We start from the raw sequence: 57,295 nt of genomic DNA, 5'->3' as shown, positions 1-57,295 counted from the left end.
AATGGGTTTGGGCCGCCGTACAGGATGGGAGCCAGAACAACGCCCGGGCGGTGCGTGCGGTTGGCGCGCAGCCATCGGGTCAGGCGATGAGTCGACCAGCACGGCAGAAAATTGAGAAGCGCGGTCAAATGGATTAATCTCGTCACCCTGACCGGTCAACTGTTCTGGACCCGACGCATGCAGCTCGACATTTTCAACGACAGTCGCGACGTGATGCTGCGCAACGACGTCCTGTCGGCGTTGCAGCAGTACGATGCCGCGGGCGCGCGGCGCGCGCTGCAGGCCCTTGCCGGTGACTATCCGGACGACACCGCCCTGGTGGATTTCGGTTCGATCGTCGGTGCCCTCGAGAGCCGATCAACGGTACTGTTTGACCGTCACGAAGCCGCCCTGCAGGCCCGGCAGGCGCTCTCTCGGGAAGTCCAGCCCGCACTGGCGCGCGTGTTCCCAGGGCAGACCGGAACCGCGTGGCTCGCACCGCTGTGGGCAGAACTCGCCGGGCGCGCCGCCGCGCTGCCTTTCCGTGCGGACCGCGCGGATGCGCACGCGGCGTCGCTCTTCCTCCTGGCTGCGCGGTGGGACAAGGCGTGCGAGGCCGTATCGCGGGTCGCCTCCTGGCGACGGATCCCCGCGCCGCTCTGCTGGATGACGGAAGCACGCTACCGGCTCGACGGTCTGGACGCGGCCTGGCCGTTGCTGGTGGAACTTGCCTGGCTCTCACCGTCCCTGCTTGACCCGCTTCTGCGACGGCTTGACGACGCGTGCATCAACCGGTTGCTGCGCGCCTTCGATACGTCGTTCGACGGTCCAGGCGACATCGGCGACCGGGCATGGTTTCCGGCGTGGGCACTCACGGAAAAGGCCGGCCTCGCACCGCTGTTCAGACAGGCAGAGCCTTCGCGACAGAATGCTCCCGAGCGGGCGGCGAAGATGATGCTCGAATTACTCAGCCTGGAGCGTCAGGGCCGGCATCACGAACTGCTGGAAACCCGGCGCGCACTGCAGGCGCTCAATGCGGCGCTGTACGCTGCCTACATGAAGACGCGCTAGGAACGTCCACCAGGCATGACACGCACTGCCTCTCACAAATGGGCATTCGCCACGCGATTCCGGCGTGGCGCCTTTGGCTGGAAATCCGCCTTGCCGATCCAGCGTCTGAAGGAGGCCCTGACCGAAATCCGGCAGATCGCTCGCGCAGATCCCGTGCTCGCGGCTGATGGCGCCGTCACGCTGCTCGAAAAGCTTTCGCCAGCGCTTGAGCACGTTGACAGTTCGTCGGGAGCAATCGGTACTGCCGTGAATCGCGCAATCGATGCGCTGGTGCCGGTCATCGCTGGGGTGGACGTGCCGGTTCCGGTCCGGATGCGCTGGCTGGACCGGCTGTTTGACGCGCTCCAGGAGGACCGGATGCCGTATATCGAACAACTCGGCGGTCGCTGGGGTGACGTGTGTACGTCGCCCGACATTGCGTCCTTATGGGCAGACCGGTTGTTGCCGATTACCGCGCGCGTGATGGGCGCTGAAGGACTGGGAGAGCATTTCGCGGGAACCACCGCCTGCCTGAGTGCGCTGAATGCCGCCGGGCGCCATGAGGAACTGCTCGCTCTCGTGAATGGCGCGCGCCTGAACTGGTGGGGGTATCGCCAGTACGGGGTCGATGCGCTGATCGCACTGGGTCGATCGGCTGAAGCGCTGCGTTACGCGGAAGCGTCGAGGGGGCTGAATGCGCCGGCTGCCGCAATCGCCCGCAAATGCGAAGCGATCCTTCTGTCGTCGGGCATGGTGGACGAAGCCTATCGACGCTACGCGATCGAGGCCAATGAGGCCACCACGCATCTCGCAACGTTTCGTGCCATCGTGAAAAAGTATCCGGACAGGAGTGCCGGCAGCATTCTCCACGACCTGGTCGCGAGCAGTCCCGGCGCCGAGGGGAAATGGTTCGCCGCCGCGAAGGATGCGGGTCAGCTCGATCTGGCGGCGTCTCTTGCCGTGCGCGGTCCCACCGACCCGCGAACGCTGACGCGGGCCGCCCGCGATTTCGCGCAACGCAAGCCTGAATTCGCGGTGGCCTGTGGCACGGCGGCGCTGCACTGGATGGCCGCAGGCTTCGGTTACGAAATCACGGGGAGTGATGTGCTGGATGCCTACGGCGCGCTGGCGGATGCGGCCCTTGCCACCGGCATGGAGCGCGACATGCTCAACAGGCGTCTGCGCGAGCAGCTCGCGGGCCTGCCTGGTCATTCGTTCGTTGCCACAGTGCTGGCGCATCATTGGGCGGCATAACGTGCGCGATGCATCCGGGCCACGACATGGATGGTTTGTGTACGATTTAGGCCAAGTGTGTCGTCGCCCACGGGGCGCCACCGGTCGTGTCAGGCGGGCGGCCGTTTCGCCGCCGACGACCCGACAGAAGCGCAACGCAACCGGAGACGGCAGTTTTACGATAGATGGAAGTCAGCACAGGACCTGCGTCATGGAAGAGTACAACCCCGAGCGTGCGCCGGAACCTGAATCGTGGCTCGAACTCGACGAACAGGAACGAATTGTGCTTGTCGAAACGTATCACCGCATCGCGCGAATCAGGCTACCCAATGTCACGGCGCATGCTGCGCTACACGCGATCGTCGAAAACCAGATCGCCCTGAATCTTGAGCCCGTGGTCCGGGCGATGGATCGCCTCGGAAAAGACGGGCTCACGCGACACGACGCGGTGCACGCGATCGGGTCAGTCGTCGCAGAGCATCTGTTTGATATCCTGAAGACGGATCAGAATGACGATGCTGCGACTTCGCAGGCGCGTTATTACGCGGCGGTGGAGCGAGTGACCGCAGCGAGCTGGCGCAAAGGCGGACACTGAGGCCGACCATCGAACTCGCAGCGTGGTTTGAAGCGGGGCAGCGTTTCAAGTTGCGTCGTGCGCATACGCGGAGGGCGCGCGGAAGTGAAGGGCCATATAGTAAGGACTATGTTACCCTTCATTTCGGGACATATTATTAGTTATCTAGTTACTTCGCTCGCACAACTGATTCTGTTACTACTTTTCAACTGAATTTGTTACTACCGCCCGGTGATGCCCGTTGATCAACGTGATCGCCCTCTTTAGTCGGTCCCGTGGCTTGGCCGTGTCTCGTCCGCTACCGCGAGCGCGTGACGATACCCGCTGGCCTTTCTGGCCAGTTTCTCTGCCTCGCTTGAGAACCGCGACGGGCGGTCGCTCAGTTGATAAACAGCTGATAAACCGAGGTGACGGTCGCGGCCATCGGGCTGAGCGGCGGCACGGCCATCGATGTGCATCGCGTTACAAAATTAGTTGCAGGCGGACCGCACAGTAGTAACAAAGTTGGTTGAAGGGAAGCGGGTCGCTTGAGCCTTTCCGACCGGGCAGCCGCGCGAAATGCCGCATCGCGCAACGGTAGTAACAACTTTGCTTGCGCGAGCGATACTTTATTGTCCATATGGGTTTAGGTGCGGGCTGCGTGACGCGGACGGGCAGCCGGCCCGGACGCGGCAGCGCAGGGCGACACCGGCGTCCACACCGCCGTCACCTTGTCGCGCTCAGCGAGGCCCCGGGTGAAACGTGGCGGTGGTTACCTGCGGCTCGTGTAAACCGCGATCACCACCGCGCAACGTGTGCTGCACATTTCGAGGATGTGCGAAGAACTGCTGCGGCTGGTCCGTGAACGCCAGTGGCAGTTGCGCCCCTCACGCGGGGTGCATTGGACGTTGTATTAAGCTGCACCCGGCAGCGATGCCAATTTCTCGCGTCACGCCATACAAATAGCGCCGGATTTGACGTTCACGAGGGAGGCAGCCATAGGCGAGTTGTTGCCGCGAGGGCGGTTTTGCGGGAGGATCTGTCGGCCCCGATTACACTCGCCTCCATGGCCCATCGCCTCGAACTCGTCGCCCTCGCATTGCCCGCCGGCCTCGCGCCGGAATCCCTCCCGTCGCCCGTCGCTCAATTTGTAACGGCTTGCTGGCCTGGCATGAGCCGCGCCCAGCTGCTCGCTCGCGCGCGGTCTCATGGCCTTCGCGTATCGTTGCGCGTGCGACGGGAGCCAGGACCCGAAGATGTGCGATTGTATGCGCTGGTCCTAGTGACCGGGCAGTCGCGGGTCGAGCTCCTGGCCCACGTGCGATGGCTCGCGCACCGCCGTGGCGCGCGACGGGCGAGGGCGTCACGGCCGCCGCTGCGAGACTCGCGACAGCGGGGGCTCTTCTGACGTTGCTGACTCCAGCCGGTGAGGCTTAGGCAGGTGCAAACTGTTGATAAGATGCTTGCGAGCTACGGGTCGATCCGAGGTAGAAGGACTAAAACGACGTTCGCGAGGGGTACATGGAGTACGAGCGAGTACCTGGTCAAGCAGGCCAGATCGAGTTATGGGCGTATCAGTGGGACGTGAGTTCAAAGCCACCAGTCAAGATCGACCGGATCCGGATCGGAACTGAACAGCCGCCCCCACCCCCGGCTCCGGTGTACCAACAGTTGGGCGCTGCGGTCACCTGGTCCTACGGCCGGACTCTGGGCGACATTGCGACGGCGAATCCGGACACGATCCGGGCATTCCCTGCCGGCTTCGGTCAAAACGTCACGATCGGCTGCGAGATCGTGTCGGCAGGCAAGTTTCGCAACGGGAGTCCCCGCTACTGGTGTCGCACGCACCAGAAGCACTGGGGGGTGCGCGCTGATGTGGCGGACGCGGCACGCAACGGCGTGATGCGCTGCGCGCAGCAGTCGCAGCCGATGTGGTACGTCGTCAACCCCACGACGATCGCGCTTGACGAGCACGCGGAGGTGGGCGTCTGGTGCTCCATGCCCGCGGCCTTGACTAGCAGCGGCATGGTTCAGCGTCGTTATCCCCGGATTCACGTGCACGTTCGCGACGAGGTGAATGGGGGGAAAGTGATCGACCAAGACTTCGACGCGTTGACGTTGTCCTTTCAACCCGTGCCCGGGCTTTTCGGCGGCACTCCGATTGATCGCGTCCATGTCACTCCGCCTGCGGCGAAGGAATTCGTGCTGTCGCTGGAGGCAGGGAAGAGTATGTCGTGCTTCAATTGCCATGACTGCGGATCGCCCCATCTCGACCTTGGCGGTTTTTCGAACAGTCCGCACCGGAAGCATCTCTGCGGGAATTGCGGGCGCGATAATACGTGGACGTCGACGCCGAGCATCTCGAACCCGCTTAAACCGTTGCACGACCAGTTCAGTGGCGCATGGCAGTACGTCGACGTGGATCGGGTTCTGAATATCGACAGGGACTATCCGGATGCCCACTTTGCCCTGTGGGCGTCGACGCCTGCTTTGGTGTGGACGGCAGCGCGGCCGCAGGAGCGTGGCATTCACGTGCATCTCGCGAAAGACGGCGAACGGGTCGTCGATGAAACTTTCGGCACGGTGATCTATCAGGGGCGCACTCTCAATCGTGATCAATTGCTAGCAAGGATGATAGAAAACACCTGCAGCATCTGAACGGAGCGACGACGCGTGGCGGTGTCGCCGTCGCGGACTGATCGTGCGATGACGACGCCATGCCCAGCTTCAATACAGCGTGTTGTCTGTCATGTTCTGCCAGAGAATCTTGCGGTCGAGTTTTCGGCCGCGATAGATGACTTCGCCGAACGTATCGTCAACGAGGCGACGGGGACCGTCTCCCTCGTAAATGTGAACATGGATGCCGTGCTCTTGTGGACGGCCGGCGGTCCACAGGACCGCGGGCGTCGAAGACCAGAGATCGAAATGATGTCCAGCGTATTCGTCGAGGTTAATCGAGCGTTCAGGACGGACGTATTCGTTCGCGCGATGGAACTGGTCATGAAGCAACTTGAGCGGTGTCGAAACGATCTTCCCGCCGCTCATCACGCTGTCGTTGCCGCAGTTTCCGCAAAAATGTTTAGAGTGCGGATGGCGCGCGAAGCTTCCAAGGTCCAGATGGGGGTACCCGCACTTCTTGCATGAGACGCAGTCTGTTTCGTTCCCCGCCTCGAGCGACCGGACGAATTCAAACGCCGCCGGAGGGGTGACCTGAATGTGAGTGATTTCGGTGCTCGCAAATAACCCGGTGTCTTGGTTGTAGGAACATACAATCGCGTCAAAATCCCGATCAAGCAGTTTGCGCTCTGCGCCGGCGAAGCGCTTGTGCACGTGAATCATTGGCGGTCGCTTCTCGATTGGACGGCTTGAAAGCGCGGGCGGCAGCGAGCACCAGATGCCGATTTCCTCGAAGTCGTTGAACTCGACAACGAGCGGGTCGACTACGTAGTTCATGGGTATCGCGTGGTTGCTGCAACGGACCTCACCGGTGGGCGGCACGGCCTCCCGGTCGGCGATTGTGCCCCAGTGCATCTGGTGCGTTTTGCAGTACCAGCGCTTTGCGCCGTTTCGGAACTTGCCGCAGGGAATGATGTGGCAGGGCAGGATTGCGTCGTTCCCGGATTTGCCCTCGAAGTGCCCAAATACCTCCTCGGAGCTAACCGCGATGTTGCCAATGGTCCGTCCCGCCGCCCAGCAGATCGCTGACGCAGCCGAGAAGTCACGATGGTCTAGTTCGACTTCGAGATCGTCCTCGTTCCCGCGTTTGCGGATGAACTCCTTCTTGGCCATCCCGGGGCCGGGATTCGACCATTCGCACTCCCATACCTCGACGAGGCCGGTCTCTCGGTTAAGTTTTCGCGAATAGAACATCTTGGTATTTAGCGTGTTTGATTGTGGCCCGGGCCGTCGGCTCCGAAGTGTGCGAACGAGCGGCATTGGAGAACGCGCGTCGCAAGGCGCAACCGCAGATCGTAGTCGGGGTGGCGTCGATTCGCAACCGCGTTCGCGACGCCGCTTGCTAGTGTACCGAGCCGGGGTTACGGTACAGAGCTGCCAGAATTCGTGAATGGTGCGATGTGCTGTTGAAGATATGGGGCATGTTTGTCCAGGGACGCCTCCAAAAGATCGTCGCATCGAGCGCTCGCTTGTCCGCGCCGCTCCGCTGTCACCGCCATTTCTCCGACGGGCAGGAGCTGAACGACGAGTCACTGAAATATGCCACGCAGTTCGGTCCTTCGTCAGCGGGAGGGGTGTGAGCGTCGCAGTCTACAGCAAGTGGTTAAAGACAAAGAGATGGTACAGGTTCTCGCCGCTCGGGAAGGGGTATTCATGGCGGGCGTACCCACCTTTCTCATCGAGAGGCTGAAGCCCGGGCGCCCACGATCTCGGCTGCAATAGATGCGTGCCGCCGACGGGCGACCGGCGCTGGTGACGATAGTGGTCGACCGCAAACCTGAAACAGTGAAGGGTATAGCGCTGGGTCCGCCTGCGACAGCGACCGAAGAATTCAAAGCTGAGCGCCCAGGATGTACGACATGGAACGCGGCCGATACTCACCCCGAAGCCCCTGAGCCTGTTGAAGAGAACAGAGGTTTCTGGCAAAATTCCTAGGAATTCCTGTTGCGAACAACGCAAATGCCTCCGGTCACCCCTATCCAATACACTCAGGACCAGATGCGCGCGTTAACTGGCGTATCCGTTGAGACCGTGCGGCATTGGCGCAAGACGGTGCCTTACCTTGCGTCAAAGACGGGCAAGGCCGCCCGCTTTACGTTTACCGATCTTCTCGGTCTCGCCATCACCCACGAGCTGGTCAGTTCGCTGGGGGTGCATATTGCAGCTGTCAGCGCTGGCGTCGACATGCTGTTTCGGCTGTTGGCCAGCAATAGTGCGTTTGCCCTGAACGGCGCGGTCGCGTTTGTGACCCCCGGCTCGGCGGTGCTCCGCGAAGCCGGTCCCGAGGGAATCGGCTCAGCGCCGGCGCAGGCGACCTTAGCGATCCCGCTCGCCCCGCTTATTCTGCGGCTTCAGCAACACATGCTGCCAATCGTGCCGGTGCCGACGCAGGCGGCATTGCCGTTTCCGCCTGAAGCCGTTCGGAGCAAGGCGTGAGTACTACTGTGCTGGACCAGGTACTCTCTGCGACGGGTTTTTTGCCGGATGGCCGGCCTGCGCCCGGCCTTCTGTTCGGTCCGGAGGCGCAGTCGTCCCGCCGGGGCCGTGTCTTTTTGCCGGACGCCATGTGGCGTAGCGCGTCGTCGCTGACGGTGTATTTCAAGTTCGAGGAAACTGCGCCTGCGGACGACCTGGTGAGCCAATGGCGCCGCGAAGTGTGGAACGAGGGTTTCGCCCCGCTGTTGTGGGTCATCTCACCGCAGCGCATCGACCTGTACAACGGCTTCGGTACGCCGGTGAACGAAGGTGACGCCCAGAAGCATCTGATTCGGCGCTTTGAGAGCGTTGAGACTTCGCTTAAGGAATTAGATGCACTCGTCGGTCGGCTAGCCATCGAAACCGGACAGTTCTGGGCTCATGTGCCGCGCATTGATCGCAAAACCGGGGTCGATCAGCGACTACTGACCGACCTTGGATTTCTTGAACGTGACCTGGTCGCAGGCAGCCTCGCGCGCGGTGCGGCCCAAGCCCTAATCGGGCGTGTGATTTTCACCCAGTATTTGATCGATCGCCAGATCGTCGGCGTGGCACGCCTGAAGAAGCTGTGTGGCCACACAACTTTGCCAGCCGTCATGCGCGACCGGCAGGCAACCGGCAAGCTGTTCGAATGGCTGGCCCAGACGTTCAACGGCGATATGTTTCCACCCTCATCAATCAGGACGACGCCCGCTGGTCACCATCTGGCGCGGGTCGCCGACTTTCTTGATGCCACTGATCCCGAGAGCGGCCAGCGCAGCTTCTTCCCGTACCAGTTTGACGTAATTCCGGTCGAGCTGATCAGCTCGATCTACGAGCAGTTCGCGCACGCTGAGCCCGGAGCAGATGGAATGCGCCCAGAGGCCTTGCGCAACGGCGTGCATTACACGCGCCTGTCCGTAGTTTCGCTGGTTCTCGATGAGCTCATGGATGACCTGTCGGGACGCGAGTCGGTGCTTGATCTAACCTGCGGTTCGGGTGTCTTCCTGGTCGAAGCGCTGCGGCGCCTGGTCCACCTGCGAATGCAGGGTAGAGCGCCTAGCCGAGAAGTGATCCGCTCGACGCTCTACGAGCAGGTCTATGGCGTGGATATCAACGAAGCCGCAATCCGCGTCGCCGCGTTCAGTCTGTATCTGGCGGCGCTCGAACTGGACCCGGACCCGCGAGTATCGCAATCGCTCAAATTTCAGCCGTTGATTGGCCGGAGCCTCTTTGTCGGCGACGCCCGGACCGTCGAGATTCAAGAAGACGGCAAGGCGGCGCTGACAGCGCCTACAGGACTAAAGCGGTTCGACCTCATTGTTGGGAACCCGCCTTGGAGCTTCAAGGGACAAACGGGAACCGAGACAAGGCGCAAGACGAGAGCTGCGGGTGTACCTGCACAGCCTCGTGGAGAAGGGCTGGACTTTGTTTTGCGGGCAGCTGAGTTTTCGCATGAGAAAACACGCTTCGGCGTAATTCTCAGCGCGACAGCATTTTTCAGTCGAAGCGGCACCGGCATGGCAGCGGTACAGCATGTCTTGCGTACCTTGGCCCCGATCACGCTGGTGAATCTATCCAACCTGTGCAACTGGCTTTTTGCGACTGCAATGATGCCAGCGGTAGTCCTCTTCGCACGGCACCGTCCGAGTCAGCGCCCAGATCAGGTCACAGTCGTTCAGATCCCGTGGACTCCCGAGGGTGCGAGAACGCATTCATTCGAGGTGGCGCCTAGTGATGTCATCAAGCTGAGTCTCAGCGAGATCGAAAGGCAGCCGTTGAAATTGAAGGCAGCTGCTGTGGGGCGTCGCCGCGATCTGCTGTTGTTAGACGAACTAGCGTCGACGCACCGAAGCCTAGGTGAACGGCTAGGATCACTCGACACTAGGTTCCGCGACGGGCTAACGCAAGGGAGTCCGGCGAACCAGACGCGCGATGCAAGCGAACTCAACGGTCTGAAGCTGTTGCAGTCCGGTGACATGCAGTATTTTCGCATTTCTGAAGACCTGCGGACATACAATCGATCGGCGGCACAATGGCCGCGTTCGCGGGACACCTACCGAGCGCCTCTGCTGATCGTCAAAGAAATGCTATTGGCGCCGCGGGCCATTGCCGCGGTGGCCCACCGCGACGTTGTCTTTACGGACTCGTTCTTTGCCGTAGCTCTGCCTGCCGCACATGAGCAAACGGCGCACTTACTCGCCGCAGTCCTGAGTTCGGCGCTAGCATCGTGGTTCTTTGGTTTGACGGCAGCAGAGTTCGGTATCTATAAGCGAAAGCTATTGATGCGCGACGTTGGGTTTCTGCCGGTTCCTGATTTAGGTTCCGCTGCAAAGTCGCAAGCTGGAAAGACCTTGGCGCAGTTGGGGAAGACACTGTGCAAGCGCGACATCAACGCGCAGGATTGGATTGCCCTCGACGAAGCGGTATTCGATCTGTATGGCTTGGGCGACATGGACCGAGTCCTCGTTCGGGACGGACTTGAGCGTGCCGGATGGCAATGGGAGGCTGGCCGTGAATGGTCTATGGTGAACTCTGACACACGGCTTGAGGTGGCACGGTACGCGAAGACCTTCCTCACCGTTATGGCCGGTTGGCTCTCGGTTCGAAACAAGCGACATATGCGCGCCGAACTGATCGATGTGCCAAACGGTTCGGCCCTGCGTGTTGTGCGCTTTGTCCTCGAAGATGGCCCCGGTGATGCCGACGTGAGCGTGGTGACACCACGCGGCGATCTGAGTGACGTGCTGACAAGGATCGGCAGAAGCCTGAAGGTCAAGATCGCCACAGCGCTGACTGGGCAGCGGGAATTGAGAGTGCATGGGCGCAACGAAGTTGTGATCATCAAACCAGCGGCGCGGCGTTACTGGATGAACGCTGCGGCGCTGGAAGATGCCGATGCGGTAATCGCGGAAAGTTTTTCTGGGGGCCGCGCTTGAGAATTCCGTATGAGACGCCTCCTGCCATAGGCAGGGAGTTCATCGAGCTTTCGCCCGAGGTTGTGGCAGTCATTCTGTTGACTGTCGCCGCGGGTTGGCAGCGGGCAAGTGTCGCTGAGGACGTGAACGCCAATGCGGGTGAGGTGCTCATGACGGAGCGTTTACGTGATGGGATGCGAGCAGCGCTGAAAAGCTCTCCATGGAAGTTGATCGTACTGCCAGGTACAGAGTCGCGATCCAAACCAAATGTAGTACTGCCGGACGGACGAACCGATATTCCGCTGATGTTGATCGAAATTTTCCTGCGTTCGGAGGAACATGACCCGCATGCGATCATCGAATGCAAACGCATTGCCGGGTCCGATACGCATCTATGCCGCGAGTACGTCGTTGAAGGCATGGATCGATTCATCCAGGAAAAGTACGGAGAGAATCACGCCGTAGGCTTCATGGTGGGGTACGTTCTAGCCGGCTCTGATTCGGAATCCGCCGATGGCGTCAATGCATATTTGAAGCGTGCTTCGCGTAGCGGAGACCGTCTCGCCGCAGGCGACAGCGGCGGCAGCCCTGGGCTCAGCTGGAAAAGTCGCCACACTCGCTCCACACGGTCGATCTCGATCGATTTGCACCATGCATTCCTCGGTTTTCCGGTTACACAGGCGTAACGTCTCAAGACTCGCATTAGTAGTGACCTAACATTCATCAACGCCCCTCCAATGAGCGCCAGAAGCATTGGTGTTTTTGAAACTGTGCTTCCGCGAGGCGCGCATGCATGGGCCTTCAATGCCGCAGCAAGGAACCTCTCACCTTGGCGCCGCAAGGGGCGGTCCTGCCCGCCTGAACGGAATTGACCCCGAAGCCTACCTGCAACTGCCGGCTGAGATCGTGGAGCGACGAGGGCTTGCGGCAAGGAAAATAAAAAACCCGAAGCGCCGTACACAGTAATACTTCCGCGTTATGGCTTGATGACATTGCCCAAGTTGTGTAATGAAATGCGGCTATTATGGTCCTCCACAGGGCGGTGTGCCATTCACGTCATCTGGCTTCAGTCGGCGTGAAAGCAGAGAGGTAGATGGAAAAGCCAGCGTTGGTTCAGGCCGGCGTCGTAGCACGTCCCGGATCAAAGGCAGTGTGACGGGTAATTATCGGTCATGTGGTGCTAGCCAGCTCTTTGGCCAGTGCGCGCTGACGGGATATGCCCGGAGACAGGCGGCTTCCCTGAAAGGGCTGAGATTGCGATCGCCGCATTGATGGCGATCAATCGTGTGGAGTTGCGATGCAGGCCGCCGTGAGCAGAAGTCGCGAAGTGCGGTCACGCAGATGGTGAGCGTTGCACCACGACGCACTATCGACTGGAAAGACCGGGTCTCCAAGGTAGTACGCCGATGCGCAGACGAGTTTGGTCAGCCAGATACTGAACGTCCCGTGCGGTCGATGGGTGTGCCCAACAGATGCGAGAGAGATTGGGCATGCGAGAGCAGCCGTTCAGCGATCTCTTCGATCCGGTCCTGATCCATGCGAACGCTGGGACCGAAGACACCTATTGAACCCGCCACTCCGCCACCGTGATCGAAAAACGGTACCGCGATAGCAACCGCACCAGCGATCAGCTCATTGCGACTGACTGCATACCCAAGCTTTCGGACAGAGGCAAGTTTCTTCGCGAGTTCTTTCGGCTCGAAATCAAGCCCCTCGCAATAGCTGGCGAGTTCTTCGATAGATGGGTTCATCCAGGCCAGGAGTGCGCGGCCGCTTGCACCCCGAACGATTTTCTCGCTGTAACCCACACCACGTCGGAACGATAGCGGTTGTAGGCTGGGCATCTCTGCGACGCAGATCCGAACTGAACCTTGCGGTACGAATAGCGCAACTGTTTCCCCGGTCTCCTCCCAGATTGCACGAAGGACCGGCTGGGCAAGCGCGGCGACGTCGAGACTTGATGACCAGGCCCATGCGAGGCGCCCTACGGCTGGTCCGAGCCTGAAGCGCTGCGGGTCGCCCTCTGCAATAACGAAACCGCTTTGCTCCAGGGTGTAAAGCAGCCTGTACAGAGTGGGTCTGCTCAGATCGACCCGTTTAAGAAGCTCTCCGACGGTAAGGTCGCGATCGCTATCTCCGAAGGCCAGCAATATGTCCAGCGCGCGCTCCACTGCGCGCACTCCATCCCCGCCTTTTTCCTTCTCCACGACTTCAGCCATCTGGTTCTCACAGAAATGTTCAGCGATAGCGCCCATGTTACCCGTTCGCCTGGTGGACACCAAACTTAGGAAATCCCCCGCTTGACATCCCGTCTCAAGTTCGTAGAATGGACTCAAATATCACAGAACGAACACAAATGCTGTGTGAGCCTGAAGGAGACGCTGATGAAAGCCCCGCAAAGCCCCGCCAATCGTCTGGTCGAATTGCTGCGCAAGCTGGTTGAGCGCGCGGACGATCGGATCGTCCGTGCAAGCCGGCCCGCAGGTTGTGCGTCAGCAGACTCCCGAGCCATTTCCGTCCCTTTTGTCTGCCCCTGGTCTGGACTCGTGATCGGGTCATGAGTCCGTGTCTGCAATCCAGAAAGGAAGTAAGAGCATGAGCAAGATCCCCGTTACGTTGCTGTTCTCGGACGGCGTCACGCACAAAATCGAGGTGGAGCCGGGTGGCAAGCTTCTGGACGCTGCAGCCGAAGCAGGATGGAGATTGCTGACCGACTGCTCCAACGGTCAGTGCGGTACCTGTTCCGGTCAATGCGTGTCAGGCCAGCTCGATCTGGATGATTACGATCCCAGCGTTCTTCCTGACGACGAGCGCGAAGACGGCGCGGTCCTGTGCTGCGTAGCACGTGTGAATGAGCCTGCGATCGTTGAACTGCCCTACGAGTCTTCAGAGATCGGCTCGGACGAACCACCGACCCAGCAGGGGAAGGTGGTGTCGGTGGCGAGGATCGCGGAAGAGACCGTGCGCCTTGACATTGAAGTTTCCGAGCCAGTCTGCTTCCTGCCTGGCCAATACGTGCGGATGCGTCCCGCGGGGCAGGCAGAGTGGCGCTCGTATTCAATGGCGAACGAAAACGGACAGACCCGTCTGGTGTTTTTTGTGCGCATGGTTGAAGGCGGTGTGTTTTCAACCTGGCTGTCGAAGGCAGAGGTGGGCAACGAGATCGAAGTCAGCGCGCCGCGCGGCAGTTTCTTTTTGCGTGCCGATGCGTGTCCGAGACTCTTCGTCGCCGGCGGTACCGGGCTTGCCCCGTTCCTCGCAATGCTGCGAGCCATCAGGAGCGGCGGATATCAATCTGCACCGACGCGCCTTCTGGTCGGCGTGCGTAGCGGAGCGCATCTATTCGCCCAGCAGGAAATCGACGCCATCAAAGCCGGGTTTCCCGAACTGGAGGTTCAGTACGCGGCTGAGAAAGATGCGCCTCCGGGGTGCCATGAAGGGTATGGAACCGATCTGATCGCGGGCCTGGACGTCGACCCGAAAACTCAGGTGTATCTCTGCGGGCCGCCGCCGATGGTCGAGGCCGGTCGCGAAGCAATGGCAAAAGCAGGGTTGCGAAAAGGCGATGCACTCTGCGAGCGGTTCGCATAACGAGAACTGGACTACAAACTTCAAAACCTAAAGGTGACAGGCATGAATTACGATTCGATGATCGACGCGGATCACGGGATGATCAGTCGTGAGATTTTTTCGGAGAAAGCGGTTTTCGACGAAGAGCTCGAGAAGGTCTTCACGCGCGCCTGGCTTTTCGTTGGTCACGAAAGCCAGATTCCGAATCCGGGCGACTACTTCACATCCCGTATGGGCGCCGAGTCGGTGATCCTGGCGCGTGACAAGAAACAGCAGATCCACGTGTTTCTGAATTCGTGCCGACATCGTGGCATGAAGGTCTGCCAGTACGATCACGGCAATACACAGCTCTTCACGTGTCCGTATCATAGCTGGAGCTACACGACCGAGGGCAAGCTGTTCGGTGTCCCCCAGTACAAGAACCTCTACCAGGAATGCCTGCAGAAGGAAGACTGGTCGCTGATCGAAGTGGCCAAAATCTACAACTACAAGGGAACAATCTGGGCAACGTGGGACAAGGATGCACCTGACTTCCTGACTTATCTCGGCGATGCCCGTACGCACCTCGATCTGGCGCTTGATGGCCGGGACGGTTCGGAAGGCGGCTCGGAAGTCCTGATGGGTGTCCACAAGTGGATCATCCCTTGCAACTGGAAGTTTGCAGCGGAGAACTTCCTCGGCGATACCTACCACAATGTCAGCCATCGCTCGGTCGATCTGATCGGTATCGGACCGAGCGCTGAAGCCGGCGTTAAAGGCCGACGGGACAACGAACTCGAACATGCGCAGCACATCTGGGTAAATTTCCCGAGCGGACACGGCGTACATAGCGCGATCATGCCGGAGAACACTCCGTTCGTGGACACGTTCCAGAACAACCCGGTCGTTGCTGAGTATTTCCGTCATTGTCACGAGGAGCGTCAACGCCGACTGGGCGACAAGTCGCGCCTTGTTCCATTCGTCGGGACCATTTTCCCGAACGCCTCGTTCCACGGAAAGCAGCCACGCTCGATCTGCGTCTGGCATCCGCACGGTCCACAGGCTACCGAAGCCTGGCGCTTCTTCCTCGTTGATAAAGCTGCGCCGCAGGAAGTGAAGGATTTCCTGCGCAAATACTACATGCGGTATTCGGGCCCCGCAGGCATGACGGAGCAGGATGACATGGAAAACTGGAACTATGCGACGGCAGGTAGCCGCGGTGTCATCGCGAAGCGCTATCCGTACAACTACCAGCAGTCGCTTGGGACGGCGCTGGCTGCGGGCGAAGGCCCGGTTGCCGGCAACGTCAGCCTGCAGGTCAGTGAAGAGAACCCGCGACAGTACTACCGCCGCTGGCGCGATTACATGAATGGCGCCGACTGGGAAACGCTCCTCGGTCAGCGGGATCAGGTAGCGGCCACGGCCGTTCAGGGTTAAGGGCACAGTCATGCCAGTCACTATCGTAACCGGGGGCACCTTCGGCCTGGGCCAGACCATAGCAGTTGATCTGGCGCGCCGCGGCCATAAGGTCGTGGCGTTCGGCCTGCGCAGCGCCCAGGTATCCAGTATGGCCGAGGGTTTTGATTCGATCCTGGCGGAGATTGAAAGCAGTGGCCTGTCCGATTCCATTGACATCCTTGATGCGGATGTTTCGGATGAAAGCGCTGTGCAATCGGTCGTCGAACACGCACTGGGAAAGCACGGACGAATTGATGGGCTTGTGAACAACGCCGCCATCGGACCGCTAGGAACCGTCCTGACGACCGATGGGGCGACGTTCGACCGCATTCTTGCTGTCAATGTACGTGGCACATATCTTTGCTGCCGCCACGTGATCCCCCACATGTCGAAGGCCGGTGGAGGATCGATTGTGAACATCGGTTCCGGCGCCGGTTACGGAAAGCCCAACATGGCTGCTTATGCCAGTTCAAAGGGCGCCATGCAGGCGTTGACCATGGCAATGGCATATGACCATTTTGAAGACCATGTCCGTGTGAATCTTGCCATTCCTGGCGGTGGCGGCATCGTGTCGGGCATGAGCATCGGCCGGTTCAATGGCGATGAGGCGCTCTTTAAAAGCCGGAACATTTCGGGAACGGTGGCCGGTCGCGCTGTTGACGGGCACGACCTTGCGAACGCAGTGGCGTTTCTTCTATCGGACGAGGCAGCGACGATCTCGGGAACGGTAATCGACGTCGGCTGCTTCTTCCATCAGGGTGGTCCTCTCGGCCGTAAATAACGAATGCATGGATGGAGCAAACAAAATGACTGAACTCGCAACTGAAGTTGAAGCAGTGCAGCAAATCGAAAAACCTCGCATCGTTCGCGACGCGAAGTATTACGAGATCAAACGGGAAATCGAAGAGCATCTGTACGACGAAGCAGAGATGCTCGACGAACGGCGATTTCGCGACTGGCTCGACACGCTCGCGGAGGATCTCGTGTATTTCATGCCGATGACCTACAACGTGAAGTTCGGCGATCACGAAAAGCGGGAGCGGACCAGCATTGAAAAGGACATGAGCTGGTTCAACGAAGGCAAGTGGACGCTGACCAAGCGCGCTGAACAGATTCTGACGGGTGTGCATTGGGCAGAAGAGCCGCTGTCGCGACTCTGCCGGCTTGTATCGAACGTCCAGCTCAAGGCAATTCGCGAGAATGGGAAGGGCGAGCAGGAAGTGAGCGTCTCCAGTCGCTTTGTCACCTATCAGAACCGGTGCGAGTACGAAGAATATTACTTCGCAGGTGCTCGTCATGACATATTCCGCCGCGTTGGCGACACCTGGAAACTGGCACGTCGCGAGATTCATCTCGGTCAGACGGTGTTGCTGGCCAAGAACCTTACGATTTTCTTCTAAGGGGGAGCATCATGATCAACTTCATGGATCTCAAGGCCGGTCAACGACTGAAGCTGAAGCAAGGGGTCCTTGCCGAGGTAGTCGAAAACCTCGGGGACGGCATCTGGGTACAGGTGCGGTATCTGGAAGCGCCGGAGTCTCCGACCCTGGTCGGAACGGAAGAGCTTTGCCATTGCGAAGAGGCCGTTGGACTTGCCTGAGCGCTAGCAAGCTGCATACGCCGTCGACCGGCAAGAAGAGGTGCGGAGGGTGCGAGCCGGCGCGGCGCGGCCTTGCCGGGGTTCCCCAATGGACAGCCTGGGTCGCACACTATTGACTCGTGGATGCGCTCCCACCCACTTTCAGTTCAGCCGCAGCGTTCACTAGGTGAGCGATGCGGCTTTCTTTTCGCGCGATCGCGCAAACTCCGGTCTCCCTGTTATCCATCGCTCATCTGCTGAGTGAACCGACGCTGCTACCGTCGCAAGCCTTCATCGACGACCAGTGGGTCGACGCTTGCAAGGGCGAAAGTTTCGATGTGTCCGATCCTGTCACCGGAGTCGTGATAGCAGCAGCGCTCTGGATGGGTGAGGTCGAAACCAGGCAGGTTATTCATGCCGCTCACGATGTCTGGCCAGCACGGAGGCAGATGACTGCTCGCGAGAGAGGTTCTGTCCTCAAGAAATGGGGTGAGGTGCGTCTGTCAAACATTGACGTGCGAATGGCAGTTGTGGGCGAGGAAACGTTCGGGCCGTTGGCACCATTCTTCCGATTTTCGCCCAAAGAGGAGATCGTCGCTCGTGCTAACGGTACGGAGTACGGGTTGGCCGTATACTTTTTCAGCCGGGATGTTGCCCGTGTCTGGCGTGTCGCGGAAGCGCTGAAGTATGGAATGGTCGGCATCAACACGGAACTGCCTTCGAACGAACCAGGCCCTTTCGGTGGCGTCAAGCAGTCCGGGATAAGTCGCGAAGGATCGCATTACGGTATGGGTGACTACACCGTGATCGATCACTGGCGTCTTGGCGGTCTGTGAGTCGTAGTGATGTCATCAGGACTTGAAGATCGGTGGGGCGACAAAGTCGCCCCTTACGCCGGGTTAGAAGAGGTGGTTGATACCGATGGCGACGCCCGTCTGGTTCGCGCCCGCGACAACGCCTGTTCCGAATCCTGCGACGCCGAGGTTGGACCCATTGCTGTTCTTGACGTAGTTCACTTCCGCGTACAGGTTTGTACGCTTTGAAAGCAAGTATGCCGCATTGATGCCGAAGTCAATGGGATGCTGGCTTGCAGTGGTGATATCGGTATAGTACGTTGCCGCAGACATCGAGAAAGCAGGAGTGAATCGATACTGCAGGCCGCCGTAATACATGTTTGAGTGTGCGGCTGTTGCTGGGACCGAACTGTTGAACCACTTGTAGCCAGCGAAAATCTTCAGCGCTGGAAGAGCCTGATAGTAGGCGCCGACCACGAGTCGCTGTTCCTTGTCGCTCTGCGTTACAGTCGAAGTGCCGCGACGCAAATCGTATGCAACCGCCATGAGGAAAGGTCCTGTTGCGAACGAAGAGCCGAGGCTCGCCTCCTGCCCGACCCGGAATTCACCTGGCACCTGGCCACCATTTGCGATCGTCGCGTCGTAGCCGGTACTGAAAAGCGCGTCGACAGAAAATGGCCCAAGGTTAGCGAAATACTTGACCGAGTTATCCACGCGGTTGGCGTATTGCGCGTCCTGGGTGGCAAGCGACCAGCTAAAGTAAGACAGAGGGTCAAGCGCGAAGAAGTAGTCGTAGATGACAGTCTTCTGGCGACCGAACGTCAGAGTCCCGTACGCTGATTGCAATCCGACGTACGCCTGTCGACCGAAGAGACGTCCTCCCTGCTGCAAGGTGCCGTTGGCGACACTGAAGCCGTTTTCCAGATTGAAAATAGCTTTGAAACCGCCCCCCAAGTCTTCCACACCTTTGAACCCGAAGCGGTCAGCGGCTTCGCCACCTGACAGAAATTGAGTTGCGGCGTGGTTTTTCCCGTTGACGCGGCCGGCGTTGGTCACGTACGAGACGCCGCCGTCGACGATGCCGTAAAGGGTGACGTTGGATTGAGCGAACGAGCACGTTGCAAACAGACCTACGGATGCGGCGAGCACTGATTGAAGCAGAACATGAGTTCTGGCCAATTTCATGCGTACCTCCTTTTGTTGTAAGTTAGGATAACGTAATACAAATATTGAGAGTTGGAAAAATGCTGGCTCCGGTTGCGGGGGCGACCGGAGGGGAGAGACGGATTTTGCCTAGTTGCCCATTGCGGAAGGCGCGGATCTCCTGCCCGGTGAAGTTTCCTGAGCGGCGGAGCCGCCGTGCAGGTTCACGAAGACGAGCAGCACTGCACCAACAACCGGGCCGGCGGCCAGCGTTACGAGTGCCATGAAGAAGGAATGGGTAGATGCGTATACCTGGCCAACGACAATCGGCGCCACTGCGCTGCCGGACTGCCATACGGCGTTAGTCAGACCAGCCGCGGCCCCTGCGAACTTGACGCCTGAAGCCTGCGTTACCTGCGCGATAAGCACGGGGGTATATCCAAACGCAACAGCGCCGAGGAACGGTGCGACCATGTAGAACTGGGTAACCGTGGAACACTGTCCGAACACGAGAAGCATCAGGGCGAAGCACACCAGCACTACGATTGCCAGCAGTTTGGTACGTCCACGCAGAAGGTCAGATCCCCAACCGAGTAGCGGCTTCGCGATTACTGCCCCCACCCCGAAAAGCGCGGATATCGAGCCTGCGACGACGGGAGCAATACCGTATTGCCTGGTCATGAGTGCGTTCCCCCACGCGCCGAAGCCAACAGTTGCCCAAAGCGCACCGCAACCTGCAAACGCAAGCAGAACAAGGTTTCGGTTTTTTATCAGTTCTCCCACTTCGCTTCCGGAAATGCGTACTGTAAGAGATTTCAGTGGGCTATCCCTCAGCGCGACGAGACAGACAATTGCCCACAGGAAAGTGGTGATCCCAAGCGCCCTGAACGCCGTCTGCCAGCTGAACACGTTTGCGAGGGTAGGGACTGTCGCGTTAGCAATGACCAGCGCGAGCGAAGTTGCCGTCGTGTACAAGCCAATGGCACGGCCACGATCTTTTCCAAACCATGCCGTTATGATTTTCACGCCGGCAGAATAGTCAGCGCCAGCAGCGATACCCATCACGAACTGGATCGCAAAGCCGACTGTCAGGTTGTGGGTGAAACTGAAACCGAAGGTCGCAATCCCGAGCGGGATCATTGCCCAAACCAGCGTACGCTTCCCCCCGATCGTGTCGGTGATGAGGCCACCAGTAACGTTGGCGAGGACGTAGCCAATATAAAACGCTGTAACGAAGGCACCCAGCAGCGCAACCGATATTCCGAGAGAATGGCCGACGGGAGCAGCGACGGTACTCCATGCTACGCGGTCAACATAACTGAGCAGAAACGCAATCCAGACAACAAACAGAACGACCCAACGATATGCGGGTGGTCTCTGCTCGGCCGCATAGGTTGAGTCCAGACGGACAGTGCCGCCGGCCGGGGTTTGGGATGTCTCCATTATTTCGTCCTGTGCGTCTCGAATACATAGTTGATTGAGCAGCTGAATCAGTCACTGGGAACGCCGTTTGATAAAAGAGGAATGCTGACGGGCGTCAGAAAGTTCCTTTTAGGATTGTCCGACAGATGGACTGGCTTCTCATTTGTAAATAGTATCCAACGTGACGCATCATCTGTCACGTCGGGTTTACGTGATGGAAATTCAATCCGACAGATGGACATATGCGGATGATACGAAGTGATCCGTTGGTCGCCCTTGAGCGGACGCAATGACGGGTGGTCTCAATTGGCGTCGCGCCATGCCGCTATGAAACCCCGGGGAGCGCGGCGGTCAGGGGAAGACGTGTTCCTCAAAAGATCGGCTGAAAGTCCCGCTCGTGGATATATCTCTGGAACAGGGTAGGCAACGGCTGGGCCAACCCGTGGATGGCATGGAACATTGACTCTTGCGTCATCTTTCGCTCGTGATCACGACTTTCTAGACGCATGCGAAGCGGTACAGTGAGGTGCGATTGCTGCAGGGTGAGCGCTGCATGGGATACGCGACAGGAGCCGTTCACCGGCGAAGGCAACATCTGGAGGGAGCCCGCATCGCCCAAACTTGGCACCGCCGGGCGCAGTCCAGATATCAATCGATGCCCGCGCCCGGTCGTACATGCGCTTCCTGGACAGGCGAACCGGGCCCCTCGCAGAATGGGCCCGAGCGTTGGCCAGCCGGCGTCATTCGAACGTCGTCGCATGCGCGGTGGCCAACAAACTGGCCCGAATCGCATGGGCAATAGTCGCCCGACACACTAGCTTCAACGCAGAACCAACGGCCTTACCCGCCTGAACCTTTAGAAGAGACCCATCAACACCTCGGCTTTTGCGACGCCTGACACTGATGACGGGAACGGCACACCGGCCTGCGGAAAACCCCGGGAAGTAAAGAGGCTTAAGAAGCCGCACAACTTTATGGGGGCTGCAGGCCCGGACTTCATCATGGCGCGGGGCTCAGCCCTAACCAACGACGCCGGATAGATTTAGGCAAGCCAACCTGTCCTCACGCACATGGGGTTGCAAATCTGGGGCGGACCATAGATTTACTTCGCTCTACGGCTGCCGAGGCTCATCCCGTTGGTTCGGCGCGGGTCCCAAGCGCCAACGTGCAGTGCGCGCAGCCAGTTCAGGTCGGTTAGAGCCTTTTGCAAGATTTTCCGCAGGGGCCAAGGTCAGTGCTCCTTTCCTCCCGAAAGACACGAAAACTAGAGCAACTGCTTGCGTGAAACTTCTTGCGAAACACCGCTTTGCCAACGCGGTCTCGGCCGAGAACATGAAAAGAATGTTTGCACAGATCAGACCTCGGCTATCACCCTCAGCCGGCTGCTTCATTATGAGCTCCTTACCAGCACCTTCGCTCATTAGAGGGTTAGTGCACGGCCCATTGAATCGTGCTTACGTCGATTCCCTCGTTATGTAGTTCCCACAACGGGCTTAGTTCGCGCAGTTTGGTCACGGTCTCCGTCACCTGTCGGATAACTGAGAGCACCTCCGCCTCGGTTGTGAAACGTCCAAGAGTAAAGCGGATCGAGCTGTGCGCGAGTTCATCGCTCCGCCCAAGTGCCCGAAGAACGAAAGAGGGCTCCAACGACGCCGATGTACACGCTGAGCCGGACGAAACGGCGACGCCCTTCACACCCATGATTAGGGATTCGCCTTCGACATAGTTGAAACTAACATTTAAGTTGTGCGGAACACGGCGGTCCAGACTGCCGTTCACATACGTCTCCTCCAATGCTCTCAGTCCGTCGAGTAAAAGGTCACGTAACGCGCCGACTCGTTCAGCTTCGTCGTGAAGTTCCAGCTTCGCCAGTCGAAAAGCTTCGCCCATCCCTACAATTTGGTGCGTCGGGAGAGTCCCAGATCGCATGCCGCGTTCATGCCCCCCGCCGTGAATTTGGGCTTCGATCCGCACCCGTGGCTTCCTTCGAACATAGAGAGCGCCGACACCCTTTGGACCGTAGACTTTATGAGCCGTCACGGTCAGCAGATCGGCCTTCAGCGTTGACAGATCAATCGGGATTTTTCCTGCGGCTTGGACTGCGTCACAGTGGAAAAGGATCGCGCGCTCGCGGCAGAGTTCCCCTATCTCATGGACAGGCTGAATCGTTCCGATCTCGTTGTTTGCCATCATTATTGAGACCAAGATAGTGTCCGGCCGCAAGGCCGAGCGTAGGTCATCCAAATCAATGATGCCATCGTCTTTCACATCAAGATAGGTCACCTCGAACCCCTGTCGTTCCAATTCGCGGCACGTGTCTAGTACGGCTTTGTGTTCCGTCTTTTGCGTGACGATGTGTTTTCCGCGTCCCCGATAGAAAGTTGCGGCCCCCTTAATGGCGAGATTGTTACCTTCGGTGGCGCCCGACGTCCAAATGATTTCCCTGGGATCGGCGCCGAGCAGCGCTGCGACGTGTCCACGCGCGTTTTCGACAGCTTCCTCTGCCTCCCAGCCGTAGGCGTGGCTGCGAGAGGCCGGATTACCGAAGCTTTCCGTTAAATATCGCGTCATGACGTCGGCGACTCGAGGATCAACGGGTGTGGTCGCACCGTAGTCCATGTATATCGGTCGCAATGAAGAAAGCACATGTCTCATGTGAGAGCTCCGGGTTGGGGCAAAAATCGTGATCAAGTCATCCGGCTTCCGTCCCGACAGCGGCGCGAGCATCGAACTTTGACTTTGACAATTGCCCTAGTTGACAGACGTATTTGACGAATATAGCATGATTGTAACCAAACCTAAATCAAGACCTCGGAGACAGCCTCATGACCATGAATCGAAGAAATTTCCTGATCGGCGCGGCAGGCGTCGGGTTGGCCTCAATCGTCAGGCCTGCCGCATCACAGCCCGATCCGATAAGGATCGGGGTTCCGACAGGGATCACGGGAAACTGGTCCGCGCTAGGCGCGCAGGTGCAGCGGGCTTGCAAGCTGTTTGAGAAAAGCACTAATGCCAAAGGGGGGATTGACGGGCGGCAGGTTCAATTTTTCTATGAGGACACCCAAGGCGACCCCGCTGCCTGCGTTCGCAAGACGACGGAACTTATCGAAGGACGCGGAGTTAAGTTGATTACGGGAATCATTTCAAGTGGCGAATCGTTGGCGGTCATGCCGCGACTCAACGACTGGAACGCGCTCTACGTCGCAACTATCAGTGGTGTGGGTTCTCTTACGGCCACCAACTTCGTACCAAATGCTTTCAGGACATGCACGTCAGGACCGATGCGCGCTCGCGCCATTTCGCTCTGGTTGGCAAAGTCACCCAAGAAGAAGTTTTTCACGATCGCACAGGACTATGCCTGGGGCAAGAGTAGCCTGGCCACGTTCGAAGGGCTTATTTCGCAACTCAATAAAGAGTCGGTCGGAAATGTCCTCACGCCGCTAGGTACAAAGGACTATTCCAGCTATATCACCAGAATCCGCGGTTCAAACCCAGATGTGCTCTATGTCGCTATGAGCGGCGACGACGCAACAGCATTCTTGAAACAGGCTGGGCAATACCGATTGTCGGATCGGATGCAGATCGTTACAGAGGTCCTCGACCTGCTAAACACGAGGCCGTTGGGCGACGCTGGCGTCGGATTGCACGGCGTGAGTCAATATAACTACGCGATCAACGCTCCTGCAAACGTGGAATTCGTTCGTATGTTCCGATCTGAATACAACGACATTCCTGATACTTGGGAAGGAGAGACCTGGCAGGGGCTCAATTTTCTTGCTGAAGCAATTCGTCGGGCGAAGTCTGTTGATCCGATCGCGGTGCGTACCGCCTTGAACGACTTAGAAATCGAGAGCGTTAAGGGGAAGGTAAAACTCAGAGGTTGTGATCACCAAGCGGAGCAGTCCGTATTTGTGGGTCGCTTGGACAAAAACTCAGACGTTCCATACCCCACGCCAAAAATCATCGAGACAATCCCTGCCAGAGCGGCTGTTCCAGCTTGCCGACGTGATACGTTTTAACGAGTACCTTAATCGAACACGCGTGTTTGCGTATTGACGTCGAAGGGGAGTTGCGATGAGTTCGTGGCAAATATGGCTTGAGTTGATTATCAACACTCTCGCGTTGGCTTCGTTATTAGGAATGCTCACAGTTGGGTTGACGTTGATTTTTGGAATCATGCGTATTATGAATTTCGCGCATGGCGCAATGTATATGTTTGGCGCATACGTCGGAATCTCAGCTGCTTACTGGTCGGACAACTTCTGGATAGGTCTGATCTTGGCTCCGCTGAGTGCAACCGCCGTAGGCGCGGCTTTCGAACGCTTTCTTCTCAGGCGTTTGTATGGGCGCGACCCAAGTAGTTTTCTGCTCGTAACGTTTGGACTCAGTTTAGTAATCACGGAGTTGATTCGCCAGATTTGGGGGTCGAACACGAGGGACGTCTCGCTACCGAACTTTTTGAACGGGGTGATTATAGTTTTCGATGAGCCATTTCCAATTTATCGTATCTTTCTGATTGCGGTTGGATTCACCGTTTTGGGGCTTCTCACATTTGTGATTCTGAGATCGCGCTTGGGGTTATTGATTCGTTCGATTTCTCAAAACGCTGACATGACGAACGCGTTGGGCATCAATGTGGACATCATTCGGACCCTTACCTTTGCGGTAGGATGTGGTTTCGCGGGTTTCGGAGGGTACTTGGCAGTGCCTCTCATTACGGGCTACATCGGAATGGGCAGCACAGCTATTATCGATTCATTCGTAATCGTCATGATCGGTGGGATGGGCAGCTTTGTCGGCTCAGCAGTAGGTAGCTTTCTCGTTGCGGGGACGCAAACCGTCGGAAACTTCTATTTCCCAGAACTTGCGCTGGCGTTGACTTACGTATTGATGATCGGCGTTCTTTTGTACCGACCGGGCGGTCTTTTTGGAGAGGCAGAGTGATGAAAATGACTGTACCCGTGGTCGCGCTGCTCGCTGCTGCGCCTTTTTTTCTGCCTGGTTTTCAGGTAACTCTCCTTACAGAGATTCTCATCTTTGCTCTATTCGCGATGAGCTTGGATGTCCAGTTCGGATACGGCCGAATGTTTTCCTTCGGTCACGTTCTACCGTATGGCGCTGGGGCCTATATCTACGCGTTCGCATCGTTGCACGGTTATTCGCTACCAGTTGCTCTGTCGGCCGCGTTCATTTTTGTTACTCTCCTGGCGGTGCCCCTTGGATGGTTATGCACGCGAGCTAGTGGGGTCGCGTATGCGATGCTGACAATGGCTTTTGCACAGCTAGGGTTTGCAATAGTATTTAAGTGGAACACGCTCACCGGCGGATCTGATGGATTGACGGGCTTTGCTCGTAACCCCGGCCCGTTTGGGCTGGATGCGTTTGTTTCACGTAATGGATTTTTTTGGCTGGTTCTTGCAGTTGTCGTCGTGATGCTTTTTGTCGCGAGGGGCTTTATTGGCTCCGCGATGGGGACGGCGATTGTAGCGGTACGAGAGAACGAGCGCCGCGCCAGCGCAATTGGATATGAACCGCGGCTGCTTCGTATTGTTGCATTCGTGATCTCGAACTCCATTGCCGGCATCGCCGGCGCTCTCCATGGCGCCTTTCTTCTCTTCGTATCACCGGATGTCCTCTACTGGGTTCTCTCCGGGCAAGTCATCATTGCGGTGATTCTGGGTGGGAGGGGGTCCCTTATAGGACCGACGATCGGCGCAGCGCTTATTGTCCTCGCGCATGAAGAACTGAGCGCGATTACATCGAGCTGGCCGTTGGTGATGGGGGCACTTTTCATCTTGGTAGTCACGGTGGCGCCCGACGGAATTTGGGGAATCAAGGCTTCAATTTCAGAGAGACTGTCGATTCGTAAGGCAACCCGCTTCGGAGCGAAAGATGCGACTTCTTGAATGTGTTGGACTCACAAAACGATGGGGCGCTCTCGCGGCTGTGGATGCGGTTGATCTCAATGTGGACGCTGGAGAGGTAGTTGCACTCATCGGACCGAACGGCGCCGGGAAAAGTACTGTTTTCAATTTGATCGCAGGGGCTCTCAGAAAAACTGCTGGATCGGTGACATTTTTGGGTGAAGTGGTCGATGAGTTATCTGACTTCGATCTGGCGCGAAGAGGGCTGAGCCGGACCTATCAAATCACTTCGCTTTTTCCAAAGCTCACCGTTCTTGAGAACGTACGCCTTGCCGTTCAGGCAAGAGAGTCAACTCGTTTAAATCCTGTGCCCTCGAAAACGTTACGGGCTACAACGAAAATTGAGGCGGAAGAATGGATCGAACGAGTCAGCTTGACAGAACAATCCTGGCGCCTTGCTGGTGTTCTTTCGCACGGCGATCAACGGCTCCTTGAGATCGCTTGTGCATTAGCGCTCAAACCAAAGCTATTGTTGTTGGATGAACCTACACAGGGAATGTCTGTAGAAGAGACTCGTTCGACCGTCCGCCTGTTAAAGACACTGCTAAACGACTCAAAAGTCGCCGTACTCCTGGTAGAGCACGACCTAGAAGTTGTGTTTGGCGTAGCGGACCGAATTGTTGTTTTAGAACAGGGCCGAAAGATCGCGGATGGGCCTCCGGAAAGCGTACGGGCCGACCCTGCGGTGCAACGTGCTTATCTGGGAGTAGCTCATGCTTAGGATCGAGGGGCTTGAAGCTGGTTACGGGTCGGGGAAGGTGCTTTTTGGTGTGGATTTTCAAGTCCCCAGAGGCGAAGTCACTGCGATCATTGGCCGGAACGGTGTCGGTAAAACGACGACGTTGAAATCCGTCGTGGGGTTGCTTCGCGCCTCGTCGGGCAAGATAAGCCTTGATTCGCAGGATCTGAGCCGGCGCTCAGTCCATGCCGTTGTTCGTGCAGGAATCGGATATGTCCCAGAAGGACGACAGATTTTTCCCGCCTTAACTGTGCTCGAAAATCTGCGAGTGGGACAACGGCGTGCACCCCGAACGTGGACTGAGGAGCGTGTCCTTGATCTTTTTCCAAACCTGCGCAGACGGATAAAGAATCGAGGCCATGCATTGTCCGGAGGTGAGCAGCAAATGCTCGCCATCGCCCGCGCTCTTGTGACCGATGTGAAGGTTCTGATGCTTGACGAGCCGACTCAGGGGTTGGCGCCCATGGTAGTGAAGCAAATTGGTGATGTGATCCAGCTACTAAAAGCGGAAAATGTGGCGATCCTTCTGGTTGAGCAGAATCTCAATCTTACGGAATCTGTATCAGATCGCATACTTGTGATGTCCAAGGGAAAAGTGGTAGAGACCCTTAGCATCGGACAATTTAAACTGGATGCTGATCGAGTTCACCACCAGTGGCTGACCATTTAGATGTACAAGTTCGAAAGAGCCGCTTATGGCTAGGAGATCAGGAATGATTGGGACAGTTGGGAATGCGCTGCTGGCGGACAAGGTTGCTTTGGTTACAGGTGCGGGACAGGGAATGGGACGCGAAATCGCCATCGGACTTGCCGAGGCCGGAGCCTCTGTCGTCGTTGCGGATGTCAATCCCGATACAGTAGCGTCGACTGCGAAAAATATTGTAGAAAGTGGGGGGATCGCCTGGGCAGTGCCATGGAACGTGGCAAATCGAGACGAGGCCACGCAGGTGGCGCAGCAGGTTAAACAACTCGCTGGAGACATCTCGATTCTCGTCAATAACGCTGGCATTCATCGACGCGGCTTGGTGGGCGACGAGAAGCACTTCGAGACGTGGCACGAGGTCATGGCGGTGAACGTCGACGGCCTGCTCTACGGGATTACCGCCTTTTTGGACCAACTCAAGAACACGGGCGGCAACATTATCAACCTTGCGTCGATACAGTCGTTTGCGGCCGCACCTAACGACACCACTGCTTATTCTACGAGCAAGGGCGCGGTAGCTATGCTTACCAAGTCGCTGGCAGTCGAATTTGCCAGATATGGCATCAGGGTGAATGCATTGGCACCAGGGTTCATTGAGACGCCGCAGACTGCTATTTCGCGCGCTAATCCTGATCGAATGGCCTTTGTGATGTCGCACACACCGATGAAGAGAGCGGGGCAGGCAAGTGAGATGGCCGGCCCAGCAGTCTTCTTGGCGTCACCCCTCGCTTCATTTGTGAATGGAGTCGTGCTCCCGGTCGACGGCGGCTTTCTCACCCTCTGAACACTCGTCTTTTACAGGAACCATTTTCATGTCAACCGAAAGCAAACTCGATGTCCTATCTCACGTTGGACAGGGGACGAAAATGGGGGCCTTGTTTCGCTCCGTGTGGCTGCCGGCGATCCTTTCGTCACAGCTTCCCGCCCCGAAATGCGCACCCGTCCGTTTGAAGTTGCTTGGAGAAGAGCTCGTCGCCTTCAGGAACGGTGCCGGTGAAGTCGGCATTGTGCAAGCGAACTGCGCGCACCGCTTGGCTCCGCTTTTCTATGGCCGCGTCGAGGACAAGGGGATCCGTTGCAGCTACCATGGCTGGTTGTACAACGAGGAAGGGCAGTGTCTCCAAATGCAGAACGAGGCTGATGCGTCGATTTGCAGCAAGGTCAAGATTAAGGCCTATAAAGCTGTAGAAAGGGCGGACATTGTCTGGGTTTATATGGGGGCAGATGATCCGCCAGAATTCCCGAAATTCCCGTGGATCGACCTGCCTAAGGCCCAGCGAAATGCAACCGTCTGGATTCAGGAATCGAATTGGCTGCAAGGAATTGAGGGGGAGTTGGACAGCTCTCATGTTTCGATCCTGCACACGAACCCGGAAACGATGGCCACGTCGCCGGTACATAGGCCCTATTCTGCCGTTGACCTTACTCCCAAGCTGTACGCGAAAGACACTCCGGTAGGTGTGCTCGCCGTCGCACGGCGAAACGCGGGCAACGAATACTATTGGCGTGTCGCGCAGTTCATGGTGCCGTCATTTAGTTCAATTCCCGCAGCCGATTTTCCTGTAGGTGGCCGCGCATTTATACCGATCGATGACTACAACACGTACACATGGGATTTCAACTATTATCTGAAGGGCGCGCTGCCAGAAGATTTTCTCGATTATGTCGGAAAGGGTTTGGCGTTCCCTCCGCAGAGTGAATATCGGCCGTATCGGTTGAACACTGGGACAATCGTCGACACATTCGTTCCTGTCCGAACCGCTGCAAACAACTACTTGATCAACCGCCAGGGTGCCAGTCACTCGAGTCCTTCGGGTATCCACGGTCTGAATGACCAGGACCGGGCCATGCAAGAGGGGATGCTGGCTACCCCGGAAAGCGATGGGCGTATCGTCGACAGGGACAAGGAGTTCCTAGTAGCGGCGGATATCGCAATCGTCCGCAGTCGTCGCCGGCTGATGAGGATCGTTGAATCGGAAGAGAGCCTCAATAAGTTTCGGGAGCTTATCAGGGACGGGTCTGCGTACGGGGTTGTGCCTCTCGACGTCCTTTCTGATGCTGATGAGCTTGACGACTTCCTGCAAAAGCATCAGGGCGAACTTTATTCTGGCGTTCAACCCGCTTGAATAGTAGATAGATTTCAGATTTTGGAAAATGTTATGGATTGGAAGCTTGTAACCTCTTGCAACAAGGTAACGCCCGATAGCCCCTTCGCCTACACAGAGGGTGATAAAAAGATCGCCCTCTATAAGGTCGATGAGTCTTATTACGCCACTGACAATGTATGTCCTCACGCGTACGCCTTGATGACGGACGGTTTTGTGGAGGGCGATCAGGTGGAGTGTCCGCTTCACGGCGCGATCTTCCATATCCCCACTGGGAAATGCTTGGGGCCGCCTGCCGATTCCGATCTGACGACTTACCCCGTGAAAGTCGTCGATGACAAGATTTACATCTTTATCTGAGCCTGATCATGATGCGGCTTAATGCAAATCGTTTTGTGATTGTTGGAGCCGGCCAGTCGGGCGGCTGGGCGGCCAAGACGTTGTGCGACAAGAACTTCTCAGGTGAGGTCATGTTGATCGGAGCTGAAGAGCACCCTCCGTACGAACGGCCGCCCCTGTCGAAAGGATTGCTCGTGGGCAGAATCCAGCCTAGTGCTTGTCACCTCTGGAAAGAAGAGCAACTTCGAGACGCTGGGGTGAATGTTCAAACAGGGCGCAATGTCGTTGCAATCGATCCGACAAACAAGTGCATTTCCCTGGCTGACGGAGGGTCGGTCAGTTACGATCGCTTGCTGCTTGCGACGGGCGCGCGGCCACGCCGTCTGGATATTCCAGGTTCCGATCTTGACGGCGTCCACTATTTGCGCACAATTGAGGATTCCTTAAACATTCAACGATCTGTCGAGAAAGATCTACCAGTCGTGATAGTTGGTGGCGGATGGATTGGTCTTGAGGTGGCGGCGAGTCTGCATTCTCAAGGAGCCGTCGTTACTGTTCTGGAAACGTCGGATCGGCTTTGCGGACGTTCTCTGCCACGGCCGCTCGGCGACTATTTTTTCGACCAACACATCAAGCGTGGAGTAAACGTGAGGCTCAATACACGCATCCAACGCTTTGATGGAGCCGAGCGAGTTGAAGGTGTTGTCCTGGCTGACGGAACGAAGATCCGTGCGTCGTTGGTCATTGTTGGCATCGGCGTTGTGCCCAACTCGGAACTAGCCTCAGACGCGGGATTGGCGGTCGATAACGGAATTCTCGTGGATGGCCGATGTGCAACGTCTGATCCCGATATTTTCGCGTGTGGTGACGTTGCTAATCAGCTATTCGAGGGAGGCCGGTTGCGGTTTGAGTCGTGGAAGAATGCGCAGGATCAAGGCATACAAGCGGCGAAGGCAATGCTTGATGAGGAAGTGGGATCGCGTGACTCTCCCTGGTTTTGGTCAGATCAATATGATATTAACTTCCAGATGCTCGGAATTCCGACGTTGCTCAGTCGCGTGTATCGGAAAGGCGACGTAAGTCAAGGAAGTTTCGCTGACTATTTTGTTGAAGGTGATCGACTAGTCGCAGTCGCGGCTGTGAATTGCCCTCGCGAATTGCGAGAGGCCAAGCGCGCGATACAAGGATTGCGACAATTCGATGTTGAGGGTCTGCGCGGATCCGCGATTTGCCTGGAATCACATTGAGGTCGTGCTAGTTTCAGTACTAAAAGGAACAACATGAGCAATGCTGCTGCTTTAGTTCTCGAGTCTCCCCGAAACATGAATCTCCGCCACTTTGTAATTCCGGAGATTGGCTCAGATGACGCGATTTTGAAGGTTGAGGCATGTGGGCTGTGTGGTACCGACTACGAACAGTGGCTGGGCCATCTCGGCGATTGGGGCGGCGGAATGCCAATCGTCCCCGGACACGAAATTATGGGCTACATTGATCGCATTGGACCCGGTGCAGCGAAACGATGGGGAGTACGAGAGGGTGATCGCGTCGCAGTGGAACCAATCGTTCCATGCGGACATTGCGCGGACTGCGTGGTCGGGGCTTACACGCGATGCCAATCGGATGTGGGCTACGGACTGTATCACGGTACGAAGGTAGCGCCTTCTTTGTGGGGAGGATATGCGACTCACGTGTATCTTCATCCACGAACCATGGTGCACAGGCTGCCTCAAGATATTCCGACCGATGTGATGAGCTTGGTAAATCCTTTGTCAAATGCGATCCGGTGGGTCTACGAGGTAGGCGGCGCGGCTTTGGGCAAAACTGTGATCATCGCAGGTCCAGGGCAACGTGGGTTATTGGCGGCATTTGCAGCTCGTAGAGCGGGCGCCGCTCGCGTAATCGTCACTGGTACAAGTGCTGACAAAGCGCGGCTTGACCTGGCCCTTCAACTCGGTGCAACGGATGTCTTGGAAACCGGTAGCGATCTCGTTGCCCGAGTGACCGAGTTGACGAACGGCGAGCTTGCGGACGTGGTGCTAGACGTTTCTTCCGGAGCGATGCAGCCGATTGTAGAAGGGGTCGATTTAGTCAAGCGTGGCGGCCGTATTGTACTTGCTGGCCTGAAAGGAAACCAACCTCTCAATGGACTTCCGATCGACAAAGTGGTGCTCAGAGAAATCCAACTACTCGGGGTGCTGAGCGCGGGATGGCAGTCGACGGAGCTGGCGATTGAGTTGATCAAGCAGGATGGACCGAAATTGGCGCCGCTTTGTACACATTCCTTTTCATTGAACGACGGTACTGCTGCCGTGCGAACTCTCGGTCGAGAACTTAGTGACGGTCGCGAAGCGATTCACATTACGCTGACCCCGGAGTGAACTATGTGCGGGAATTGCGTTCGATTGGCGTCATTTCGCATATTCACATCGATTTTTCCCGGTTCGGCGACGGCCGTTGATGGCGAGCGGGAGGACCCTTGCCATATCGTCGACGATGCGGCTTCAAGTCTTTTGAAGACGGGAACAGGGTCGGCCGATAATCTTCTGAACAGCGTTAAAGAGACGGTCCGTAGAAAAAGCAACTCCTTGTAGATCGGATCAGTCAAAGTCATACTGAGGCGGCGCGAGCAGGTAAAGTTGAAACGGCCCGAGTCCAACCTATCAGCTCGGGCTTTCCTCCGAAATCATTTCCCTTCTGGAAATCGAGATTGTGCGCCTAGTTGTGGCCATGCGATGGGTGCGGACGCTTGTTCAAGTCGCCGTTGCAGCGGTAGAGATTCGTCCCACTCCCGTGCAACAATCCGCATACCGCTATAACCATCAGAGGCGTTGTTGCACAGCCAAAGTAGGGGTGAGGACATCTGCTCAGGTTGAATCAGATCGCTTGGGTTGAGACCGCAGTCCATCGGCACCATCTGAGTCTTCACGGGGCCCCCAGGAACAAGAACGTTCACAGTAACTCCCGTACCTTCGAGGTCTTGATACATGATGCGGGAGGCTGCTTCGAGCGCAGCTTTACACGGGCCATAAGCGCCGATGCCCTGACGATACATTGTGTCCAAGCTGGTCGTGACGTTGACTATCCGACCCCAGCCTCGCTCAAACATTTGAGACACGAATACACGACTCAATAACTGAGGACCAAACACATTTATGCGTAGCATGGAGAGCCAGAGTTCGTCTGGCGTTGTCCAGAACTTCGGCTTCTCGCGCAGATAGGCAGGATTGTTGCGCTCTGGACCAATGGCTGCGTTGTTCACGAGCACGTCAACACTTGGAAAGTGTGCTTCGACTTCTTCCGCTAGATCCATTACGCAATCCCGATTAGCGACATCCATGTGCTTTGCAAGAACATGGCCGCCCTGAGAACGCATTTCCTCAGTGACCTCACCTAGAGCGCTCTTAGCGATGTCGACGAGCACCAGATTCGCCCCCGCAGCATTTAGGTGCCGTGTCAACGCAAGGCCGATGCCTTGAGCGGCGCCTGTGATAAGTACGGTCTTACCACGCAGAAATCGAGTCGTGTCTTTTGATTGAACGCACATAATTCACCCTCAGGGAATTCAACTGTTGGAGGTTCTTGCACTGAAACGTTTAGCGAGAAAATGCAGTACGCGCTCCTGCGCGAGCTTATGTGCCTCGGGATTGAAACGATCAGAGCGAAACCGATTGTAGAAAGCGTGTTGTGCGCTTGGATAAGTGAAAAACTCGTCACCCGGCCTCCGTCGCCGGTCGACGATCGCGGCGACGGAACTGATTGTCGACATTGGATTGTGGTTGTCATCCTCGCCGAAGTGAAACTGCACGGGACATTTGATACCGGTGATTTCAGGCTCCATCTTTTCTAGCCCGACGCCATACATGGACACCATCCCCGTCAGTTCCGTTGTCGCGGCTACTCGTACCGCCATGCGTCCGCCCAAGCAAAAGCCGAAAACCGAGGGTCGATGGTTCGAGGCAAGTGTCGTGTTGAGCCAGTCAACAGCGGCGACGATGTCCGAAGTCCCAACGCACTCGTCGAATCGGCCCGCGTACTCAACGGCCAACTGGCGCTGAACGGGACTCTCTCCGTTGCCGAGATCGAGCCCGCGTTGAAGACGCCAATAAATGTCTGGTACCGCTACAGCGTAGCCTTGCATCGATAAGTCATCGGCGATTGCGCGCATCGCGGGCGTGACGCCGAAAATCTCCTGGATCAATACGACGCCTCCAATAGGCACCCGGCCGGGGCGAGAAAAATACGCGCCCATATGCTCATGGCCGACTGGAATGAGAACGTCGCAAGCTGCATTGTTCATGACCTGATCCGATAAAAATTAGGTAGTTGACAAACGTAGTTGGCTGAGTCATCGTAGCATGTACCGAATTGTGGTGCAACGAAGGAGAAAGCAGACAGCCATGGATAAAAAACGGAATGCCCCCTTGGCGGGGGTCAAAGTCGTGGAGTTGACCGCAATGATCACGGGCCCCCTAGCTGGGACCTTGCTGGCGGACTTAGGAGCGGAAGTCATCAAGATCGAGAACCCGAACGAAGGCGACCCTTTTCGGGCGTTCCGTGGCGGAAACTACAGCCCGTATTTCTGTACTTACAACAGAAACAAGAAGGGCGTTACTCTGAATTTGAAGGGCGATCTTGGTCGCGGCGCGCTTCTGAAATTACTAGAGGGTGCTGATATCCTCATCGTGAACTTTCGCTCTGGCGTTATGGAGCGACTCGGCTTCGGCACCGACAAATTGCGTCAGATCAATCCGCGGTTGATCATATGTTCCATCACGGGCTTCGGGGAGTCTGGTCCATACGCAAGTCGACCGGCGTACGATGCTGTTGGCCAGGCACTGAGCGGCATTTCCAGTTTATTCCTAGGCGCTGACGCGCAAATAACGGGACCGTCAATCGCCGACAATCTAACCGGTATGTACGCGAGTTATGGGATTCTCGGCGCATTGTTCGATCGAACTCGGACGGGCGAGGGACGCACGATCCAGATCAACATGCTGGAATCGACGGTAGCTTTCATTAGCGATCCGTTCGCAAACTATTCCATGGCGGGTGTAAAGCCGGATCCGCTGATGCGTGTGCGCGCATCTCAGTCGTATGCGTTGCGTTGCTCGGACGGTTCTCTATTGGCTGTCCACATGTCCTCGCCACAGAAGTTTTGGCTTGGACTGCTATCAGCTTTAGAGCGCCACGACCTTGCATCGGATCCGCGGTTTAGCGAACGATCAAGTCGACTTGAGAATTATGAGGAATTGGCAATCGAGCTGAACAAGACTTCGCGAACGCGATCTCGGGATTACTGGATTTCCCGCCTTGTCGAATTCGATGTCCCGCACGCGCCGGTATTGACCCTCCCAGAAGTCATCGAGGATGCGCAGATTAGACATCTAGAGACATTCGTCGAGGTTGAGCATCCTGTTCATGGAAAGCAAACGATGATCCGACGTCCAGTGCTCTTCGATGGTGACCGCGTCGACCAGCCACTTAACCCTGCACCGGACCTGGGCGAACATTCGCGAGAGGTTCTCGCTGACCTCGGCTATACGAACGAGACAATTGACCTGATTCAACAGGGCAAATAGTGCCCCCTTAAACGCTTACACTTTCTGACTCTATACCAAGTATGCCTACTACTTCTATTGGGACTCATCCAAACGACACTGGTCGATTGCGCCTGCGGGGACACGATACCTTGTCTGAGATAGTTGGAGAGCTTTCATTCACTGAAGGCTTCTATCTTCTCGTCACTGGGCGACGCCCCTCGCCGGCTCAATCGAAATTGCTCGATGCGTCTCTTTTGATTCTCATGGATCACGGACTGACGCCTAGCGCGCTGGTAGCACGGCTCGTCTCAGACTCAAACCCTGACGACATCCAGATCCCGCTCGCTGCTGGCGCACTGATGATCGGTAATCGATTTGCGGGCACCATGGCAGGAGCAGGACGCATTCTTAGTGAGGGAATGGCATTCTCAGGGGAGAAATCCGAGTGGGCGCGCAGCGTTGTTCAAAAGTTCCAAGAAGCGAAACGACGGGTTCCCGGCTTCGGGCATCCAAATTATAAGGAAAAAGACCCTCGTGCTGCGCGTTTGTTCACGGTTGCAGACGCTGCCGGCGTGAAAGGCGACTACATCTCGTTGTTGAAACTCTTAAGTGAGGCCATCGATACCGCAGCAGGAAAGCCGATCACGCTCAACGTGACCGGGGCGCTTGCAGCAGTCCTTCATGAGATTGAGTTTCCTGTAGACGCAATGCGAGCGGTTGCTGTTGTCGGGCGCTGCGCAGGGCTCGTGGGACATGTTCTCGAGGAGCGGACAAATCCTCTTTCGCCTGAACTTTTCGCGTTTAGTGAATCTGTCGACTACCTTGAATGAAGTCTGAGTCGACGATGGGCGTGGCTCAATCCACGTCCGCACGATGAGTTCAAGAGGGCGTTACAGCTTGGCCCCCACATAAAACATTAAAATGGAGAGCGCGCTTTCGCGCTCTTCCGCTGACAACTGACTTACGAAATAATCGACGTGAAATTTCACGTTCTCGTCAATAGCATCCATCACTTCCCGCCCGTGCGGGGTCATAGCCACGTAAGTAACTCGCTGGTCCTGATCTCCTCGTCGGCGTATTACAAGGTCTTTCTCGACTAGAAGTGTAACGAGGCTAGACGAAAATGCGGCCGTGATATCAAGACGGCTTGCAATCTGATTTACTTGCAGCTCCATGCTGGGGCTGCCATATATCTGAATAAGTGCCTGATGCGCTAAAGGGTCAAGACCAAACTTCTTTGCTTGGTCTTCGACGATACGAAAAACCTTGCGTAGAACATACCGAGCCTCGGCAACGCCGATGAAGTACTCATGCTTGTCCTCTGTTGCCCGTGCTTTCAGCGCGGCATTGCCCTTGCGGCGGATCCGGGCCATGTCTAGCGGTTGATTCGCGACCGGAAGCAATTGCGTGAGTTCACGAGTTTTCGGATTGGAAAGCTTGAGTTTTGCTGTCATGCTCGGTCGGCTGAAAAATCGTACGTTCGATGGTGCAAATGGGAAGGTGTCATTGTTGTCCACGCCGATTTTATGCCATCGAAGTATGTTGGTCAACAACGTCATTTAACCAAGTTAAACAACGTTTGCACGAGATCAAGCGACGGACCGTCTGAGCATCTTCACCGGGAAAGCAGGCGCTCGAAAGGGCACGTCGGACCAGCAAACTTGTTGTGTTGCCCGTTCATTTTGTCAGAGCTTTTGCGGCTGGAGAAGGGATTTGTAAGCAGCTGACTTTTGACGGTGCAGCGCCCGGGCAACCATCGGCAGAGCGCGTGCTTAGGATAATACAGTTTGATGAACCGAGGCCCGAAGGTTCGGGCGAGTCAATCAACTGAATTCGAAACCGCCCACGGACATGCTCGGCTTTGGACGGCCGAACCACGCGCGGACGGCGTGGACTTGGCCAACTGAGCAACACTCGCCCATATGGACGGGTGATCTCAACGATCGAGACCAGGGTTGAATTTCAAGTCGTCGTCCGGAAGCGCCAGTGCGCGTTCGACAAGCTTGGTTGCGCGACCATAGTCGAAACTCCGGTTAACGTTCTGCTTAACCAAGAATGAGGCGCCGCCGTAGAATTTCTCGTACTGTTGATGACGATTGCCAAATTCTGAGCCGATGAAGTCCCAGGCCATGCGCATCAGCGCTACTCGCTCTTTCGCTGAAGCGGATGCCGAGCGATAGTACTTGCTGATGTCATCCGCTGTCTCACTATTTGAGAAATCCTGCAGCGACGAAGGCAGTGTGATCATCCCAGCTCCGGACAGCTCGCGGATAATTTCGATCATTCGCGAGTTCAGTTCTGATTGAAGAGCCATCACCGAGTACAAAGCAGTTCGAGACGGCCAAAGCACGCCGTTTTCGTCAGTTTCAGCGGCAACTTCTTGCGCAAGTAGCGCACTTTCGACCAAGGAAACCAGAGACGTCAATTCTCCCATTTGGGTCTGGACCGCGGGATTGGAATCGTTCCCGGTCAACTCGTTCATCCTTTTCGCGAGTCCGGTCATAAAGCGCAGCTTGGTGGTATATCGCGCCTGGGCCTGGAGATTGCCGTACATGTGCGCCGGAGTCTTCCACCATTGGTCTCGAGTCACTTGGAGATTTCGGTAGATGAAAACATGCTCCCAGGGCACAAAAACATTGTCCAAAACGACAAAGCAGTCGGATTCGTCAAATCGACTGGACAACGGATAGTCAAAGGAGTTTTGTGCTTGAGCACCAAAAGGACGCCGCGGATACAACTTCACACCGGGAGCATTGACGGGAACCGCGACCCCGAAAGCATAGTTCTCATCGCCCGGCTGCAGAGGGTGGATACTGCTGATGTAGATGTAGTCTGAATAGACCCCCGCGGTTGCTAGTTGTTGGGCGCCTTTAAGTACGATCCCGTCGTCGCGCTCCTTGACCACGCCGGCATACAAAGAGGGGTCGCTTTGTTGGTGAGCCGGCTTGCTGCGATCGATTTGAGGCGGGACGATCGCATATGTCACGTAGAGATGATTCTCTCGAAGGTGCTCGTAGAAATTAACCACGTTGTCTGCAAACTGCTGGCCACCGGCTGCGAACACGCTGGGCACGGCTGCATAGCCGCAAAAAAAACCTGCTACGTGATCGGGTGAGCGACCCATGAGCCCGAACGTCGATTCAGACCACATCTCGGCGGCTAGACGTCGCGCTTTCAAGTCCTCGCCCGTGCGCGGGATCTGGAACCCACGCAAAACCGGGTTACCTGTTGTGGGAGACGTGTAGGTCATCGTCTCGCGATTCTCCGGCGCAGCTGCGATGTCGTATAGATTGGCGAGCGATCGAGCTGCCCGTGCGAATGCGCGATGACTGGTGACGTCGGTGACCCGCTCTCCATCTGCATAAATCTGTCGACCATCGCGCAGCGCGCTCAAATATTGTTCACCTGTGCGCAAGTTTGCGTTCAGCACTTTCGGCTCCTTAGTAAAACGACTGATGCCGCCTGTTCCGGTCGGCTCTCAACGACATACACGCCGCCGCAAGCGGTCGGCTTCCCAGGCTCCAGTCGGCAACGCCTGCAGTCTCTATTGACGACTGATATTTATCGTTGCATACTAAGCCATATATGTATGCTAACTGAGGTAGTTGAAATACGCAATGGATTGTTTTCAATACCGGAAAGGAAGCGTACAGAGGCCGATGGCCGCGCGGTGTTGGCGCCGGCCCCGGCTTGTTTCGCCACTAGAAGGGAGCAAAAAGATGAGCGAAGGAAGGCAGATGCTTCAGTTCAACACACCCGATGGCGACGAGCGAGGAGGGGTGGAATGCGGCGCCCGGGACTTGATCATCGCCGGATGGACTGGACGCGATAAGGTCGCAATGGAAGCCCACATCATCGAATTGGAGAAGTTGGGTGTCCGAAGACCAGAAAAGACTCCAATCTTTTATCGCGGTGCCAGTACCTTGCTGACGCAGAACAAGGAGGTTGAAATTGTAGGCGCAGACGCGAGTGGCGAAGTTGAGCCAGTGATTTTCTCGACCACGCAGGGAATCTTCCTGGGGCTCGGTTCAGACCACACTGACCGCAAGGTGGAAACAGTCGGAATAGCCATTTCAAAGCAGTTGTGCGCTAAGCCGGTGTCCCACGAAATTTGGAAGCTCGATCGGATCGCGGACCATTGGGATCAACTCGTCATTCGCTCTTGGATCTCCCGAGGCGGTGAGCGCCGAAAATATCAGGAAGGGACACTTGCGAAGATGCGCCATCCAGCGGACCTTCTAAGACTATATGGCGGGGAGTCCTATGAGCCGCCCGAGGGTACGGTGATGTTTTGCGGAACTCTTGCTGTGTGTGGGGAGATCGAGTCCGCTGATCTCTTCGAAATGGAACTCGAGGACCCGGTTCTTGGCCGGAAAATTCAACATCATTACCGCGTTATTGAATTGCCCGTTGCAGGCTAAAGGAGAACGTCATGCCGATGAACAAACCCCACTTGGAATTTCACGCGCTCGATATGAATGAGGGATGGAAGACTCCGCCCGGATATCCCTCAGGTATCAAGCAGAAGATCCTCGCTAGCGATATCGATGAGAAGACCAAAATGGGAAGTCGTACGCGATTGCTTCGCTTCGAGCCTGGCGTTTTCACAACGAAGCCATTCGTTCATGATCATTGGGAGGAAGTGTATCTGGTGAGCGGTGAACTTACCGTTGGGAATGATGAGAACGGTGAGGGTGGTGAAACGTTTCCCGCTCCCACGTATGCGTGTCGTCCTCCCGGCGCGTTTCATGGCCCTTTCCGATCGGACACCGGCTGCATCTTGTACGAAATTCACTACTACGACGAGAGTGGAAGATAAGGAGCGACGTATGCCGATGAAACTTGCGGTCCCTGATCTCATTTCGAACTCGTATTTTCCAGTTGAAGCTGCTGTAAAACTGGGCTTCTTTAAAGATGAAGGGCTCGACGTTGAACTTGAATTGATCTTTCCTGTCGACAAGGCTTACGCGGCTTTGCGAGATGGCGTGGTTGATTTCGTCGGCGGGTCGGCACATTCCGCGTTGGCAGCATTTCCTGAGTGGAAAGGCGTTAAGCTCCTTTGCGCACAGGGCCAAGGAATGTATTGGTTCTTGGTTATGCGCTCTGATCTGGTCACCGTGCCGGGCGATGTCAACGTCGTGAAGGGCCGGAAGATCGGTGCGGCGCCTTGGGTAGAAATGGGCTTGCGTCAGTTGCTCGGAATGAGCGACATCGATATTGAACGGGATAATGTTCAGATTGCGCCCGTTCCGGGCGCGAACGCCGGGAACGTCAACTTCGGCGTAACTGCGGCAAAAGCTCTTGAAGAAGGGAAGATCGACGGGTTCTGGGCCAACGGAATGGGCGCGGAGACTGCGGTCCGGGGAGGCGTTGGGACCGTTGTCGTGGATGTACGTCGAGGCGGCGGGCCATCTGACGCATTCAATTTCACGATGGCCTCGCTTGCGACGACCGATCAATTGATAAGTCGATCGCCGGAAGTCGCAGCGGCGGCCGTCCGTGCCGTGGTCCGGACGCACAAGGCATTGAAGAATGACATAACTTTAGCGTCAAAAGTTGGTGGACTCATGTTTCCGCCGAACGAGGCCGCTTTGATCGAGACATTGATTGCACGGGATGTGCCCTACTACGACGCCTCCATCTCAAAGTCTTTTATTGAGGGAATGAATCAGTTTTCGAGGAATATCGGGATACTAAAAGGAAACCCTACTTACGAAGACATAGTCGCAGAGCAGTTTAGTGATTTGTGGCAGCGGTGAACGCGAAGGATGACACTATGTCGATTGACCCGAAAGAGTTTCGTATCGCGTTAGGTCAGTTTCCAACGGGAGTCGCAATTGTGACCGCTATCGTGGAAGGGCAACGACTGGGTTCCACCATCAGCTCGTTCAACTCAGTCTCACTCGAGCCGCCCCTCGTGCTGTTCAGCCTTATTAAGGGGTCGCTTGGGTTTTCACAATGGAAAGCCGCCGCCGCATTTTGCATCGCTGTCTTGGGCGAGTCACAGCGGGACCTGTCGAATCGCTTCGCCAAAGCCGGCTCCGACAAATGGGCTGGAATCGAACCGAGGTTTGCGGAAAATGGCGCGCCAATGGTTCCTGACGCGATCGTTTACTTCGAATGCGAGCCGTATGGTATTCACGACGGTGGAGATCATGAGATCTTTGTATCAAGGGTCACTCGCTTTCATGTAACTGAGAAGCCGGAGTGCTCATTGATTTTCTACTCGGGGAAGTATCGACAACTGAACGACCCAGAGCGGATCTCAAGTCCTCCGGTGAGTGATCCATGGCTGCACGGTTGGTAATCAGCTGATTGAGACCTCGCATAGGGGAGCGTCCCGCGACATCCCTTTTATAAAGTAGATCTTTTTGAGTTTTCGTATCCTATGAAATTCAGTGAACCTGGGAAACCAAACCGCTTATCTAAACGCCATGCCGTCGAGCAGTCGCTCGCTCGGATTCGCGATCCTGCTGGTCAAGGTCAATTGGTCTTTACGAGAGTGTATGACGAGCCGGCGTTGTCGGCTGCCGAGGCCGCCGACACGATGTCAAGGCAGGGAATTGAGCGGACGGCAATTGTTGGTGTTGCTGTTTCTATCAAGGATCTGTTTGATGTCAGGGGTGTACCCACGTGGGCCGGTTCGCACGAAATGTGGAACGACCAGATGGCTGACTTCGACGCGATCGTGATGCCCACCGTTCCTGCCAATACGCCGAAACTCACCGAGCTAGCGGCTGACGATGAGTACGGGCGAATGAATCTACTAATGTTGCGAAATCCCACAGTCATAAGCGCGCTGGACGGGCGCGCGCTCACCATTCCCTGTCACGAACACGGAGGAGCGCCTGTGGGTCTCACGATAGCCTGCGCCGGGGGGCTAGATTGGAACTTTCTTAGTATCGCCGCGACCATCGAGAATATATTTCTCGCCTAGTGGGTCATCGCAGGCACGTAGATGAGGGCGCAAGGATGAAAAATTTGATCGAGTGGAAGGCGGAATCGGCGTATCCGCAAGCAACGATTCCAGGATTGGGACTCGCCCATTTCGGAGAAAAATTGTTCTCAACCTCCAACGCACGAATGTCAGTTACTTGCGGTTTCGAGGTCGGACGGCCGGCAGCAGGACTACTAGAGGAAGTCGTCGCCGGCGATATTCAAGTGGCGGATCTCTACGGCGGGGCGCTGAGCAGCGTGGATCCGGTTTTCGGCCTGGGTTCGCTGCCATTCTTGGCTGCCACTCGAGATGACTCAATAGAACTATTGTCCCTAGCGAGAGATTTATTCAAGACGAAGTTTCACAGCATGGGAGCGCGATTGTTGTACGTTTCTCCCTGGCCTCCGACCGGTCTGTGGTCGACGAAAGACATACGTGTTATCGGGGATTTTCAGTCTTTGCGTGTAAGGACCTATGACGAAACATCGGCGACATTGGTCAATGGAGCCGGGGGAGAAGCCGTGCACCTCCCCATCGGAGATGCGATCGTGGGCATTGAGAAGCGGAGTGTTGATGCCATCCTGTCATCGGGCGACGGCGAAGCCGGGAGACAATTCAGAAAATTCCTTCCCTTCTTTTTCGACATTCGGTATGCAACACCTTGGTCGTTTCTTGTAGTCAATAGCGCGAGCTACGAGGCATTGACCCCGGAAATGCAAATGAAAGTGGACCTGACATCTGCGGAAACTGAACGCGCGATGTGGATGCTGCTGGAAGAACGTATGAACGCCAATCGAATTGGAATGCTCACCCACGGCGTGCGGATCAGGAGCGCTCTTCCTTCGGCAGTCGGAGACATGCTCTTAGAACATGCACGGATCGAAGTCGCAGCATGGAGGTCACGAGTCGGCGGGACGGCAGATGCAGTGTTGAGTACATATCTGGAGCGTTGACGCGTACTAGCTGGCGACCCATTAAAAAGCATTCGTTCCGTCGGTTCAGTGGTGGATGGAGGGTCGGGGCGGTTTAGAAAGCAAAAATTTGATGCATTCGCGCGAGGTTGTTGAATTTCAAAGAAGTAACAGTCGTTCGACATTAAAGTTAGTATAACTACGGAGACGTATAATGAAAGAAATGCGACTTGGAAAGGTTGCGGTTGCCGCGTCGGCTTTGCTTTGCGCCACTGCTCATGCGCAGAGCAGCGTTACACTCTATGGTTTGATCGATGAATCAGTGCAGTATGTGCATAACGTGGCGGATCCTGGTGGAAAGAATGCGAACAGGGTCGCGTTATATAACGGCAACATCCAAGGTAACCGTTGGGGGCTGCGTGGCGCAGAGGACCTTGGCGGGGGCGTGAAGGCAGTCTTCGTGTTGGAGAGCGGGTTCAATATCAATAACGGTCAACTCGGTCAAGGAGGAAGGCTCTTTGGACGTCAAGCGTATCTAGGGTTGGACTCGGCAAATTACGGGCGGCTCACCGTTGGTAGACAGTATGATCCTCTGGTGGACTTAGTTGCGCCGCTAACAGGGGTCACCTTCGGAGGAAGTTCTTTTGCAGCACCCGGTGATATTGACAACAACGACAACAATTCGCGTGTTAGTAACTCGATCAAAGTGACTTTCCCGAAGTTATATGGTGTTCAGTTCGAAGGTATGTACGCCCTTGGAGGTACTGCGGGACAGACTGGCTCAGGTCAGACTTGGGCAGTCGCAGGTGCCTATAGTGTTAATGGACTGAGCATCGGAGCGGGTTACATCAGTGCAGACAACAGCGCTTCCAATGTGCCGCGAGCGAACACGCCGTCCCCTTGGGGCGGCACTATTGATGGAAATTTCGGATCGGTCGTGAACAGCGGTGCGAAGACGGCGAAAGGATACGATATCGCATCGATCGCACTTTCATATCTTACGGGACCCGTTACGTTGGGCGCGAGATATAGTAACGCACGTTATATCCCCGATGCTGCGTCGAGCTTTAGATCGACGGAAGTGTTCAATACAGCTGCGGGATTTATGACCTACAATGTGACGTCGCTGTTTGCGGTTGGAGGTCAGTACAACTATACGCACGCGAACGGTCCGGCTCGTGCTGACTATCACCAAGTGTCACTCGGTGCAGATTATCTTCTGTCGAAGCGAACAGATCTGTACCTTTTGGGAGTTTATCAACATGCGTCCGGGAATCAGATTGGGGTGTCGCCTGCGGCGGCAACGGCGGGCGACTATGGATATACCTCAGCCTTTGGCTCACACACGCAGGAAATTGCGAGCGCTGGTATCCGGCATAAGTTCTGAGGCGGCTAGGGCGACTGATGGAGTTGGAGGATAGCCCACTTGCTAGCGGGTTCGTGCCCCAAGCGTAGTCGGCATGATGCGTTCGACACGTTCGGGGCGACAACTTATCCGAGGGATATTTTCTGGACGCAGATCGGAGGGGTTTTTTGACTTCGTCACGAAGCACCTTCAGCCTTTAGCTATAGTGTTCAAGGCTCGCAGATCTAGGGAGACGGTTTTGCTGTCATTGAGACGAGCACGCCGCGGTGGGCCAGTCGCGGTCAGAGCAGATCGCGAAGGCGCGCTTCAGCACTAAGATCGTCGATCTCTGAGCGAGACAGCCATGTCGGCTAGAGGAGCGAAGTAACGTCCTTTGTGCGATTCACAGACATCGTTTCACTTTCTTGAATGCCGTTTTCTTGGCGCGCTTGAGTTCGTGGCTCCGATAGGAGACGCGAGTTCAAGCGCGCGCCGGTGATGTTCGGCAAGGGTCTTGTCGACTCTCCATTCGCGATGCCGGATTCTCTCTTTCAACCCGTCGTAGGCGCTTTCCACATGCTCCGCGAGAGGTGTGATTTCGCCCACCTCTGCGATGCGGCCCACGGGTGTCTTGCCGCCGAGGGAGCCGTGCGGGCGGCGCCAGTTGTAGTCGAACTGCCACCCCTCAATTCGGCGGTCAATCTCGTCCTCGGTCGGGGCATGGTCGTGCCAGAACTCGTTGAGGTCAGTAAGCTGTGAACGCTCGACCTTGCCATGGAGGTGTGGGGAGCGTGGCGGAATCGGCCGGAATTTGATGCACTCGCTCATCAGACGCCGCTGCACCGATTCGGCGAAAAACTCGCCGCCCCTATCAGTCTGGATACGCTGGATTGGAAATGGCATCTACTGGATGACACGATCAAGAAAAAGCAGCGTATTTCGGGCGTTTCTGCGCGGGTAGACAGCCAGTACGCGGAAGCGTGAGCAGTCATCAATGGCCGTGTATTGATAGACGCCTCGCGCGATCTTCATCGTGTCCATCTGGGCTTGATCCCCGGGAACCGGGCGGCTATAGCGTTTGGGAGTTGCCGGCCGCCTGGAACGCACCAACGGCTTCACAGACGCCTCGGTCAGAACCTTGTGAATGGTGGCGAGGGACAGTTCTCTTTCTTCATGTAGGCGTAACTCGTTCTGAATCCTTCGTGCTCCCTTGCGCTCTGCACGCAGCCGGAGAATTGTCGCCCGATCAGATTGGGAAGCCTTTCGGTTTGGACTGTTGAGAGGGCGGCGAATTTGAGAGCGCAGACCTTCTTCTCCGGCATCCCGGTAGCGTCGTAACCATTTGCGGAGCGTCGGTCTCGAGATGCCACACCGCGCGCATACGAGACCGGCGTTGCCGGTTTCGTGATACATCAGCACCCAACGTAATCGAGTCGCTATCTCGCGGTCCATCACTTCATTTTAGTTGAAACGATGTGTGTGAATCACACACGTCATTATTCTGCGATATCGCAGTTCGTAGGCTTGTTCTGCAACTCGGTCTCAAGGCTGGCGTAATAAGAATTTGTTGCGCCAGGATTTTGACTGGCACGTCTCCTAGACGTTGCCGGCAATTTTTTGAAAAGAACAACGGTCTCCATTACTCTATGCGTCACATAGCGGATGAAAAAACGCTGCCGCTTACCGAATGGTAACCGTCCTTCCATGCCGACCTTGACCGTATAGACGTCTGATCGCGATGCAGCCCGACCCCGCAGCGCTTTGGAAACGTATGTGACAATCCGAGTCTGGTGCAGCGCACGGGCGTATGCATGCCTGCATGCCATTTAGCGACGCTATCCTTCCACACGACATTGAGGCCCTGAAGGCTCTCCTGCTTGCGCGTGAGAAGGCATTACGTGAGCGTGAGGACGACCGTCCGGGTTATGATTCACTATGCATCGCAGGCTTTTTTGTTAGCGCCGATGTAAAACTGACCAACGGCACTGAAGAACCTCGGCCCGTGCGCGGTGATAACGACTGCCCGAATCCGCTTGTCCACCTCAATTTGACGGAACGTCCCGCGAAGCACATTAAGACCCTCCGCAGTGAACGCATTCACGGGTGTCCGGTTGAGCGTGAGCAAAGATACCGTTCCGTCGTTCTGTTCTGACACGTCAATCATCGGTTTTCGTCGGTTGCGTCAATCGAAGAGCTTTGTCTAGCGAGGAGCATCTGGGAAATTGATACTGTGTCACGGGCCACCCTTCACGCGGTGCCTGTCACCGGCTGATAGCCCGACCTATGACTAAACGTTGAATGTCGTTCGCCCCTTCATAAATCTGGCAGACACGAACATCACGGTAGATCCTCTCGACCGGAAAATCGGAAACGTAGCCACAGCCGCCATGAATCTGGATCGCATCCGAGCAAACCTTTTCTGCCATTTCGGAAGCGAACATCTTTGCCATTGAGGCCTCGACTAGACACGGCTTGCCGGCATCCTTCAAGATCGCGGCGCGCCAGACCATCAGACGAGCTGCGTCCAGTTGCGTGGCCATGTCGGCCAGGCGAAAGTTGACCGCCTGATGCTCCACCAGCAGTTTTCCGAAAGTCTCGCGTTCCTTCGCGTAACGCACTGCAGCTTCAAACGCAGCTCGCGCCATTCCAACAGATTGCGCAGCAATACCGATGCGGCCGGCCTCGAGGTTTGAGAGCGCAATCTTGTAACCGTCGCCTTCTTTCCCCATCATGGCTGAGGCGGGAATGCGGCAGCTCTCAAAGATGATTTGAGCGGTGTCGGACGCGTGTTGGCCCATCTTGTCTTCGAGTCTGGCGACGACGTACCCAGGCGTGCTCGTCGGCACGAGGAAGCAGGAAATGCCTTTCTTGCGTGCGGCCTTTTCCGTCACGGCAAAGACAATCGCGATATCAGCATATTTGCCGGTTGTGATGAACTGCTTCACTCCGCTCAGAACCCATTCATCACCGTCACGTCGAGCAGTCGCCCTGAGAGCTGATGCGTCCGAGCCAGTGTGCGGCTCGGTCAAACAGAAGCAGCCAAGTTTTTGCCCTTTGGCTAACGGCTTCAACCACTCTTCCTTCTGGGAATCGGAACCATACTTTGACGTGATTCCACAGACGAGGGAGTTTTGGACGCTTACGATGGTGGACGTTGCGCCATCGCCGGCAGCAATCTCTTCGATTGCAAGCACCAGGCTCATGTAGTCCATCCCGGCGCCGCCCCATTTTTCCTCCACCACCATTCCGAGGGCACCCAGCTCGCCGAGTTCTCTCAGCGCGTCGGCGGGAAACGTATGGTTTTTGTCCCACTCCGCAGCATGCGGGGCAAGCCGTTCTGATGCGAAGGTCCGAATGGAGTCACGAACCATCTCGTGTTCTTGCGTGAGAATCATGTTCGGCTCCCCGTCAGACCATTTCGATGGAGATAGCTGTGGCTTCGCCGCCACCGATGCACAGACTGGCGATGCCGCGCTTGCCACCGGTTTTGAGCAGCGCACCCAGCAAGGTAACGAGGATTCGAGCTCCGGAAGCTCCAATCGGATGCCCCAAGGCGCACGCGCCTCCATGGATATTGACCTTCACCGGGTCCAACGAAAGCTCCTTCGTGCAGGCCATCACCACGACAGCGAATGCTTCGTTGATTTCCCACAGGTCAACATCAGCGGCCGTCCAGCCTGTCTTGGCAAGCAGGCGCCGGATGGCGCCAATCGGTGCAGTGGTGAACAAGCGCGGTTCATCTGCGAAAGTCGTGTGTCCCGAAATCACTGCAATCGGCTTGGTGCCCAGACGCTCTGCCGTGGAACGACGCATGAGGACGAGCGCTGCTGCGCCATCGGAAATGGAGCTACTGTTCGCCGCAGTCACCGTGCCGTCTTTGCGGAAGGCGGGCTTGAGCGTCGGCACTTTGTCGATTCGCGCTTTCGCGGGTTGCTCGTCACTTGAAATCTGAATGTCGCCGCCCTTGGTCGCGACCGAGATTGGTGCCACCTCCCAATCGAACGCACCCGACTGGATGGCTGCTTGTGCCTTTCTGGTCGAAGCAATGGCGAAGGCATCCTGGTCGCCGCGGGTGAGGTTAAAACGTTCCGCACAATCCTCAGCAAACGTGCCCATCAGGCGACCACGGTCGAAGTACGCATCTTCGAGGCCATCGAAAAACATGTGGTCAAGAACCTGACCGTGTCCCATCCGAAGTCCAGCTCTTGCCTTCGGCAGAAGGAAAGGCGCGTTGCTCATTGACTCCATTCCGCCGGCGACCATCACGTCCGCGCTTCCCGCGCGAAGGGTGTCGTATGCGTTCACCACCGCTTTCATGCCGGAACCGCACACCTTGCTGACTGTCGATGTGTGGACCGACATCGGGAGGCCCGCTTCGATAGCAGCCTGGCGGGCAGGCGCCTGACCCAAACCAGCCGGCAGAACGCAGCCCAGTACGACTTCTTCGATGGCGTCTGCAGCAATGCCACTGCGCTCAATGGCGGCTTTCACAGCGTGTCCGCCCAGTTGGGGGGCCGTCAGCGAGGCGAGCTCACCCTGGAAGCCGCCCATCGGAGTACGGGCGGCAGATACGATAACAATGGGGTCGTCGCTCATGAGTGTCTCTCTCCTTTGTCTATATCTATCGGGCGGCCATTCGAATGGCTCCGTCGAGCCGGATAACTTCACCGTTCAGGTAGGTGTTCGTGAGGATGTGTTCCGCCAGCAGCGCGAACTCTTCGGGCTTGCCCAGGCGCGAAGGGAAGGGAACCATCTTGCCGAGGGATTCTTGTACTTCCGGCGGCATGCCGAGAAGCATCGGCGTTTCCATAATCCCGGGAGCGACGGTTATCACTCGTATACCGAATCGCGACAGTTCACGGGCGATAGGAAGGGTCATGGCCACAACGGCGCCCTTCGATGCGGCATAGGCGGCTTGGCCGACCTGCCCATCGAATGCCGCGACTGATGCCGTGTTGATGATGACACCGCGTTCACCCGTCGCATCTGGCTCGTTTTTGGACATCGCTTCAGCGCAAAGGCGTACTGCGTTGAACGCGCCGATGAGGTTGATGCCGACCGTTTGAGAAAAGGAGGCCAGACGGTGGGGGCCTTCCCGACCAATGACCTTCTCGGCGGGCGCAACACCCGCGCAGCTAATCAAAGCGCGCAGCGCGCCAATTTGGCTCGCCAGGCCGACTGCATCGGCGACGCTCCCTTCGCTGGTCACGTCGGTACGAATGAATCGGGCTCGTTCGCCAAGCGACTTGGCAGTGTCTTCGCCTGCCTTCTCGTTGACATCTGCGAGGACGACGTAAGCGCCGCGTTCAACCAACTTCCGGGCAGTAGCGGCCCCGAGGCCCGAGCCACCGCCGGTGACGATAATTACGCTGTTTTCAATGAGCATTGAAGTCTCCTATCTCATGCTTGGCAGAGGCCGTTCGACAACTGAGTCCTGAAGCTACGACGCTTCTGCTGGACCGCTCGGTAGTTGTTTTCTTTGATAACCCCATACCCTCGAATCGACATCGCAAGCGTCACCAACTCGACCGCGGTCTTCTGATTGGATTCCGAGAGGTTTGCAAGAACCAGTTGCACGTCATCTTCAAACTCGCGGATGAGCGCGCGCTCCATCTGGCGGTCACTCTGGCGAGCGAACGGGTCCAGAACACTGCCTCGCAGTACCTTGCCGTGCTTCATCACGCTCAGCATCGGCTTGAGCCACCATCCACGCAGGGCCACCTTTTTGCGACGACCAGATTCCTTGTCGTAGCTCGAGATGACGGGCGGGGCCATGTGGAAAGTGAACTTGCCCGTCCCTTCAAAGTTTTCTGCGAGTTGCTTCTGGAAGCTGCCATCCGTGTGCAGGCGCGCGACTTCGTACTCGTCCTTGTATGCAAGCACCTTGAAGTAGCTTCGGGCAACAGCTTCGGTAAGCTGTCCCGCCGAGCCGCTCACGCGGCGTTCCTGTTCGTTCACTCGGTCGACAAGTGTCTTGTATCGATGTGCATACGCAGTGTTCTGGTACCCAGTCAAATCGTCCATGCGGGCCCGTGTGAATTTTTCGACCTCGAAGAGTTCTTCAGCCGACGAAATGCTTCCGGTCAGGCGGTCTACGGCTTCCGCGTCCTGCGCAATCAGGCGCCCCCAAAGGAACGCTCGTTTGTTCATCGCAACAGCAGCGCCGTTCAGTTCGATGGCGCGTGCGATAGCGGCTTCCGATAGCGGAATCAAACCGCGCTGGAACGCGAACCCAACCATCATCATGTTTGAGGCGATGGAATCGCCGAAGATGGTCTCAGCTGCTGTGTTGCAGTTCCAGAAGGAGGACGTTGCGTCCCCCACCGATGCCTCGATCGCCTTGCGATAGGCCGCCTCGCTCAACGCCAGGTCGCCGTTCTTTACAAAATCGGCGGTCGGTGTGATGTGAGTGTTCACAACAGCATGCGTCGAGTTGTACACAAGCCGCGAGAGCGCATCCTTCGATGCTGCGACAACAGCGTCGCAGGCAAGAAGGACGTTCGCGCTTTGCGTCTCGATACGTGAGGTGGCAATTTCCGCGCGGCTGCTTGCAATCTGGACGTGGCTGAGCACGGCGCCATTCTTCTGGGCCAACCCAGTGAAGTCGAGCGTGGACGCTCCGCGACCTTCCAGGTGAGCGGCCATTGCGAGAATCGCGCCAATCGTCACGACACCCGTACCCCCGATGCCTGTGACGACGATGCGCGCATGGCGTTTGATTTCAGGGAGGACAGGCAACGGCTGCGCAAGCTTCGCTGCAAGCTCCCTTTCCACGGCTTCAATCTTCTTCTGGTCAGGCTTGCGAGGCTGAAGACCTTCGACTGTCACAAAGCTGGGGCAGAAGCCCTTAACGCACGTTGTATCCTTGTTGCACGTCGACTGATTGACCGCGCGCTTGCGGCCAACGTCGGTGTCCAACGGCTCAATCGCGATGCAGTTCGATTGAACGGAACAATCGCCGCAGCCCTCGCAAACGGAGGAGTTGATGACCACACGGGCCGGCGGGGTCGGCATGCTGCCACGCTTACGGCGCCTGCGCTTTTCAGCTGCGCACGTCTGCTCGTAGACAATAACGGAAACACCTTTCTGCTCGCGCAGGGTGCGCTGCAACGCATCCAATTGGTCGCGGTGCACCACCTTCGCTGCACCCGGCACCGAGTTCGACGAGTCGTACTTGGCCGTGTCGTCTGTCACGATAGCGACGCTGGAAACACCTTCGGCTTGAACCTGGTCAACGACACGGCGCACCGTCAGTCCGCCCTCGGTCGGTTGACCACCCGTCATAGCGACCGCGTCATTGAAGAGAATCTTGTAGGTGACGTTTGCCTTGGCCGCCACGGCTTGCCGGATGGCGAGGCTGCCGGAATGTTGATACGTTCCGTCGCCAAGATTCACGAACATATGCGGCATTTCGGTGAAGGTCGCCATGCCGACCCACTGAATGCCTTCGCCGCCCATCTGGCAGAACGTGGCCGTCGAATCGACGGTTCCCAAAGCCATGATGTGGCAGCCGATACCCGCGGTAGCGAAAGAGCCGTCCGGGAGCTTCGTCGACGAGTTGTGAGGACATCCCGCGCAGAAGAAAGGCTTGCGGGTCAGGATGGCCGCTTCGTCGCTTGTCAGGATAGGAATCGACTTCCTCGTGGGCCGAGCGGCAACCGAAGCAAGCGTGGCTTCAATCGTTACATTAGTGAACGACAGGAACTTTTTGATGCTCTCGGCCATTTGACCGGGAGAGACCTCCATCGTCGCCGGCACGAGAACACTGCCGTCGCTAAGCGTCTTGCCGTACACGTCGGGCCGGTCGGACGCTTTCAGGTTAAAGAGCGTCTCCTTGATTTGACGCTCAACGAACGAGCGCTTTTCTTCTACAACCATGACCGCCGACATGCCACGAGCGAACTTCTGGATTCCAGCATCCTCGAGCGGCCACGTCATGCCGATCTTGTAGACGCCGATGCCCAAGCGCTCAAGCTCATCTGCGTCGAGCCCGAGTTTATTCAGAGCCGAGATAACATCGCCATGCGCTTTGCCCACCGTGACGATTCCGACCCGAGCATTGGTAGGTCGAACAACAGTCCGGTCGAATGGATTGGCGCGCGCGAACGCGAGAGCGGCGGGAAGTCTCTCTTCGATGACGCGCCGTTCGAGCTCGATGCGTTCGGAAGGCCAGCGCAGTTTCGCGTCGTAATTGAATCCACGACCATCGGGAATCTCGATGTCCGAAGGGGTGAGAAAGCCAGAGCTCGCAATGTCGCTCGCGCCGACAACCATTGAACGTCCACTTTCGACCGTTTCAGTAATCGCTTTATAAGCCACCCAGAGACCAGAGAAGCGGGACATCGCATAGCCAGCCAGGCCGAAGCTGACGTATTCTTCGACTGACGAAGGGAAGATGATTGGCATCATCGCGCCTTCGAAAACATGATCCGTCTGATGCGGGAACATCGACGACTGTGCGGCGTGGTCATCCCCAGCAATTGCGAGTACACCACCACGAGACGAAGTGCCAAGGATGTTCGCGTTTCGAAAGACATCACCTGTGCGGTCTACACCAGGACCCTTCCCGTACCACATCGAGAAGACACCATCGACACGCTTGCCGGGGAACGCATCGATTTGCTGAGCGCCCCAAAGCATCGTAGCGCCGAGGTCTTCATTGAGGCCCGGTTCGAAACGAATATCGGCTTCTTTCAGGAGCTTGCGCTGGCGCCAAAGCTCCTGGTCGAGCCCGCCGAGAGGTGAACCGCGATAGCCGGAGACGAGACCAGCGGAGTTGATGCCCGAGCGTCTATCGCTGCGTGCCTGCTCGAAAAGGATTCGCACGAGGGCTTGAGTGCCAGTCAAAAAGACAGGGCCTTCCTCGCGAAGATAACGGTCTTCCAACCGGTAATGGCCATCGATGGCGCGCTCAACGTCGGGCGCTCGCATGTTCATTGTGGGGTCTCCGAATATGTTCTGCGTACCACTTGATTTTAGGTATTTGGGTGAGGCGAAGTGTGCTAACCTGACCTTCAAATATCTCGATAATTAGCAATCTTTCCCACGCGTAGTTGACGCTCACAGGACGTTGCTCAATGAAGCTCGACTGGTTCTCGTCCTGCACGGCACGACGGAGGCCGGAGCCAGCATCCTGACACCTGATTTCGCTGGAGAGTTGTTCGGTCGTGGACAGCCACTCGACGCCAACAGGTACTTCACATCCTTCCGGACGGGATCCGAACCGGTGGGTCGTCCAAGCCGTCTGACGGACTGCGCACACGGTGCCTGGCGTACAACTACGACGACATGGTTTTCGCGCAGCAGTGGCCGCCGCCGTGTTTCATCCGACGCCTGGCGATAACCGGTTGGATGCCGCACTCTCGAAGTCGGCGGCGATGCGAGTCGGCAACGTTTTCTCTACGCTTGCCACCAAGGGCGGAACGCTTGCTTGCCAAAAGGCGGAGCCGGCGGTCGAGCTGGCCGACAAGTACGTCAACGCCAACCTGGCCCGGCCGTTCACATTAGACGCGAGCGACTTCTTATACCAGTGGGCGCATCGCGGGGCTATAACCCCGCATACGGGCTGAAGGACATTAAGGCTGCGGTTCCCGCCATTAACGCGGCTGACGACGAACGCTATCTGCCTGAGACCAAATTAATGCAGCGCGCGATGCAGCTTATTCCTGATGGCCGCCTGCTTCTTATCCCGTAAGCGCGAATCTCTCCGCACGTAGCGCGATGGAGTGAAAGAGGTCACGCTTGCGTCCGTGACCTAGACTTGCGGACGCAACGACAATGACGCCTGTCACGATTGACCTCGAGTTTCTGCCGCTGAAGGTGACGCACGTTTCGCCAAAGGGCAAACGATCATCCGATCTTGCCGGTTTGGCGCTGAAGGCAGGAGTGAATGCCAACCAACTGCGAAAGTGGGTCGACGTGTACCGCAAAGCAAGCGCAGTTGCGGAACCGCCGTGGACGAGCGAGCCCGAACCTTCTGCGTTTGTTCCCGTGGTTACGATCGGAAACGCGACTAAAGGCGGCGGAGCCGACAGCGATGTTGGCGGCACGTCGCGATTCTCCCTCAGCGCCGGCGCACGCGCGCCTGTCCGTAAGACTGCCCATCGGCGTCGCGATCAATCTGGAATGCTCTGTGCAGGACACGTCATTGGTCAAGGCGATGATCGTGGCGTTGGGCGCGGGTTGATGTTCCGCTTTGACGATGGATCTGCGGATCTACCTGCATCGCGGACCAATCGACTTCCGATGCCGACTGAATACACTGGTGACAGTGGTCGAATAATCGACGCAACTTGACCCGTTCGCGCGGGCCGTCTTTTAATTCCACAATCGTAAGCGCGATCGCGTGAAGCTTGTGCTCCCGTTACGCCGCTGGCCGACTCCGGGCTTGAGCTGCTACGGCAGGCTTCACGTGGTCTGCCACGACACGCCTGTCGAATCCTGCGCACCGCGATGCAGCTGGCCGTGCGCCGGGGTCTGAATGATCTGCCCGACGAACTGCTGCAAAAAGCCATTGAGGCGTTTCGATGAACCAGACGCCACAATCACGCCAAGGTATCGCGCGCCATGCTGAAGATCACGTCCCGTCCGCCTGCGTTGCCCGAGCTGACAGACAATGCTGCCGCGCATCCTGTGATTCAGCGCCGCATATGGCGAACAGATCCGTCGTTGCAATGAACCGTGGGCTGTGCCGCCACGCGAACCGCCTCCAGGTCATCGCATCGCCGACTCCTTCTAATGGCACGGCCCCGGTCTCGACAACCGGGCCCGTGTCGCGTTGTGCCGCCCATCAAATGCGCGGCAACGCGCAAATCTATCTTCGCTGCGTCTCGAGTTCGATCCGACACGGATTCTGCCCGATCAGCTCGCGACAAACAGCGTCGTCGGGCCTCAAATATCTCGGGATGCCGAGGCTCGTTCAGCCTGCGACGTAACAGCCCGACGCAGAGGTCTTTAATCAGGGCTACGTCCAGATAGTAGCGACTCCGGTCACGTGCGGAATGCAGTCGATGCGTCTTTTGCGCTCAACGACCCCTATGCGATGCAGCTTTTCGGATCTCTGTCGGTACCTACAGTCATGAGTTCGGTAAGCTCAGAGGCGCTCCTCGGCGAGATCGCGCTCGGCCGTCACGAGCCGCAAAGCGCCGCGTAACGCCTCTTTTGTCCGCGCCGATTGAATTTTGAGCCACCGGGGGTGCGGTCACAACAGCGCGGCGATTGAGTTCTTTTTATCCATTGCCATTTCTCAGGTTATCTCGACGACGCGAAGCCGAGGTCAACCCTGCACGGCCTCGCCGGTTTTTATCGGCATAACCGGAGGGAAACTTGAATGCGCTGGCAAATGCGGGGACGGCGAAAAAAGCGCGCTCCCTCGGCGTTCGGTGAATGGCGAGGGAGCGCTCGCGCTGCAAAAGGTATCAACGAGGAAGATCGTATCGCGCTGATTCGATAGTACGTAAGTATTGTACATATCTGTTATGTATGTGTGTCGCTGAAGCACCGCTTCGGTCGCGGGCAGGGTGCTGTGAGAACCTGATGCCCAAGTCCTTTACGGAGGGGCGCCCATGAACGCGAAGGACGCTTTGAGGCTTTGCAAAAGGGTCTGTACGGGGCGGTGCGGTCTCGCGGCGACCGAAACTATCAGGATCCGTAGTAGGGGCGCTGGTTTGGCGCGGAGTGCGTCTCGCTGTAAGGTCGTTCAGGAGGTGAACGCGCGGTGCCCGCCGCTATGACCGCGGCGATCAGCCATTTCGATTTGCTCGCTAGGCAGCACGAGCGGACGGAAGTGGATGTCGTTGGTGACGCTAAGGACCTCCGGGCGGCGCTGGCTTCGGTCTATTGATCTAAGATGCGGCCGGACCAGCAGGGGATGGAATTCAACGCCGCATCGGAAGAGAACGTGCGTGACGCGCTCAATGCGCCATTGGCAGAGCTGGAACTGCTC

General features: G+C 56.9%; 48 protein-coding genes and 4 pseudogenes. 36 read left to right on the top strand and 16 right to left on the bottom strand.

Features of this window, described 5'->3' with window-relative positions:
* The first annotated feature begins 177 nt into the window (after positions 1-177).
* The 4 genes from ACFSNN_RS38590 to ACFSNN_RS38575 all read left to right on the top strand — a co-directional run bounded on the left by ACFSNN_RS38590 (position 178) and on the right by ACFSNN_RS38575 (position 5,473).
* Positions 178-1,050: a hypothetical protein gene (locus ACFSNN_RS38590; protein ID WP_134466301.1), complete on the top strand. Its 873-nt coding sequence runs from the start codon at positions 178-180 to the stop codon at positions 1,048-1,050.
* A 15-nt stretch (positions 1,051-1,065) separates the two neighbouring features.
* Positions 1,066-2,283: a hypothetical protein gene (locus tag ACFSNN_RS38585; protein WP_134466302.1), complete on the top strand. Its 1,218-nt coding sequence runs from the start codon at positions 1,066-1,068 to the stop codon at positions 2,281-2,283.
* A 190-nt stretch (positions 2,284-2,473) separates the two neighbouring features.
* Positions 2,474-2,857 (top strand): hypothetical protein, encoded by a 384-nt coding sequence (locus ACFSNN_RS38580; protein ID WP_134466303.1) that lies wholly within the window; start codon positions 2,474-2,476, stop codon positions 2,855-2,857.
* A 1,479-nt stretch (positions 2,858-4,336) separates the two neighbouring features.
* Positions 4,337-5,473: a hypothetical protein gene (locus tag ACFSNN_RS38575; RefSeq protein ID WP_134466305.1), complete on the top strand. Its 1,137-nt coding sequence runs from the start codon at positions 4,337-4,339 to the stop codon at positions 5,471-5,473.
* Positions 5,474-5,542: 69 nt separating this feature from the next.
* On the opposite strand, the gene ACFSNN_RS38570 is transcribed toward ACFSNN_RS38575, so the two are convergent.
* Complete coding sequence (locus tag ACFSNN_RS38570; RefSeq protein ID WP_208949656.1) at positions 5,543-6,604, bottom strand: hypothetical protein; 1,062 nt, start codon at positions 6,602-6,604, stop codon at positions 5,543-5,545.
* An 846-nt stretch (positions 6,605-7,450) separates the two neighbouring features.
* Here ACFSNN_RS38570 and ACFSNN_RS38565 point away from each other — a divergent pair.
* Genes ACFSNN_RS38565 through ACFSNN_RS38555 form a run of 3 tightly spaced genes read left to right on the top strand, consistent with a single transcriptional unit; the run spans position 7,451 to position 11,549 of the window.
* The gene (locus ACFSNN_RS38565; protein ID WP_134466307.1) at positions 7,451-7,927 is read left to right on the top strand and encodes a MerR family transcriptional regulator; all 477 of its coding nucleotides are present in this window, start codon (positions 7,451-7,453) and stop codon (positions 7,925-7,927) included.
* The gene (locus ACFSNN_RS38560) at positions 7,924-10,884 is read left to right on the top strand and encodes an HsdM family class I SAM-dependent methyltransferase (protein ID WP_134466308.1); all 2,961 of its coding nucleotides are present in this window, start codon (positions 7,924-7,926) and stop codon (positions 10,882-10,884) included. Before ACFSNN_RS38565 ends, ACFSNN_RS38560 begins: the two co-directional genes overlap by 4 nt.
* Positions 10,881-11,549, top strand: coding sequence for a hypothetical protein (locus tag ACFSNN_RS38555; protein WP_244323252.1), 669 nt, complete (start codon positions 10,881-10,883; stop codon positions 11,547-11,549). The genes ACFSNN_RS38560 and ACFSNN_RS38555 overlap by 4 nt, the downstream gene beginning before the upstream one ends.
* 738 nt (positions 11,550-12,287) lie before the next feature.
* On the opposite strand, the gene ACFSNN_RS38550 is transcribed toward ACFSNN_RS38555, so the two are convergent.
* Positions 12,288-13,118, bottom strand: coding sequence for an IclR family transcriptional regulator (locus ACFSNN_RS38550; RefSeq protein ID WP_134466309.1), 831 nt, complete (start codon positions 13,116-13,118; stop codon positions 12,288-12,290).
* Between the two features lie 340 nt (positions 13,119-13,458).
* Between ACFSNN_RS38550 and ACFSNN_RS38545 the strand changes: the two genes are divergently transcribed.
* The 6 genes and pseudogenes from ACFSNN_RS38545 to ACFSNN_RS38520 all read left to right on the top strand — a co-directional run.
* Entirely contained in the window at positions 13,459-14,454 is a 996-nt protein-coding gene (locus ACFSNN_RS38545) for a 2Fe-2S iron-sulfur cluster-binding protein (RefSeq protein ID WP_134466310.1), read from the top strand.
* Between the two features lie 42 nt (positions 14,455-14,496).
* Positions 14,497-15,849, top strand: a complete 1,353-nt coding sequence (locus ACFSNN_RS38540; RefSeq protein ID WP_134466311.1) for an aromatic ring-hydroxylating oxygenase subunit alpha — start codon at positions 14,497-14,499, stop codon at positions 15,847-15,849.
* Between the two features lie 10 nt (positions 15,850-15,859).
* Positions 15,860-16,651, top strand: a complete 792-nt coding sequence (locus ACFSNN_RS38535; RefSeq protein ID WP_134466312.1) for an SDR family NAD(P)-dependent oxidoreductase — start codon at positions 15,860-15,862, stop codon at positions 16,649-16,651.
* Positions 16,652-16,676: 25 nt separating this feature from the next.
* Positions 16,677-17,270 carry a 3-phenylpropionate/cinnamic acid dioxygenase subunit beta gene (locus tag ACFSNN_RS38530; protein WP_134466313.1) on the top strand — a complete coding sequence of 198 codons (594 nt, stop codon included), beginning with the start codon at positions 16,677-16,679 and terminating at the stop codon, positions 17,268-17,270.
* A gap of 11 nt (positions 17,271-17,281) precedes the next feature.
* A complete protein-coding gene (locus ACFSNN_RS38525) occupies positions 17,282-17,470 on the top strand; it encodes a hypothetical protein (protein ID WP_134466314.1) in 189 nt (62 codons plus the stop codon).
* Positions 17,471-17,949: 479 nt separating this feature from the next.
* Positions 17,950-18,285 (top strand): annotated as a pseudogene (locus ACFSNN_RS38520) (aldehyde dehydrogenase family protein); the annotation flags it as partial.
* A 63-nt stretch (positions 18,286-18,348) separates the two neighbouring features.
* On the opposite strand, the gene ACFSNN_RS38515 reads toward ACFSNN_RS38520, so the two are convergent.
* Both ACFSNN_RS38515 and ACFSNN_RS38510 read right to left on the bottom strand, forming a co-directional pair.
* A complete protein-coding gene (locus ACFSNN_RS38515) occupies positions 18,349-19,428 on the bottom strand; it encodes a porin (RefSeq protein ID WP_134466316.1) in 1,080 nt (359 codons plus the stop codon).
* 108 nt (positions 19,429-19,536) lie between these two features.
* Entirely contained in the window at positions 19,537-20,829 is a 1,293-nt protein-coding gene (locus tag ACFSNN_RS38510; protein ID WP_134466317.1) for an MFS transporter, read from the bottom strand.
* 642 nt (positions 20,830-21,471) lie between these two features.
* Between ACFSNN_RS38510 and ACFSNN_RS38505 the strand changes: the two are divergent.
* Positions 21,472-21,660, top strand: a pseudogene (locus ACFSNN_RS38505) (IS110 family transposase); the annotation flags it as partial.
* Positions 21,661-22,236: 576 nt separating this feature from the next.
* Here ACFSNN_RS38505 and ACFSNN_RS38500 read toward each other — a convergent pair.
* Positions 22,237-23,463, bottom strand: coding sequence for an IscS subfamily cysteine desulfurase (locus ACFSNN_RS38500; protein ID WP_134466318.1), 1,227 nt, complete (start codon positions 23,461-23,463; stop codon positions 22,237-22,239).
* A gap of 170 nt (positions 23,464-23,633) precedes the next feature.
* On the opposite strand from ACFSNN_RS38500, the gene ACFSNN_RS38495 reads away from it, so the two are divergent.
* Genes ACFSNN_RS38495 through ACFSNN_RS38450 form a run of 10 tightly spaced genes read left to right on the top strand, consistent with a single transcriptional unit; the run spans position 23,634 to position 32,996 of the window.
* The gene (locus tag ACFSNN_RS38495; RefSeq protein ID WP_134466319.1) at positions 23,634-24,827 is read left to right on the top strand and encodes an ABC transporter substrate-binding protein; all 1,194 of its coding nucleotides are present in this window, start codon (positions 23,634-23,636) and stop codon (positions 24,825-24,827) included.
* 55 nt (positions 24,828-24,882) lie between these two features.
* Positions 24,883-25,752, top strand: a complete 870-nt coding sequence (locus ACFSNN_RS38490; protein WP_134466320.1) for a branched-chain amino acid ABC transporter permease — start codon at positions 24,883-24,885, stop codon at positions 25,750-25,752.
* Positions 25,752-26,714, top strand: coding sequence for a branched-chain amino acid ABC transporter permease (locus tag ACFSNN_RS38485; RefSeq protein WP_134466321.1), 963 nt, complete (start codon positions 25,752-25,754; stop codon positions 26,712-26,714). Before ACFSNN_RS38490 ends, ACFSNN_RS38485 begins: the two co-directional genes overlap by 1 nt.
* Positions 26,701-27,453 (top strand): ABC transporter ATP-binding protein, encoded by a 753-nt coding sequence (locus ACFSNN_RS38480; RefSeq protein ID WP_134466322.1) that lies wholly within the window; start codon positions 26,701-26,703, stop codon positions 27,451-27,453. The genes ACFSNN_RS38485 and ACFSNN_RS38480 overlap by 14 nt, the downstream gene beginning before the upstream one ends.
* A complete protein-coding gene (locus ACFSNN_RS38475; protein WP_134466323.1) occupies positions 27,446-28,141 on the top strand; it encodes an ABC transporter ATP-binding protein in 696 nt (231 codons plus the stop codon). The genes ACFSNN_RS38480 and ACFSNN_RS38475 overlap by 8 nt, the downstream gene beginning before the upstream one ends.
* 43 nt (positions 28,142-28,184) lie before the next feature.
* Positions 28,185-28,958, top strand: coding sequence for an SDR family NAD(P)-dependent oxidoreductase (locus ACFSNN_RS38470; protein WP_134466324.1), 774 nt, complete (start codon positions 28,185-28,187; stop codon positions 28,956-28,958).
* 28 nt (positions 28,959-28,986) lie between these two features.
* Positions 28,987-30,300 (top strand): Rieske 2Fe-2S domain-containing protein, encoded by a 1,314-nt coding sequence (locus ACFSNN_RS38465; RefSeq protein WP_134466325.1) that lies wholly within the window; start codon positions 28,987-28,989, stop codon positions 30,298-30,300.
* A gap of 33 nt (positions 30,301-30,333) precedes the next feature.
* A complete protein-coding gene (locus ACFSNN_RS38460) occupies positions 30,334-30,639 on the top strand; it encodes a non-heme iron oxygenase ferredoxin subunit (RefSeq protein ID WP_134466326.1) in 306 nt (101 codons plus the stop codon).
* Between the two features lie 8 nt (positions 30,640-30,647).
* Positions 30,648-31,865 carry an NAD(P)/FAD-dependent oxidoreductase gene (locus tag ACFSNN_RS38455; protein WP_134466327.1) on the top strand — a complete coding sequence of 406 codons (1,218 nt, stop codon included), beginning with the start codon at positions 30,648-30,650 and terminating at the stop codon, positions 31,863-31,865.
* 33 nt (positions 31,866-31,898) lie between these two features.
* Complete coding sequence (locus tag ACFSNN_RS38450; protein WP_134466328.1) at positions 31,899-32,996, top strand: zinc-dependent alcohol dehydrogenase; 1,098 nt, start codon at positions 31,899-31,901, stop codon at positions 32,994-32,996.
* A 305-nt stretch (positions 32,997-33,301) separates the two neighbouring features.
* Here the strand turns inward: ACFSNN_RS38450 and ACFSNN_RS38445 are convergent, their stop codons facing one another.
* Both ACFSNN_RS38445 and ACFSNN_RS38440 read right to left on the bottom strand, forming a co-directional pair.
* On the bottom strand, positions 33,302-34,162 hold the full coding sequence (locus ACFSNN_RS38445; protein WP_134466329.1) for an SDR family NAD(P)-dependent oxidoreductase: 861 nt from the start codon (positions 34,160-34,162) through the stop codon (positions 33,302-33,304).
* Positions 34,163-34,180: 18 nt separating this feature from the next.
* Entirely contained in the window at positions 34,181-34,915 is a 735-nt protein-coding gene (locus tag ACFSNN_RS38440; protein ID WP_134466330.1) for a dienelactone hydrolase family protein, read from the bottom strand.
* Positions 34,916-35,015: 100 nt separating this feature from the next.
* Between ACFSNN_RS38440 and ACFSNN_RS38435 the strand changes: the two genes are divergently transcribed.
* Entirely contained in the window at positions 35,016-36,197 is a 1,182-nt protein-coding gene (locus ACFSNN_RS38435; RefSeq protein ID WP_134466331.1) for a CaiB/BaiF CoA transferase family protein, read from the top strand.
* A gap of 41 nt (positions 36,198-36,238) precedes the next feature.
* Entirely contained in the window at positions 36,239-36,988 is a 750-nt protein-coding gene (locus ACFSNN_RS38430) for a citryl-CoA lyase (protein WP_134466332.1), read from the top strand.
* A gap of 60 nt (positions 36,989-37,048) precedes the next feature.
* Here ACFSNN_RS38430 and ACFSNN_RS38425 read toward each other — a convergent pair whose 3' ends face one another.
* Both ACFSNN_RS38425 and ACFSNN_RS38420 read right to left on the bottom strand, forming a co-directional pair.
* Entirely contained in the window at positions 37,049-37,612 is a 564-nt protein-coding gene (locus ACFSNN_RS38425; protein WP_134466333.1) for a MarR family winged helix-turn-helix transcriptional regulator, read from the bottom strand.
* Between the two features lie 482 nt (positions 37,613-38,094).
* Entirely contained in the window at positions 38,095-39,588 is a 1,494-nt protein-coding gene (locus ACFSNN_RS38420; RefSeq protein ID WP_166799457.1) for a 4-hydroxyphenylacetate 3-hydroxylase family protein, read from the bottom strand.
* Between the two features lie 307 nt (positions 39,589-39,895).
* Between ACFSNN_RS38420 and ACFSNN_RS38415 the strand changes: the two genes are divergently transcribed.
* From ACFSNN_RS38415 to ACFSNN_RS38385, 7 genes are all read left to right on the top strand, one after another.
* Positions 39,896-40,579, top strand: a complete 684-nt coding sequence (locus ACFSNN_RS38415) for a DUF2848 domain-containing protein (protein WP_134466462.1) — start codon at positions 39,896-39,898, stop codon at positions 40,577-40,579.
* An 11-nt stretch (positions 40,580-40,590) separates the two neighbouring features.
* Positions 40,591-40,977: a cupin domain-containing protein gene (locus ACFSNN_RS38410; RefSeq protein WP_134466335.1), complete on the top strand. Its 387-nt coding sequence runs from the start codon at positions 40,591-40,593 to the stop codon at positions 40,975-40,977.
* A 10-nt stretch (positions 40,978-40,987) separates the two neighbouring features.
* The gene (locus ACFSNN_RS38405) at positions 40,988-41,917 is read left to right on the top strand and encodes an ABC transporter substrate-binding protein (protein WP_134466336.1); all 930 of its coding nucleotides are present in this window, start codon (positions 40,988-40,990) and stop codon (positions 41,915-41,917) included.
* 17 nt (positions 41,918-41,934) lie between these two features.
* The gene (locus ACFSNN_RS38400) at positions 41,935-42,465 is read left to right on the top strand and encodes a flavin reductase family protein (protein ID WP_244323254.1); all 531 of its coding nucleotides are present in this window, start codon (positions 41,935-41,937) and stop codon (positions 42,463-42,465) included.
* An 81-nt stretch (positions 42,466-42,546) separates the two neighbouring features.
* On the top strand, positions 42,547-43,095 hold the full coding sequence (locus tag ACFSNN_RS38395) for an amidase family protein (RefSeq protein WP_134466337.1): 549 nt from the start codon (positions 42,547-42,549) through the stop codon (positions 43,093-43,095).
* Between the two features lie 35 nt (positions 43,096-43,130).
* On the top strand, positions 43,131-44,048 hold the full coding sequence (dctP, locus tag ACFSNN_RS38390; protein ID WP_134466338.1) for a TRAP transporter substrate-binding protein DctP: 918 nt from the start codon (positions 43,131-43,133) through the stop codon (positions 44,046-44,048).
* 172 nt (positions 44,049-44,220) lie between these two features.
* Positions 44,221-45,393 carry a porin gene (locus tag ACFSNN_RS38385; protein ID WP_134466339.1) on the top strand — a complete coding sequence of 391 codons (1,173 nt, stop codon included), beginning with the start codon at positions 44,221-44,223 and terminating at the stop codon, positions 45,391-45,393.
* Between the two features lie 375 nt (positions 45,394-45,768).
* Here the strand turns inward: ACFSNN_RS38385 and ACFSNN_RS38380 are convergent.
* From ACFSNN_RS38380 to ACFSNN_RS38355, 6 genes and pseudogenes are all read right to left on the bottom strand, one after another.
* A pseudogene (locus ACFSNN_RS38380) lies at positions 45,769-46,803 on the bottom strand (IS481 family transposase).
* A 481-nt stretch (positions 46,804-47,284) separates the two neighbouring features.
* Positions 47,285-47,515: an enoyl-CoA hydratase-related protein gene (locus ACFSNN_RS38375; RefSeq protein ID WP_134466340.1), complete on the bottom strand. Its 231-nt coding sequence runs from the start codon at positions 47,513-47,515 to the stop codon at positions 47,285-47,287.
* Positions 47,516-47,612: 97 nt separating this feature from the next.
* Positions 47,613-48,746 (bottom strand): acyl-CoA dehydrogenase family protein, encoded by a 1,134-nt coding sequence (locus ACFSNN_RS38370; RefSeq protein WP_134466341.1) that lies wholly within the window; start codon positions 48,744-48,746, stop codon positions 47,613-47,615.
* A gap of 13 nt (positions 48,747-48,759) precedes the next feature.
* Entirely contained in the window at positions 48,760-49,947 is a 1,188-nt protein-coding gene (locus ACFSNN_RS38365) for an acetyl-CoA C-acyltransferase (RefSeq protein ID WP_134466342.1), read from the bottom strand.
* A 25-nt stretch (positions 49,948-49,972) separates the two neighbouring features.
* Positions 49,973-50,737: a 3-hydroxyacyl-CoA dehydrogenase gene (locus ACFSNN_RS38360; protein ID WP_134466343.1), complete on the bottom strand. Its 765-nt coding sequence runs from the start codon at positions 50,735-50,737 to the stop codon at positions 49,973-49,975.
* A 14-nt stretch (positions 50,738-50,751) separates the two neighbouring features.
* On the bottom strand, positions 50,752-54,288 hold the full coding sequence (locus ACFSNN_RS38355) for an indolepyruvate ferredoxin oxidoreductase family protein (RefSeq protein WP_244323255.1): 3,537 nt from the start codon (positions 54,286-54,288) through the stop codon (positions 50,752-50,754).
* A 154-nt stretch (positions 54,289-54,442) separates the two neighbouring features.
* Here ACFSNN_RS38355 and ACFSNN_RS41385 point away from each other — a divergent pair.
* The 3 genes and pseudogenes from ACFSNN_RS41385 to ACFSNN_RS38345 form a co-directional block, all read left to right on the top strand.
* Positions 54,443-54,654: pseudogene (locus ACFSNN_RS41385) on the top strand (alpha/beta fold hydrolase); the annotation flags it as partial.
* A gap of 2 nt (positions 54,655-54,656) precedes the next feature.
* Positions 54,657-54,920 (top strand): hypothetical protein, encoded by a 264-nt coding sequence (locus ACFSNN_RS38350; protein ID WP_134466344.1) that lies wholly within the window; start codon positions 54,657-54,659, stop codon positions 54,918-54,920.
* Positions 54,921-55,128: 208 nt separating this feature from the next.
* Positions 55,129-55,647: a hypothetical protein gene (locus ACFSNN_RS38345; RefSeq protein ID WP_341868467.1), complete on the top strand. Its 519-nt coding sequence runs from the start codon at positions 55,129-55,131 to the stop codon at positions 55,645-55,647.
* Positions 55,648-55,758: 111 nt separating this feature from the next.
* Here the strand turns inward: ACFSNN_RS38345 and ACFSNN_RS38340 are convergent, their stop codons facing one another.
* The gene (locus tag ACFSNN_RS38340) at positions 55,759-55,980 is read right to left on the bottom strand and encodes a hypothetical protein (RefSeq protein ID WP_166799458.1); all 222 of its coding nucleotides are present in this window, start codon (positions 55,978-55,980) and stop codon (positions 55,759-55,761) included.
* Positions 55,981-57,295 lie beyond the last annotated feature (1,315 nt).

This window comes from Paraburkholderia dipogonis (genome assembly GCF_042680985.1).
Lineage (GTDB): Bacteria > Pseudomonadota > Gammaproteobacteria > Burkholderiales > Burkholderiaceae > Paraburkholderia > Paraburkholderia phytofirmans.
Note: the sequence above shows the minus strand (reverse complement) of the source record. Positions and strands in the feature narration are given on the sequence as shown.

What these genes read in the sequence shown, in the direction of transcription:
- ACFSNN_RS38550 (WP_134466309.1), bottom strand. Translation starts at nt 13,118, where the DNA reads ATGGGCGCTATCGCTGAACATTTCTGTGAGAACCAGATGGCTGAAGTC.
- ACFSNN_RS38405 (WP_134466336.1), top strand. Translation starts at nt 40,988, where the DNA reads ATGCCGATGAAACTTGCGGTCCCTGATCTCATTTCGAACTCGTATTTT.
- ACFSNN_RS38345 (WP_341868467.1), top strand. Translation starts at nt 55,129, where the DNA reads ATGACGCCTGTCACGATTGACCTCGAGTTTCTGCCGCTGAAGGTGACG.
- ACFSNN_RS38590 (WP_134466301.1), top strand. Translation starts at nt 178, where the DNA reads ATGCAGCTCGACATTTTCAACGACAGTCGCGACGTGATGCTGCGCAAC.
- ACFSNN_RS38425 (WP_134466333.1), bottom strand. Translation starts at nt 37,612, where the DNA reads ATGACAGCAAAACTCAAGCTTTCCAATCCGAAAACTCGTGAACTCACG.
- ACFSNN_RS38465 (WP_134466325.1), top strand. Translation starts at nt 28,987, where the DNA reads ATGTCAACCGAAAGCAAACTCGATGTCCTATCTCACGTTGGACAGGGG.
- ACFSNN_RS38535 (WP_134466312.1), top strand. Translation starts at nt 15,860, where the DNA reads ATGCCAGTCACTATCGTAACCGGGGGCACCTTCGGCCTGGGCCAGACC.
- ACFSNN_RS38435 (WP_134466331.1), top strand. Translation starts at nt 35,016, where the DNA reads ATGGATAAAAAACGGAATGCCCCCTTGGCGGGGGTCAAAGTCGTGGAG.
- ACFSNN_RS38490 (WP_134466320.1), top strand. Translation starts at nt 24,883, where the DNA reads ATGAGTTCGTGGCAAATATGGCTTGAGTTGATTATCAACACTCTCGCG.
- ACFSNN_RS38510 (WP_134466317.1), bottom strand. Translation starts at nt 20,829, where the DNA reads ATGGAGACATCCCAAACCCCGGCCGGCGGCACTGTCCGTCTGGACTCA.
- ACFSNN_RS38580 (WP_134466303.1), top strand. Translation starts at nt 2,474, where the DNA reads ATGGAAGAGTACAACCCCGAGCGTGCGCCGGAACCTGAATCGTGGCTC.
- ACFSNN_RS38375 (WP_134466340.1), bottom strand. Translation starts at nt 47,515, where the DNA reads ATGATTGACGTGTCAGAACAGAACGACGGAACGGTATCTTTGCTCACG.
- ACFSNN_RS38445 (WP_134466329.1), bottom strand. Translation starts at nt 34,162, where the DNA reads ATGTGCGTTCAATCAAAAGACACGACTCGATTTCTGCGTGGTAAGACC.
- ACFSNN_RS38495 (WP_134466319.1), top strand. Translation starts at nt 23,634, where the DNA reads ATGACCATGAATCGAAGAAATTTCCTGATCGGCGCGGCAGGCGTCGGG.
- ACFSNN_RS38530 (WP_134466313.1), top strand. Translation starts at nt 16,677, where the DNA reads ATGACTGAACTCGCAACTGAAGTTGAAGCAGTGCAGCAAATCGAAAAA.
- ACFSNN_RS38515 (WP_134466316.1), bottom strand. Translation starts at nt 19,428, where the DNA reads ATGAAATTGGCCAGAACTCATGTTCTGCTTCAATCAGTGCTCGCCGCA.
- ACFSNN_RS38585 (WP_134466302.1), top strand. Translation starts at nt 1,066, where the DNA reads ATGACACGCACTGCCTCTCACAAATGGGCATTCGCCACGCGATTCCGG.
- ACFSNN_RS38340 (WP_166799458.1), bottom strand. Translation starts at nt 55,980, where the DNA reads ATGCGCGGCAGCATTGTCTGTCAGCTCGGGCAACGCAGGCGGACGGGA.
- ACFSNN_RS38545 (WP_134466310.1), top strand. Translation starts at nt 13,459, where the DNA reads ATGAGCAAGATCCCCGTTACGTTGCTGTTCTCGGACGGCGTCACGCAC.
- ACFSNN_RS38430 (WP_134466332.1), top strand. Translation starts at nt 36,239, where the DNA reads ATGCCTACTACTTCTATTGGGACTCATCCAAACGACACTGGTCGATTG.
- ACFSNN_RS38360 (WP_134466343.1), bottom strand. Translation starts at nt 50,737, where the DNA reads ATGCTCATTGAAAACAGCGTAATTATCGTCACCGGCGGTGGCTCGGGC.
- ACFSNN_RS38365 (WP_134466342.1), bottom strand. Translation starts at nt 49,947, where the DNA reads ATGAGCGACGACCCCATTGTTATCGTATCTGCCGCCCGTACTCCGATG.
- ACFSNN_RS38480 (WP_134466322.1), top strand. Translation starts at nt 26,701, where the DNA reads ATGCGACTTCTTGAATGTGTTGGACTCACAAAACGATGGGGCGCTCTC.
- ACFSNN_RS38455 (WP_134466327.1), top strand. Translation starts at nt 30,648, where the DNA reads ATGATGCGGCTTAATGCAAATCGTTTTGTGATTGTTGGAGCCGGCCAG.
- dctP (WP_134466338.1), top strand. Translation starts at nt 43,131, where the DNA reads ATGAAAAATTTGATCGAGTGGAAGGCGGAATCGGCGTATCCGCAAGCA.
- ACFSNN_RS38540 (WP_134466311.1), top strand. Translation starts at nt 14,497, where the DNA reads ATGAATTACGATTCGATGATCGACGCGGATCACGGGATGATCAGTCGT.
- ACFSNN_RS38470 (WP_134466324.1), top strand. Translation starts at nt 28,185, where the DNA reads ATGATTGGGACAGTTGGGAATGCGCTGCTGGCGGACAAGGTTGCTTTG.
- ACFSNN_RS38415 (WP_134466462.1), top strand. Translation starts at nt 39,896, where the DNA reads ATGCTTCAGTTCAACACACCCGATGGCGACGAGCGAGGAGGGGTGGAA.
- ACFSNN_RS38460 (WP_134466326.1), top strand. Translation starts at nt 30,334, where the DNA reads ATGGATTGGAAGCTTGTAACCTCTTGCAACAAGGTAACGCCCGATAGC.
- ACFSNN_RS38410 (WP_134466335.1), top strand. Translation starts at nt 40,591, where the DNA reads ATGCCGATGAACAAACCCCACTTGGAATTTCACGCGCTCGATATGAAT.
- ACFSNN_RS38575 (WP_134466305.1), top strand. Translation starts at nt 4,337, where the DNA reads ATGGAGTACGAGCGAGTACCTGGTCAAGCAGGCCAGATCGAGTTATGG.
- ACFSNN_RS38370 (WP_134466341.1), bottom strand. Translation starts at nt 48,746, where the DNA reads ATGATTCTCACGCAAGAACACGAGATGGTTCGTGACTCCATTCGGACC.
- ACFSNN_RS38565 (WP_134466307.1), top strand. Translation starts at nt 7,451, where the DNA reads ATGCCTCCGGTCACCCCTATCCAATACACTCAGGACCAGATGCGCGCG.
- ACFSNN_RS38385 (WP_134466339.1), top strand. Translation starts at nt 44,221, where the DNA reads ATGAAAGAAATGCGACTTGGAAAGGTTGCGGTTGCCGCGTCGGCTTTG.
- ACFSNN_RS38450 (WP_134466328.1), top strand. Translation starts at nt 31,899, where the DNA reads ATGAGCAATGCTGCTGCTTTAGTTCTCGAGTCTCCCCGAAACATGAAT.
- ACFSNN_RS38355 (WP_244323255.1), bottom strand. Translation starts at nt 54,288, where the DNA reads ATGAACATGCGAGCGCCCGACGTTGAGCGCGCCATCGATGGCCATTAC.
- ACFSNN_RS38440 (WP_134466330.1), bottom strand. Translation starts at nt 34,915, where the DNA reads ATGAACAATGCAGCTTGCGACGTTCTCATTCCAGTCGGCCATGAGCAT.
- ACFSNN_RS38395 (WP_134466337.1), top strand. Translation starts at nt 42,547, where the DNA reads ATGAAATTCAGTGAACCTGGGAAACCAAACCGCTTATCTAAACGCCAT.
- ACFSNN_RS38400 (WP_244323254.1), top strand. Translation starts at nt 41,935, where the DNA reads ATGTCGATTGACCCGAAAGAGTTTCGTATCGCGTTAGGTCAGTTTCCA.
- ACFSNN_RS38485 (WP_134466321.1), top strand. Translation starts at nt 25,752, where the DNA reads ATGAAAATGACTGTACCCGTGGTCGCGCTGCTCGCTGCTGCGCCTTTT.
- ACFSNN_RS38570 (WP_208949656.1), bottom strand. Translation starts at nt 6,604, where the DNA reads ATGGCCAAGAAGGAGTTCATCCGCAAACGCGGGAACGAGGACGATCTC.
- ACFSNN_RS38500 (WP_134466318.1), bottom strand. Translation starts at nt 23,463, where the DNA reads ATGAGACATGTGCTTTCTTCATTGCGACCGATATACATGGACTACGGT.
- ACFSNN_RS38475 (WP_134466323.1), top strand. Translation starts at nt 27,446, where the DNA reads ATGCTTAGGATCGAGGGGCTTGAAGCTGGTTACGGGTCGGGGAAGGTG.
- ACFSNN_RS38525 (WP_134466314.1), top strand. Translation starts at nt 17,282, where the DNA reads ATGATCAACTTCATGGATCTCAAGGCCGGTCAACGACTGAAGCTGAAG.